This window comes from Vasconcelosia minhoensis LEGE 07310 (assembly GCF_015207255.1).
Taxonomy (GTDB): Bacteria; Cyanobacteriota; Cyanobacteriia; order Phormidesmidales; family Phormidesmidaceae; genus Vasconcelosia; species Vasconcelosia minhoensis.
Window position 1 is genome coordinate 57,672 of record NZ_JADEXG010000005.1, and the last position, 55,327, is coordinate 112,998.

At 54.3% G+C, this 55,327-nt stretch carries 58 protein-coding genes and 4 pseudogenes (1 of these 62 running past the window's edge); 33 read left to right on the forward strand and 29 right to left on the reverse strand.

Annotation, left to right across the window (positions count from 1 at the left end):
- Positions 1–42: 42 nt before the first annotated feature.
- A complete protein-coding gene (locus IQ241_RS03470; RefSeq protein WP_193905022.1) occupies positions 43–732 on the reverse strand; it encodes a GntR family transcriptional regulator in 690 nt (229 codons plus the stop codon).
- A 147-nt stretch (positions 733–879) separates the two neighbouring features.
- On the reverse strand, positions 880–1,152 hold the full coding sequence (locus IQ241_RS03475; protein ID WP_193905023.1) for a hypothetical protein: 273 nt from the start codon (positions 1,150–1,152) through the stop codon (positions 880–882).
- A gap of 123 nt (positions 1,153–1,275) precedes the next feature.
- Between IQ241_RS03475 and IQ241_RS03480 the strand changes: the two genes are divergently transcribed.
- Complete coding sequence (locus IQ241_RS03480) at positions 1,276–2,220, forward strand: LysR family transcriptional regulator (protein WP_193905024.1); 945 nt, start codon at positions 1,276–1,278, stop codon at positions 2,218–2,220.
- Between the two features lie 60 nt (positions 2,221–2,280).
- A pseudogene (locus tag IQ241_RS03485) lies at positions 2,281–3,084 on the forward strand (DUF4058 family protein).
- Positions 3,085–3,398: 314 nt separating this feature from the next.
- On the opposite strand, the gene IQ241_RS03490 reads toward IQ241_RS03485, so the two are convergent.
- The 4 genes from IQ241_RS03490 to IQ241_RS03505 all read right to left on the reverse strand — a co-directional run bounded on the left by IQ241_RS03490 (position 3,399) and on the right by IQ241_RS03505 (position 6,231).
- Positions 3,399–3,551 carry a hypothetical protein gene (locus tag IQ241_RS03490; protein ID WP_193905025.1) on the reverse strand — a complete coding sequence of 51 codons (153 nt, stop codon included), beginning with the start codon at positions 3,549–3,551 and terminating at the stop codon, positions 3,399–3,401.
- Positions 3,552–3,678: 127 nt separating this feature from the next.
- Entirely contained in the window at positions 3,679–4,989 is a 1,311-nt protein-coding gene (locus IQ241_RS03495) for a TldD/PmbA family protein (RefSeq protein ID WP_193905026.1), read from the reverse strand.
- Entirely contained in the window at positions 4,986–5,423 is a 438-nt protein-coding gene (locus tag IQ241_RS03500; protein WP_193905027.1) for an HHL1-like protein, read from the reverse strand. Before IQ241_RS03500 ends, IQ241_RS03495 begins: the two co-directional genes overlap by 4 nt.
- A gap of 118 nt (positions 5,424–5,541) precedes the next feature.
- Positions 5,542–6,231, reverse strand: a complete 690-nt coding sequence (locus tag IQ241_RS03505; RefSeq protein WP_193905028.1) for an SDR family oxidoreductase — start codon at positions 6,229–6,231, stop codon at positions 5,542–5,544.
- Positions 6,232–6,320: 89 nt separating this feature from the next.
- Here IQ241_RS03505 and IQ241_RS03510 point away from each other — a divergent pair, with 89 nt between their 5' ends.
- Entirely contained in the window at positions 6,321–6,653 is a 333-nt protein-coding gene (locus IQ241_RS03510; protein ID WP_193905029.1) for a winged helix-turn-helix transcriptional regulator, read from the forward strand.
- Between the two features lie 136 nt (positions 6,654–6,789).
- On the opposite strand, the gene IQ241_RS03515 is transcribed toward IQ241_RS03510, so the two are convergent.
- Positions 6,790–7,719 (reverse strand): LysR family transcriptional regulator, encoded by a 930-nt coding sequence (locus tag IQ241_RS03515; protein WP_193905030.1) that lies wholly within the window; start codon positions 7,717–7,719, stop codon positions 6,790–6,792.
- Positions 7,720–7,840: 121 nt separating this feature from the next.
- On the opposite strand from IQ241_RS03515, the gene IQ241_RS03520 reads away from it, so the two are divergent.
- From IQ241_RS03520 to IQ241_RS03545, 6 genes and pseudogenes are all read left to right on the forward strand, one after another.
- On the forward strand, positions 7,841–8,500 hold the full coding sequence (locus IQ241_RS03520; RefSeq protein WP_193905031.1) for a DsbA family oxidoreductase: 660 nt from the start codon (positions 7,841–7,843) through the stop codon (positions 8,498–8,500).
- A 28-nt stretch (positions 8,501–8,528) separates the two neighbouring features.
- Positions 8,529–9,800 (forward strand): NAD(P)/FAD-dependent oxidoreductase, encoded by a 1,272-nt coding sequence (locus IQ241_RS03525; protein ID WP_193905032.1) that lies wholly within the window; start codon positions 8,529–8,531, stop codon positions 9,798–9,800.
- Positions 9,797–10,948, forward strand: a complete 1,152-nt coding sequence (locus IQ241_RS03530; RefSeq protein WP_228021344.1) for an FAD binding domain-containing protein — start codon at positions 9,797–9,799, stop codon at positions 10,946–10,948. The genes IQ241_RS03525 and IQ241_RS03530 overlap by 4 nt, the downstream gene beginning before the upstream one ends.
- 323 nt (positions 10,949–11,271) lie before the next feature.
- Positions 11,272–11,838 carry a GNAT family N-acetyltransferase gene (locus tag IQ241_RS03535; protein WP_193905033.1) on the forward strand — a complete coding sequence of 189 codons (567 nt, stop codon included), beginning with the start codon at positions 11,272–11,274 and terminating at the stop codon, positions 11,836–11,838.
- A 53-nt stretch (positions 11,839–11,891) separates the two neighbouring features.
- Positions 11,892–12,322: pseudogene (locus IQ241_RS03540) on the forward strand (Uma2 family endonuclease); the annotation flags it as partial.
- A 213-nt stretch (positions 12,323–12,535) separates the two neighbouring features.
- A pseudogene (locus IQ241_RS03545) lies at positions 12,536–12,689 on the forward strand (transposase); the annotation flags it as partial.
- A 297-nt stretch (positions 12,690–12,986) separates the two neighbouring features.
- Here IQ241_RS03545 and IQ241_RS03550 read toward each other — a convergent pair.
- The 5 genes from IQ241_RS03550 to IQ241_RS03570 form a co-directional block, all read right to left on the reverse strand.
- Complete coding sequence (locus IQ241_RS03550; RefSeq protein ID WP_193905034.1) at positions 12,987–13,457, reverse strand: hypothetical protein; 471 nt, start codon at positions 13,455–13,457, stop codon at positions 12,987–12,989.
- 103 nt (positions 13,458–13,560) lie between these two features.
- Complete coding sequence (locus IQ241_RS26305) at positions 13,561–13,713, reverse strand: FAD-dependent thymidylate synthase (protein WP_193905035.1); 153 nt, start codon at positions 13,711–13,713, stop codon at positions 13,561–13,563.
- Positions 13,714–13,827: 114 nt separating this feature from the next.
- Positions 13,828–14,133: a CpeR family transcriptional regulator gene (locus tag IQ241_RS03560; protein ID WP_193905036.1), complete on the reverse strand. Its 306-nt coding sequence runs from the start codon at positions 14,131–14,133 to the stop codon at positions 13,828–13,830.
- A gap of 62 nt (positions 14,134–14,195) precedes the next feature.
- Complete coding sequence (locus tag IQ241_RS03565; RefSeq protein ID WP_228021360.1) at positions 14,196–14,375, reverse strand: HEAT repeat domain-containing protein; 180 nt, start codon at positions 14,373–14,375, stop codon at positions 14,196–14,198.
- Positions 14,376–14,381: 6 nt separating this feature from the next.
- On the reverse strand, positions 14,382–15,086 hold the full coding sequence (locus tag IQ241_RS03570; protein ID WP_193905038.1) for a HEAT repeat domain-containing protein: 705 nt from the start codon (positions 15,084–15,086) through the stop codon (positions 14,382–14,384).
- 308 nt (positions 15,087–15,394) lie between these two features.
- Here IQ241_RS03570 and IQ241_RS03575 point away from each other — a divergent pair, with 308 nt between their 5' ends.
- From IQ241_RS03575 to IQ241_RS03615, 9 genes are all read left to right on the forward strand, one after another.
- Positions 15,395–15,955 carry a phycobiliprotein lyase gene (locus tag IQ241_RS03575; protein WP_228021345.1) on the forward strand — a complete coding sequence of 187 codons (561 nt, stop codon included), beginning with the start codon at positions 15,395–15,397 and terminating at the stop codon, positions 15,953–15,955.
- A gap of 431 nt (positions 15,956–16,386) precedes the next feature.
- Positions 16,387–16,905 (forward strand): phycocyanin subunit beta, encoded by a 519-nt coding sequence (locus tag IQ241_RS03580; RefSeq protein ID WP_193905039.1) that lies wholly within the window; start codon positions 16,387–16,389, stop codon positions 16,903–16,905.
- Between the two features lie 112 nt (positions 16,906–17,017).
- Positions 17,018–17,506, forward strand: a complete 489-nt coding sequence (gene cpcA, locus IQ241_RS03585; protein ID WP_193905040.1) for a phycocyanin subunit alpha — start codon at positions 17,018–17,020, stop codon at positions 17,504–17,506.
- Between the two features lie 134 nt (positions 17,507–17,640).
- A complete protein-coding gene (locus IQ241_RS03590) occupies positions 17,641–18,489 on the forward strand; it encodes a HEAT repeat domain-containing protein (RefSeq protein WP_193905041.1) in 849 nt (282 codons plus the stop codon).
- Positions 18,490–18,493: 4 nt separating this feature from the next.
- Positions 18,494–19,174 carry a HEAT repeat domain-containing protein gene (locus IQ241_RS03595; protein ID WP_193905042.1) on the forward strand — a complete coding sequence of 227 codons (681 nt, stop codon included), beginning with the start codon at positions 18,494–18,496 and terminating at the stop codon, positions 19,172–19,174.
- Between the two features lies 1 nt (position 19,175).
- A complete protein-coding gene (locus IQ241_RS03600; protein WP_193905043.1) occupies positions 19,176–20,156 on the forward strand; it encodes a putative 2-dehydropantoate 2-reductase in 981 nt (326 codons plus the stop codon).
- A gap of 171 nt (positions 20,157–20,327) precedes the next feature.
- Positions 20,328–21,989: an alpha-glucosidase family protein gene (locus IQ241_RS03605; protein ID WP_228021346.1), complete on the forward strand. Its 1,662-nt coding sequence runs from the start codon at positions 20,328–20,330 to the stop codon at positions 21,987–21,989.
- A 59-nt stretch (positions 21,990–22,048) separates the two neighbouring features.
- On the forward strand, positions 22,049–23,722 hold the full coding sequence (locus IQ241_RS03610) for an alpha-glucosidase family protein (RefSeq protein ID WP_193905045.1): 1,674 nt from the start codon (positions 22,049–22,051) through the stop codon (positions 23,720–23,722).
- Between the two features lie 22 nt (positions 23,723–23,744).
- Positions 23,745–24,521 (forward strand): DUF1350 family protein, encoded by a 777-nt coding sequence (locus IQ241_RS03615; protein ID WP_193905046.1) that lies wholly within the window; start codon positions 23,745–23,747, stop codon positions 24,519–24,521.
- A gap of 65 nt (positions 24,522–24,586) precedes the next feature.
- On the opposite strand, the gene IQ241_RS03620 is transcribed toward IQ241_RS03615, so the two are convergent.
- Together IQ241_RS03620 and IQ241_RS03625 are read right to left on the reverse strand one after the other, a co-directional pair.
- The gene (locus IQ241_RS03620) at positions 24,587–25,777 is read right to left on the reverse strand and encodes a cation:proton antiporter (RefSeq protein WP_193905047.1); all 1,191 of its coding nucleotides are present in this window, start codon (positions 25,775–25,777) and stop codon (positions 24,587–24,589) included.
- 1 nt (position 25,778) lies between these two features.
- Positions 25,779–27,143 (reverse strand): PrsW family glutamic-type intramembrane protease, encoded by a 1,365-nt coding sequence (locus IQ241_RS03625; protein WP_193905048.1) that lies wholly within the window; start codon positions 27,141–27,143, stop codon positions 25,779–25,781.
- A 422-nt stretch (positions 27,144–27,565) separates the two neighbouring features.
- Here IQ241_RS03625 and IQ241_RS03630 point away from each other — a divergent pair, with 422 nt between their 5' ends.
- From IQ241_RS03630 to IQ241_RS03645, 4 genes are read left to right on the forward strand one after another with little or no spacing between them, the layout of a single operon-like run.
- The gene (locus IQ241_RS03630) at positions 27,566–28,072 is read left to right on the forward strand and encodes an FHA domain-containing protein (RefSeq protein WP_193905049.1); all 507 of its coding nucleotides are present in this window, start codon (positions 27,566–27,568) and stop codon (positions 28,070–28,072) included.
- The gene (locus IQ241_RS03635) at positions 28,069–30,021 is read left to right on the forward strand and encodes an FHA domain-containing protein (RefSeq protein WP_193905050.1); all 1,953 of its coding nucleotides are present in this window, start codon (positions 28,069–28,071) and stop codon (positions 30,019–30,021) included. The genes IQ241_RS03630 and IQ241_RS03635 overlap by 4 nt, the downstream gene beginning before the upstream one ends.
- A complete protein-coding gene (locus IQ241_RS03640) occupies positions 30,018–30,437 on the forward strand; it encodes a hypothetical protein (protein WP_193905051.1) in 420 nt (139 codons plus the stop codon). The genes IQ241_RS03635 and IQ241_RS03640 overlap by 4 nt, the downstream gene beginning before the upstream one ends.
- 56 nt (positions 30,438–30,493) lie before the next feature.
- Complete coding sequence (locus IQ241_RS03645; protein ID WP_193905052.1) at positions 30,494–32,479, forward strand: protein kinase domain-containing protein; 1,986 nt, start codon at positions 30,494–30,496, stop codon at positions 32,477–32,479.
- Positions 32,480–32,495: 16 nt separating this feature from the next.
- Here the strand turns inward: IQ241_RS03645 and IQ241_RS03650 are convergent, their stop codons facing one another.
- Together IQ241_RS03650 and IQ241_RS03655 are read right to left on the reverse strand one after the other, a co-directional pair.
- Positions 32,496–32,708, reverse strand: coding sequence for a hypothetical protein (locus IQ241_RS03650; protein ID WP_193905053.1), 213 nt, complete (start codon positions 32,706–32,708; stop codon positions 32,496–32,498).
- Positions 32,705–33,853, reverse strand: coding sequence for a carboxylate-amine ligase (locus IQ241_RS03655; protein ID WP_193905054.1), 1,149 nt, complete (start codon positions 33,851–33,853; stop codon positions 32,705–32,707). The genes IQ241_RS03650 and IQ241_RS03655 overlap by 4 nt, the downstream gene beginning before the upstream one ends.
- Positions 33,854–33,974: 121 nt before the next feature.
- Here IQ241_RS03655 and IQ241_RS03660 point away from each other — a divergent pair, with 121 nt between their 5' ends.
- The 5 genes from IQ241_RS03660 to IQ241_RS03680 all read left to right on the forward strand — a co-directional run bounded on the left by IQ241_RS03660 (position 33,975) and on the right by IQ241_RS03680 (position 37,941).
- Positions 33,975–34,547 carry a Uma2 family endonuclease gene (locus IQ241_RS03660; protein ID WP_193905055.1) on the forward strand — a complete coding sequence of 191 codons (573 nt, stop codon included), beginning with the start codon at positions 33,975–33,977 and terminating at the stop codon, positions 34,545–34,547.
- Entirely contained in the window at positions 34,544–35,167 is a 624-nt protein-coding gene (locus IQ241_RS03665; RefSeq protein ID WP_193905056.1) for an L-threonylcarbamoyladenylate synthase, read from the forward strand. The genes IQ241_RS03660 and IQ241_RS03665 overlap by 4 nt, the downstream gene beginning before the upstream one ends.
- A gap of 53 nt (positions 35,168–35,220) precedes the next feature.
- The gene (locus tag IQ241_RS03670; protein WP_193905057.1) at positions 35,221–36,108 is read left to right on the forward strand and encodes a sensor histidine kinase; all 888 of its coding nucleotides are present in this window, start codon (positions 35,221–35,223) and stop codon (positions 36,106–36,108) included.
- Between the two features lie 158 nt (positions 36,109–36,266).
- The gene (thrC, locus tag IQ241_RS03675; RefSeq protein ID WP_193905058.1) at positions 36,267–37,577 is read left to right on the forward strand and encodes a threonine synthase; all 1,311 of its coding nucleotides are present in this window, start codon (positions 36,267–36,269) and stop codon (positions 37,575–37,577) included.
- Between the two features lie 88 nt (positions 37,578–37,665).
- Positions 37,666–37,941 carry a MoaD/ThiS family protein gene (locus IQ241_RS03680; RefSeq protein ID WP_193905059.1) on the forward strand — a complete coding sequence of 92 codons (276 nt, stop codon included), beginning with the start codon at positions 37,666–37,668 and terminating at the stop codon, positions 37,939–37,941.
- A gap of 20 nt (positions 37,942–37,961) precedes the next feature.
- Here the strand turns inward: IQ241_RS03680 and ilvN are convergent, their stop codons facing one another.
- On the reverse strand, positions 37,962–38,480 hold the full coding sequence (gene ilvN, locus IQ241_RS03685) for an acetolactate synthase small subunit (protein ID WP_193905060.1): 519 nt from the start codon (positions 38,478–38,480) through the stop codon (positions 37,962–37,964).
- Between the two features lie 235 nt (positions 38,481–38,715).
- Between ilvN and infC the strand changes: the two genes are divergently transcribed.
- Positions 38,716–39,234 (forward strand): translation initiation factor IF-3, encoded by a 519-nt coding sequence (gene infC, locus IQ241_RS03690; RefSeq protein WP_193905061.1) that lies wholly within the window; start codon positions 38,716–38,718, stop codon positions 39,232–39,234.
- A gap of 21 nt (positions 39,235–39,255) precedes the next feature.
- Here infC and topA read toward each other — a convergent pair whose 3' ends face one another.
- Entirely contained in the window at positions 39,256–41,985 is a 2,730-nt protein-coding gene (gene topA / locus IQ241_RS03695; RefSeq protein ID WP_193905062.1) for a type I DNA topoisomerase, read from the reverse strand.
- 513 nt (positions 41,986–42,498) lie between these two features.
- On the opposite strand from topA, the gene IQ241_RS03700 reads away from it, so the two are divergent.
- A complete protein-coding gene (locus tag IQ241_RS03700; RefSeq protein WP_193905063.1) occupies positions 42,499–44,067 on the forward strand; it encodes an NAD(P)H-quinone oxidoreductase subunit N in 1,569 nt (522 codons plus the stop codon).
- On the opposite strand, the gene trmB is transcribed toward IQ241_RS03700, so the two are convergent.
- Positions 44,048–44,692: a tRNA (guanosine(46)-N7)-methyltransferase TrmB gene (gene trmB / locus IQ241_RS03705; protein WP_193905064.1), complete on the reverse strand. Its 645-nt coding sequence runs from the start codon at positions 44,690–44,692 to the stop codon at positions 44,048–44,050. The genes IQ241_RS03700 and trmB overlap by 20 nt on opposite strands.
- A gap of 108 nt (positions 44,693–44,800) precedes the next feature.
- Between trmB and aroC the strand changes: the two genes are divergently transcribed.
- The 3 genes and pseudogenes from aroC (at position 44,801) to IQ241_RS26310 (ending at position 47,570) form a co-directional block, all read left to right on the forward strand.
- Complete coding sequence (gene aroC / locus IQ241_RS03710) at positions 44,801–45,892, forward strand: chorismate synthase (RefSeq protein WP_193905065.1); 1,092 nt, start codon at positions 44,801–44,803, stop codon at positions 45,890–45,892.
- A 5-nt stretch (positions 45,893–45,897) separates the two neighbouring features.
- On the forward strand, positions 45,898–46,239 hold the full coding sequence (locus IQ241_RS03715) for a cupin domain-containing protein (RefSeq protein ID WP_193905066.1): 342 nt from the start codon (positions 45,898–45,900) through the stop codon (positions 46,237–46,239).
- 19 nt (positions 46,240–46,258) lie between these two features.
- Positions 46,259–47,570, forward strand: a pseudogene (locus IQ241_RS26310) (cytochrome P450).
- A gap of 37 nt (positions 47,571–47,607) precedes the next feature.
- Here IQ241_RS26310 and IQ241_RS03725 read toward each other — a convergent pair.
- From IQ241_RS03725 to IQ241_RS03750, 6 genes are all read right to left on the reverse strand, one after another.
- The gene (locus IQ241_RS03725) at positions 47,608–47,856 is read right to left on the reverse strand and encodes a UPF0175 family protein (protein WP_193905096.1); all 249 of its coding nucleotides are present in this window, start codon (positions 47,854–47,856) and stop codon (positions 47,608–47,610) included.
- Between the two features lie 28 nt (positions 47,857–47,884).
- Positions 47,885–48,223, reverse strand: a complete 339-nt coding sequence (locus IQ241_RS03730) for a type II toxin-antitoxin system RelE/ParE family toxin (RefSeq protein WP_193905067.1) — start codon at positions 48,221–48,223, stop codon at positions 47,885–47,887.
- Entirely contained in the window at positions 48,207–48,416 is a 210-nt protein-coding gene (locus IQ241_RS26315; RefSeq protein WP_390622413.1) for a hypothetical protein, read from the reverse strand. Before IQ241_RS26315 ends, IQ241_RS03730 begins: the two co-directional genes overlap by 17 nt.
- Positions 48,417–48,938: 522 nt before the next feature.
- On the reverse strand, positions 48,939–49,148 hold the full coding sequence (locus IQ241_RS03740; RefSeq protein WP_193905068.1) for a hypothetical protein: 210 nt from the start codon (positions 49,146–49,148) through the stop codon (positions 48,939–48,941).
- 75 nt (positions 49,149–49,223) lie between these two features.
- Positions 49,224–50,741 (reverse strand): Uma2 family endonuclease, encoded by a 1,518-nt coding sequence (locus tag IQ241_RS03745; protein WP_193905069.1) that lies wholly within the window; start codon positions 50,739–50,741, stop codon positions 49,224–49,226.
- Positions 50,742–50,802: 61 nt separating this feature from the next.
- Positions 50,803–51,429, reverse strand: a complete 627-nt coding sequence (locus IQ241_RS03750; protein ID WP_228021352.1) for a calcium-binding protein — start codon at positions 51,427–51,429, stop codon at positions 50,803–50,805.
- A gap of 207 nt (positions 51,430–51,636) precedes the next feature.
- Here IQ241_RS03750 and IQ241_RS03755 point away from each other — a divergent pair, with 207 nt between their 5' ends.
- Positions 51,637–53,226 (forward strand): DEAD/DEAH box helicase, encoded by a 1,590-nt coding sequence (locus IQ241_RS03755; RefSeq protein WP_193905071.1) that lies wholly within the window; start codon positions 51,637–51,639, stop codon positions 53,224–53,226.
- A gap of 8 nt (positions 53,227–53,234) precedes the next feature.
- On the opposite strand, the gene IQ241_RS03760 is transcribed toward IQ241_RS03755, so the two are convergent.
- From IQ241_RS03760 to IQ241_RS03775, 4 genes are all read right to left on the reverse strand, one after another.
- A complete protein-coding gene (locus IQ241_RS03760) occupies positions 53,235–53,630 on the reverse strand; it encodes a hypothetical protein (RefSeq protein ID WP_193905072.1) in 396 nt (131 codons plus the stop codon).
- 128 nt (positions 53,631–53,758) lie between these two features.
- Complete coding sequence (era, locus tag IQ241_RS03765; protein ID WP_193905073.1) at positions 53,759–54,724, reverse strand: GTPase Era; 966 nt, start codon at positions 54,722–54,724, stop codon at positions 53,759–53,761.
- A 3-nt stretch (positions 54,725–54,727) separates the two neighbouring features.
- The gene (locus IQ241_RS03770) at positions 54,728–55,159 is read right to left on the reverse strand and encodes a secondary thiamine-phosphate synthase enzyme YjbQ (RefSeq protein WP_193905074.1); all 432 of its coding nucleotides are present in this window, start codon (positions 55,157–55,159) and stop codon (positions 54,728–54,730) included.
- Between the two features lie 102 nt (positions 55,160–55,261).
- Positions 55,262–55,327, reverse strand: partial view of a glycosyl transferase gene (locus IQ241_RS03775; RefSeq protein WP_193905075.1) — the 3' portion only. It continues 1,008 nt past the right edge of the window; the window shows 66 of its 1,074 coding nt (coding positions 1,009–1,074); its start codon lies off the right edge, out of view — the gene reads right to left on this strand; its stop codon occupies positions 55,262–55,264.

Consider the following 55,327-nt stretch of genomic DNA (forward strand, 5'->3'; position numbering starts at 1 on the left):
CGTCGCGAGCAGGACTTAAGTTAGGCAGGGGAGTTCTAGCATTTAAGCAGATTGAATCAGGGTAAGCTCCTGAACGACTCGGGCTTTGCTGGCGCTGAGGTGGGACTGAATGGCGGTCTGGGCGGCGGCGGGATTTTGATGCGCGATCGCGTCACAGATCACCTGATGCTCTTGGCAAATTTCCAGCACTCTGGGGTTGTGGCGGGTGGTCTGCATCCGCAGCAGGGCCATTTTGCCAAAGACCTGATCGAGTAGGGAGATCAGACAGTCGTTGTTAGAGCTAGCCGCGATCAGGCTGTGGAACTGGTAGTCAACTTCCAGGAGACGCTGGCCGTGGTAGACCGTCAGCGTCTCCTGGCTGAGCTTTTTAGCTTTTTCAACCAGCTGTTGAAGCTTTTTCACCTGAGCTGGCCTGGCCTGTTCGCAGGCCGCCGTCACGGCCAGGGTTTCCAGCGCCATCCGGCAGTCGTAGAGCTGCTCGGCCTCGGCGGCAGAAACGGTGATCACCCGCAGCCAGCCATTGGCGTCAGCGGCAACTAGCTTTTCGCGCTGGAGCTGGCGAATGGCCTCGCGAATCGGCGTCCGGCTGACCTGGAGCTGCTCGGCCAGCTGGGTTTCGACCAGGCGATCCCCCGGTAGCAGCTCACCGGCTAGGACGCTGTCGCGCAGCGCTTGGTAAGTCTGCTCGTAAAGCGATTTGCGGCGCTGGAGGGAGCGGGATAGCTGAACCAAAACCGGTTCTCCTTAAAGAGTGAGGGGGATGTTTGGGTCTTTGCTATCATTCTAAAGTTACGCTGAAGCCAATGCATACAGAATGCAGACGGGTTCGAGCAGTCTTTATAAACCCATAGGTCCCATATATAGGTTTAGAGACGGGCTCTAGTTGTGATAGTGCCGCTCTTCCAGCCAAACCCGCAGCGCGTCTTCCGATACCTTGCGAATGGTTTTGCCGCTGGTCGGGTCGTAGGCGTTCCACAGGGTGCCCTGCTTGTCCTGAGTTTTCCACACCCGGGGCTCGCTGGAGCCGCTGAAGAACGCGATCGCGCCCTGCAAAAATGACGGCGTGTAGCTATTTTGATCCGGTTTAGGATAGTTGAGATCGGCGGAGGTGCCTAATTGCCAGGCTTGGTCGTACCAAAATGAGGATTTCATAGTGAGTATCTTTTGTGTTTCAACATAAGTATCTTAATAATTCTGTCGCCAAATATACAAAAAGCGGCGTTCATCGCTTGCATGAGTAGCTTCGATGTTGAGTTCTAGGCCGTTTGGGGAAGCATGAAAGACAATTCGCAAAATCAGATCAAGCTATCGCAGCTGCGAATTTTAGTCGCGGTGGCGGAGCAGGGAAATTTTAGCGAGGCGGCTTTGCAGCTGGAGATGTCGCAGTCGGCAGTGAGCCACGCGATCGCGACTCTCGAAGACCATCTCGGCGTCATTCTGCTATCGCGCGGTCGGCACGGGGCGCGGCTGACGCCTGTCGGGGAGCGAGTTGTCGGTCACGCTCGCGAGATTGCCCGGCGGACGGAGCAAATTTCCAAAGAGGCGGAACTGGCCAAAGGGCTGAAGGGCGGCCAGGTGCGAATTGCCTCATTTCGCAGCGTCGCCGCGCAAATTTTGCCGCCGATTATTGCCCGGTTTCACCAGCGCTATCCGGCGGTTTCGGTGAGCATGGCCGAATTTGACGACTATCCCCAGGTGGAGCGGGCGCTGCTAGAGGGGCGCGTAGAAATTGGCTTTACCTTCATTCCTTCAGATCATGAGGCTTTTGACAGTCGCGAGGTGCTGCGGGATGAGTTTATCGCCCTCTTCCCAGCGGGCTTTACCCCGGCCAGCGGTGAGCTCACTTGGGAAGAACTCACCGACCAGCCGCTGATTATGCCGCCGGTGGACTACATTATGATGCGGCCCGTCTACGACCATATCAACGCCTATGGCTATCGGCTGAAGGTGGCCTATGAGGTTGAAACCGACGCCACGATCGTCAGCCTGGTGGCTCAGGGACTGGGTGCGACGATTTTGCCCCGCCTGGCCGCACAGCCGATCCCGCCGGAGGTGCAGGTCTATCCGCTGCCGGTGCCGCTGGAACGGGTGATCAGCGTAGTTATCCTGGCTGAAGCGCTGCATTCTCCCGCTGTCTATGCTTTCCTAGATAGCCTGGAAGCGTTTAAGCCGCTGGGCGAACCTGAAAGGATGAGCACTCACGAGTCGTCCCAGCGCTAGACCAGAAACAAATTTCAGGTAGAGACCTACAATCAAATCAAGTGTTTCACAAATGATGCGATGCCGTCTCCCTTCCCTGGCATGAATCCCTATTTGGAGCATCCCGAGCTGTGGCCAGAGGTGCATCATCGGCTGATTACGGCGATCGCGAACTGACAAGTCAGCGCTTGCGCGATCGCGCTTCAGCCTGCCCTGCTCCCCAAATACCGGGTCGCGATTGAAAAGCGAACCTACATCAGCACCGATGAGGATGCTTTGCTGATTGGCATCCCTGATGTCTCAGTCATTTCCGCTCAAACCCAAGCTACCTCAAACACATTTGTCAGCTCGGATTCTGCCATGAAACCAATGACGGTAACCTTGCCCATGCCCGTAGAAATAAAAGAGGGCTATTTGGAAGTTAGGGAAGTTTCAGGGGGCAGGGTTGTCACCGTGATCGAAGTGCTTTCGCCGACAAACAAACAACCCGGCAAAGGAAAAGACGAATACGAAGAGAAGCGGCTTGATATCCTGAGCAGCTCAGCCAATCTGATCGAAATCGATCTGCTACGAGAAGGGAAAGCGCCAAGAGTGGTTAGCCCAGTTCCGCAAACCGATTACCGCATTCTAGTCGCCCGCCGAAATCGCCGCCCTCAGGCTGATCTATATGGCTTCAGCATCCGACAGACCATTCCAACGTTCAAATTGCCGCTGCAAAGAGGCGATGTTGAACCCAACGTCGATTTACAGTATCTACTAGCGGAAATTTACGAGCAAGGCGGCTTTGACCTGGCCATCGACTATGCCCAAGATCCATTTCCACCGCTAAAAGCTGATGACCAAGCTTGGGCAGATAATCTGCTGCGCGACCAAGAACGCCGATGACTCGTGAAACCCTCAACCCTCTGAGCATAGGCTAACTTGTTGAGTCGTTGTCAGAGGGGACCTGGCATGTAAGTACCTGAGCATTAAAATTTACATAGAAGGAATTGTCATTCCGAGCATAGCGTAGACGCTTGCGGCTTCCCGCAGGGTGGAATCTCTCAATCACTGACGCTGCTGGGATAGATGCCTCGACAGGTTGCTCTTTCAGAGCGGCTACGCCGGTTCATGCCCCTTGGGCTATACGGCATGACATCAAACTCTCCTTTGTAAAAAATGTGTAATTAATTTTGTTCGACTACTTAACGGTGAAAGGGTTAGATTTGCGCGGTGCCCAGCGTTAGCCGCTGCGCGGTGGTCCAGAGCTGGTGGGTCTGGCTGGCCGACTGAGGAGCCGTCCCGCAGGCATTTCCTAGAGACTGGCTGAGCTGGATAAGCTGTTGGGTTGTCCAAATTTGAGCGTTTTTCATAGGGTAGTCTCCTGAAGGTGAAGGGATTTTGTCTTTCGACATTTACATTCTAGAAAACCGTATCAATAGTTACAAAAACCAGGGTACATGGCTTATATGAGCATCTTTGATAGTAAGAGCTGAGGCCCTAGCTCCCCGTCACTGACAAACCGTTCACAGCAACGCTAGGCGTGTAGGTAGAGCCGTTCCAAACGCTGTCACTGCCCAGGCCAATCAGATGCTTCAGCGCGGTATATACATTCCCGGCGATCATCGTGTCTTTCACCCGGCCAACAATGTGTCCCTGCCTGACGCGGTAGCCTAGTTCCAGGTTGACCGACAGCTCGCCTGAAAGGCCACCGCTGTTGCCCAAAACCTGATCGATCACAATGGCGTCATCCAAAGAGCCGATCATCTGCTCCCAGCTCAGCGACTCCGGTTCGACAATCAGATTTAGCAGGCTGGGCTGCGGATAGCCGCCCAGACCCGGACGGAAGCCATTGCCGGTCGAGGCCAGCCCGAGCTGACGACCGATTTTGAGATCGCAATACACCCCCCGCATCACCCCCTGACTGACCAGCTCAACTGGCTGAATCAGCGTCCCCTCATCATCAAACGGACAGCTGTAGGGGCCAGCCGTCGGGTCCTGCCGCAGCGAAAGCGGCTCTGCAATCACCGTCTGGCCGAGCCGTTCACTCCAGGGAGAAGCGCCCTCGGCAATTCGCTTGCCGTTTAGCGCCGCGCACAGCGTATCCCAGAGCAGGTCTGCGGCCTTGGCGGTAAACACCACCGGCACCTGGCCCTGGGGCGGGGCGACCGATTGTTTGGCCCAGGCCAGCCGCTGGATAATGTCAGCCGCGATCGCGTCCGGCTTAAGCTGATGCCGGTCAACCTGCCCATCGCCGACGTTCAAAAAGTCATCGCCGCGAATCCATTCCGCGTCTACATAGCCGCTCAGCGTTATGTCCTGAAAGCGATAGTCAAGGCCAAGGGAGTTAACAATCCGCGTTTGCTCTTGCTCACAGGCCAGCTCAGCCGCGCAGATGGCCTCCGGGTAGGCATCGCGAATTTGCGCGATCGCGCTTTCCCCGTAAGCAATCAGCTGCTTAACCGCGATCGTCTCCCCGACGGCGGCAAACTGCTGCGAGTCACCCGCCGTCAGCTCGGGCGTTTCTGGCGAATTCAGCTGGCTAAGCGTTAGGGCCTTTTCAACCAGCAGCTGCGGCTCGACTGCGCCATAGGCCACCGCCAGTCCCGGTCGGCCCTGATGCCAGAGCCGTAGCGCCGTGCCCTCGGCCTGCGAAGTCTCAATCTGCTTTAGCCGATTCGTCTCAAAAACCACCGGCTGGGTCAGACTTTCAGTTTGATAAACCTCCGCCGCCTCAGCTCCGGCCTGAGCTGCCAGCGCTAAAAGCTGTTCGGGGGACAGCGAACTGGTTTGAGCGAGTTCTGGGCTCATGACTTTTGAGATTTAGAGCCAAATAGGGATGACATTTTCTGGCCTACTTTGCCCCAGGCAGACTGAACGCCCTTTCCTAAGCCGGGCTCGACTGCCAGCTGAATCGGGTCGTCCTTAAACTCCTTCAGCCGATAGCCATACTCTAGTCGCTCTTGATTCTTTTTCAAAACGGGATAGAGACGAAAGGCCCCCTGGAGAAGATTATCCCGGCTGCCGAAGATGGCTCGGTTGATCTGGCTAGAGCGCTTCACCGCAATCACGCCGACGGGGTACCACTGGGTCTGCCCCTGCACTCGGATATAAACCTCATAATCAGGCGTCCCATCGGACTTCATTTTCTCATACCGCTCCGTCGCTTTTACGCGCTCCTTCGAGCGCTTGGAGACCTTGGGCTGAGACTGCTTGGGTTTACCGAATCCGAGATTGTCAGACATGTCAGTTGAACCGTGGAATTTATAAAAGTTTACTTTTTTCTCAGTATTTTGTATAGCGCTGCTGCCTTAGCGTAGCCAGGACATCTAATCAAAAATGATGCGCTAAGCTATCCAAAAGCTAGCAGGACCTATTCTGATGCTTGAGCCAACTAACTTTGTCCTCTTTCGCGTCCGCAGTCAGCGCTTCCGGCCCTCCAATGAGAAAAATACGGTTCCCTGACGTTTCCAGCCGGGCGGCTGCTAGCACAAAGTCAGCCAGGGTTCGGTGTGAAATCCATGAAATAGGCCAATCCGGCTGAATGGGATAGGCAAATACGCCCTCCTGGACGATTGCGGGTGCTGCCCAGGGCGCGGCCAGATTGTCCATATACACTGTGGGCTGGAGAGTGATGACGCTGATATTGCTAGCTTGGACGCGATCGCAGACAGCTCTGAGCACCTGAGATACGGGTCGGTCATCATCTTCAAAGATCTCAGCAGCGCTGTTGAACACAATTCGACGCACTTCAGCCTGTTCTGCCGCTTTAATAATCTGGTCTGCAAGCTGCTCGCGTGCACCAGGTCGATGGTCGATTGGGGAGGTGAAGACTACCACTTCTGCCTGGTCAAAAGCCCGAACTAGGCTGGCGACGTTTGTGAAATCGACAATGGCCGGTGCTGCACCCATAGATTGAATTTGCTGATGCTGTGCCGCGTTCCGAATTAGCCCTCGAACCTGATAACCCGCCTCAATGAGTCGATGGATAATGCTGCTGCCCTGAGCTCCTGTTGATCCAGTGACAACGGCGAGGGGAAGAGTATCAGTCATGCCTATATGCCTACTCAATTGATATTGCCAATATTAAAATGTAGGCCTACAGGCAACCAGTACGCACATTTATCTCACGTAGTATCAAAATGAATACCGTAAGCAGTCCTCAGAATAATGCTGAAGCGACTCCAGAAATTTGCGATCTACCCTGCCCGGTCGAGACGACCCTAAAGGTGATCGGTGGCAAATGGAAAGCGCTGATTTTGTTTCATCTCCAGTCTGGGCCAAAGCGATTCAACCAGCTCCGACGGCTGATTCCCTCGGTGACCCAGCGGATGATCACGATGCATCTGAGAGAGCTAGAGCGGGATGGCATTATCCATCGGCAGGTGTTTGATGTGGTGCCGCCCCATGTTGAATACTCGCTAACAGAGCTAGGCTGGACCATTACGCCAATCCTGAACGCTATGGCAAAATGAGGCAAAGACTATGAGGCTGTCTGTCCTCAGAGCCAGGTTACGGCGGATTGAAATGGCTATCGACAAGGAATTGAGCGGTTAGCAGTCAAGTGGCTATAACAACATTGCATACATTTGCCTTAGTCTCTGCTTTCAATTACTCAAACTGCTCCCAGTAAGCTGGATTTCCAAACCGTTCGGCAAGAAAATTAATAAATGCTTTAACTCTTAGCGAATGTCTGCGATTTGGCAGATAAAGTGCATAAATTTCTCTGTTTGTATCAGCTTGAGGGTGGATTCGAAAGTCGGTTAACACCGCCTGTAACCGTCCTGCCCGAATATCCTCTCCGATCAGCCAAGTTGGCATTAAGATGAGTCCGCCGCCGTCTAAACATACCTGACGTAACATCTCCGAATTGTTGGCCACCAAAGAGCCCTGTATGTGCACATCACACACTTCAGCCTCTCGCTGAAATCGCCAAGTATCGTACCCTGTAGAATATGCAAACAACAGGCAGTTGTGCTGCGCTAACTCATTCGGGTGTTTGGGTTTTCCATATTTCTCAAAGTAGGCTGGACTACCGCAGACCAAGCGAGTATAGGACGCTAGCTTACGAAGAATCAGATTGGCACCGGAGCGATCGAGATTGCCCATGCGAATCACTAAATCAAGATCCTCTTCCACCAGATTGGCCAATCCATCACTCAGCCGCAGCTCAAGTTTGACGTCTGGATATTGAACCAGAAAGTCACTCAAAATTGGAGCAACGTGGAGCCGCCCAAACGCAACAGGCAGGCTCACTCGTAAAATCCCTTGAGGAACATCACCCTGTTCCATAACGCAGAGGTTGGCTTCTTCTATATCTTGTAAGATCTGCACCACCTTGGCGTAATATTTGTAACCCTGCGGCGTAAGTGTGATGCTTCGAGTAGAGCGGTTGAGTAGCTGAGTGTTCAACAGAGCTTCTAAAGCATTGACTTGACGGGTGACGGAAGATACTGCCAGTTTCAATTGCCGTGCGGCTTCCGAGAAACCTCCTCCGTCCACTACTTTGACAAACGATCGCATTGCGGCAAGCTGATCCATTGCTTGAGCCACTCCTAATTTTTGCAAAAAATGCAATAGACATTGGCATAAAAGGGATATTAACATTCTTTGTAAGTTGAATTAGGGTTGAACTGTCGCAACTTAGGCAGGGAAATCAATCATGACATTAACGATCGGCCTTACCTCTGACTTTATTTGTCCCTGGTGCTGGGTCGCAGAAGCACGATTGCATCGAGCAATTGAGCAACTGCCTTCCATTGAAATTCATCAGGTTTGGTATCCGTTCGAGCTCAATCCAGATATGCCAGAAGCCGGTATGGATCGCAAAACCTACCGCAGCAATAAGTTTGGCAGTTGGGACTACTCGCAGCAGTTAGATGCAAAAACGATACAGGCTACTCAAGCCGACGGCATTGAGTTTCGGTATGACTTGATGAAATTGACGCCTAACACCCTCAAAGCTCATCGCCTGACGTGGCTTGCTGACAAAAGTGGTAAAGCGACTGAGATGGTTAGACGAATTTTTCGGGCTTACTTCAGTGAGGGACAAGACATTGGCGATGTAGAAACGTTGGCTAGCCTAGCAGCTGAAACTGGCCTGGATGCTGAGCAGGCTCAAGCGTATCTTCTATCGAACACAGGAACTCACGCAATTCGAGAATTAGAGCTGCAGGCAGCTGCCCAGAATGTCCATAGCGTTCCAACCATTCGCATCGGGAATGAAACTTTGTCTGGTGCACAGCCCATCGATGTTCTAGTAGCCGCTTTGCAGAAAGCTGCCCATGAACTGAAGAGGGCAAATAGTAAATCTCATGTGTGAGGACCAGACCACTACGGCTATAAAACCTATGACTCCCTCAAATTCACGTCCTGATCGAAAAGTCAAACTCTACGGCCAACCAAATTCAGCAGCAGCTTATGAAATCCGGGACTTTCTCAGCCGCAGCGTCGTCGAGTTTGACTGGATTGAACTGACCTGTGATGAAGACTGTCATCGTCAGCTAGGCTTTTCAAGCCTGAGCGAGATTCGCTTGCCGATTGTTGAATTTCCTGATAGCGATCGGCTTTTCGCTCCTACTCTTCAAGAAGTTGCCCAACGATTGGGCTGGATCACTCAGCCCAGATTCAAAGAGTATGACCTGTCGATCTATGGTGCAGGTCCTGCCGGGTTAAGTGCAGCAGTCTATGCAGCGTCCGAAGGTATACGCACCGTTCTGATTGAGCGCCAGGCTGTTGGTGGGCAAGCGGGTACCAGTTCATTGATTGAAAACTATATGGGCTTTCCTGAAGGCATCAGTGGTGCCGACCTGGCAGAAAGAGCCCGTCAGCAGGCAGTCAAGTTTGGCATTGAAGTACTGCTTTTACGAGAGGGCGTTAAAGCCGAGTTCAAAAATAATCGGATTTATGTCGATATGGCAGATGGCAGCAAAATGATTGCTTGTGCCAATATTTGCGCCACAGGGGTTGAATATCGACGGCTCAATCTTCCTAATGAAGACCGATTTCTTAATCTCGGATTGTTTTATGGTGCAGGTGCTAGCGAAGCCCCGATGTGTCAAAACGAGCACGTTTATGTAGTAGGCGGCGGTAACTCGGCAGGGCAAGCTGCGATGTATTTCTCTCGCTATGCTAAACAGGTGACGATGCTGGTTCGCGGGTGTAATCTGGCAGCTTCACTGTCGCAATATCTGCTTGAGAGGATTACTCAAACCAGCAATATTGAAGTGTTGTTTAATGCTCAAGTTGCCGATCTCAGTGGAGATCAAACCCTGCGACGAATTACGATTGCTAATTCTCAAGATGGGTCAGAGCAACAAAGCGAAACCCAACGCCTGTTTATCTGCATCGGTGGCGCGCCCAACACAGAATGGGCAAAAGATACCCACATTATTCGAGATGATTCAGGCTATCTGATCACGGGATCAGATTTGCTTAAGGAGGGTCGTCTACCCGCCTGTTGGAAATTGGAACGAGATCCTTTCTTTCTAGAAACCAGCGTTCCCGGTGCTTTTGCGGCTGGAGATGTTCGGCACGGCTCTGTAAAACGAGTAGCTTCAGCGGTTGGCGAAGGGGCAATGGCAGTCACATTTGTGCATAAATATCTGGAGGAGACGAGATGAACCCGATGTATAATCGCGCCATTGTCATCGGTGGCTCATTAGCTGGGCTATTCGCCGGAATACTACTGCGCTCTATCGGATGGCAGGTAGACATTTACGAACGGTCTCCTCATACGCTGGATAGTCGTGGTGGGGGCGTTGTGCTACAGCCAGACGTAGTCGAGGCATTTCGACGGGCAGGCATTCCTCAAGAAGCTTTAGGAGTAGTTGCCCATGAGCGCTACTACCTGAAGCGGGATGGCGGCATTCAGCGAATGCCGATGCGCCAAACCCTGACTTCTTGGAACCTGCTCTATGGTTGGATGCGACGGCATTTTCCGGACGAGCATTATCAACAGGGAAAAGTACTGACGAATTTTCAACCAGAAGACAACAGCGTTACGGCAATTTTTGCCGATGGCACTCGCGAAAGGGGCAATTTATTGATCGGAGCTGATGGACCCGGCTCTACAGTTCGTCAATTGCTTTTGCCGACCTACACTCCTCAGTATGCTGGCTATGTGGGCTATCGAGGCTTGGTAGATGAGCAGGATTTAGACCCAGAAATAGCGGCGATTTTCACAGAGCACTTCGTGTTCTATCAATTTCCGAATTCTCACATCCTGCAATATCTAATTCCCGGAGAGAATGAGTCGCTAGTGCTAGGGGAGCGTCGGTTTAACTGGGTGTGGTATGTCAACTATGACGAGGCGACAGAATTGCCCCGTATCCTGACCGATTTGAAGGGTAGGCGTCGCGACTATTCTATTCCACCTGGAATGATGGCTCCTAAAGTTGAACAAGAGATGCGGGCCTATGCCAGTCGGGTTCTGGTTTCTCCATTTCAAAAGCTGGTAGCAGCGACGAAGGAGCCGTTCGTACAGGCCATTTTAGATCTGGGTATACCGCAAATGGCGTTCGAGCGTATTGCACTGGTTGGGGATGCTGCCTTTATTCCGCGTCCCCATACTGCCGCTAGCACTTCAAAAGCGGCAGCCAACGCGATCGCACTTGCAGATGCCCTCATCAAACATAATCACGATGTTCCAGATGCCTTGAAAGCTTGGGAAGGCAGTCAGCTGGCGCTAGGAATGCATCTCTGGCAGCGGGGTCAGAGCTTGGGTGAAAGCTCGCAGTTCATGCACGGCACAGACCGAATAGAGGAGTAGCCGATTGGTACCACCCCATGTTGAACACTCGTTGACGGAGCTGGGCTAGACCATCACGCCAATGCTGAATACTATGACAAAGTGGGGCAAAGGGTATGAATCTGCCTATCCTCTAGGCTCTAGCTTTGCGGGGCGAGTGTAAACAACGATTCTCCTAATCGGAGGTTCTCGAGGGTGAATATGTGACTGAACCCCGTCGAGGTCGCTAATCGAAAAGTTTTGTACCTGCCGAGACCCTTAAGGCGTTCAATTTGGGCTGCATCAGGCTTAGCAGTATAATCGGAGCAAGTGACTTAGCTCACCACTTCCGGAAACTACAAGGGATGAATATTCCAAAAGAGATTCGAACAGCGCGTTTGCTGCTGCGCTGGTGGCGACCTTCTGACCGAGCACCTTTCGCTGCAATGAATGCCAGCCCTCAAGTGAGGGAGTTTTTCCCAGACCTGCTAACTCAAGCAGAGAGCGATGCGTCAGTAGACCGCTTTGAAGCCCATTTCGCCCAGCATGGATTTGGATTTTGGGCGGTAGAGATTCCTAACGCTGCGCCATTTGCAGGATTTATCGGGTTGAAGATTCCCAGCTTTGAAGCACATTTTACGCCCTGCGTGGAAATCGGCTGGCGACTGGCTGAGCAATACTGGGGCAGAGGCTATGCGACTGAGGGAGCCCGGGCTGCTCTGAGGTTTGGCTTTGAGGTGTTGAAGCTGAAGCAAATTGTGTCTTTCGCGGTGCCGAACAATCTGCGATCGCGCCGCGTCATGGAAAAAATCGGCATGACTTATAGCCCAGCGGACGACTTCTTGCATCCACTGATGCCAGCAGGGCATCCGCTCCAAGCACATGTACTGTACCGGATTAAGGCGGATGACTATGCTCGACAAATCGGTTGACCGGTCTTGCTGACTTTTATAATGGAGCTACTAGCGCTCAAGCGAGACCCACTATGGTTGCGCCAGATCTCAAATCCGGCTTGCTGTCTACTGAAGACCTGCCCTGCTCGGATGATACGCCGGTGGACAATGAGGAGCAAAACCTGCTGCCCAATCTGCTGCTGCTGGTCCTAGCCTACCTCTGGGCAGAGCGGATGGACTGGTATTTCGGGGTAGATATGGCGGTTTATCACACGACCGGAGTGAGCCCCAAGGTGCCTGTGGTGCAGATGGATTTCTCAGTTTGGGAGTTGCTCGCCGAAAGGGAGGCAAATCTCGTAGCAGCTATGCCGTCTGGGAAGAAGGGTGGCAGGTTCCCATCCTGACCCTAGAGATGGTTTCGCACCAGCCGGGTGAAGAATACGATACCAAGCTGGCGCTCTATGCCAGGCTAGGGGTTTTGTACTACGTGATATACAATCCTGAGTTTTGGCAGCGCGATCGCGCTCATCACCACTGCGAGCCAAGAGGACTCTCGCGGGCTAAATCGAATAGCCGCCCAGAGCAGCGGAAAAATCATCACATACTCAACCGGCGCGGTACCATCAAAGGCAATTAGACCAATGATGATCAGCTTGGAAGCAAGTCTTCGAAGCCCTTAGCGAGGACAGTGGCAACGAATATCAGAGGATTGATGCCACCATCGTTTTCGGTTTACTACGATAAAACCCCCTACAAAGCGCGACATCTGATAGAGAACTTCTTCGCCAAATTGGAGCAATACCGGGCGATTGCAACGCGCTTATGATAAGCGAGCCATCAATTTTTTAGGGGCTGTTTATCTGGCCGCTTCTGTGGTTTGGCTTAATTGATGATACGCCCTAGTAATCCTCAACCAGATACCCTGCAATTTATTCATCACAGACTTCGACAATACAGCCCCATGCATCCTGACTGCGGGTGCATAAAGACTGGTCACTCTCATTGGCTCACCGGTAGGGGGAGTAACGTCTTAGAGGTAAAAGGCTGTACAGGGTTGAGTACTATTACCTTGCCCAATCTCACAGTAGGTAGGACTAGTGTCATGCACTAGGTATTCAGGTTCATTAGCCAAGCTGGCGGTAGCCCAGAGTAAGCCCAGACTCGGTAACACAAGACTAAATAGTTTTCTAGCATACTTCTACATAGTCTCCCCATTGATTACGACCGACTACACAGGAGGGTCGGGTCATCCCCTCTATAACTGCGGCGGCGATCATCCCGGTGAAGAGCATGGCAGCTTCCTGCTCCTGAGCCGCTAGCCTCTCCTGCTCTTCCATATAGGCCCGGCGCTGCTCTGGTGTCATCGCATTCCACATTTCCCGACGCTGCTCGGCTTCCTGAAGCGCGATCGCGTTTGCGGTGCGTTCTCGCTCGGCCTGCAGCTCAATCGCCTGCTGCCGCTCTTCCATAGAAGCTTCGTGGACTTCCTGACGGCGCTCGCCTTCTCTGTGCTGCTCATATACCCGCCCGGCCTCTCCGGCACCTCGGATAGCTTCCCGAACACCGTCTAGAAAGCCAGCATGAGCGGGACCCTGTACTAAAATCACTGCCAGTGCACCTAGGCTAGCAGCAGCACGAGTTGTGAAGTAGGTTGACATGACAAAAGTTCCTCAGATAATAGCAGTAGACTTTGGCCTCGCTTGTAGATTAATACATCCAAAAAAGAGGGTCAAATTAAGATTTTATAAACATGTGACAGAACTATGGAGCTAGGCGTGCCTTCCCATAACGCTTGTCCAGGCAGTACCTGGCAAGCTCAGGCATCCAGTCCTGGAAGAGCTCCAGCAGCTGCTCGCAGAGCCAGCGAATCTCCAGCTGGGCATCTGCCTTCGAGCATAGGTCTAGCACATGCATCAGGCTGCTGAAAATTCAGTCAAAACACGGTTGACGCATTGAGAATATAGGCATTTTTACTAAAAACCATTTCAAATGCTTTAAATCAGACTGAGCAGTTTACTTTTAATGCTTCTAGACCCGCTCGTCAAAACAGGTGCGAAAGCTGCCGTACTTGATCCAATACTGATATAGGTTGTGGTGAGGGGTATGAAGGCTGGCCTTAGCGTGGTAAAGAACGACGCGGCGGTGGTTGCCAATCCAAATCTTTTTCAGCGGCTCGACCGAGATCAGCGTGCCTCCCAATGCCTTGACGCAAGCCTGATATTTTTCAACCGTAGAATATTCCACGGTTTCCAGGATAAAAAAACTGCCTGAGCAGATCAGATGGCGGCTACGGATCCAAGCCTGCATTTTTTTCTGGGCCTGGGGCGGCAGCATGGTTGGATGGGGTAGTCTGATTCTTCAACTATATTGGAGAATCAGACTTGTAGCGCCTTTCGCTATCCTTCGGGGCTACGCAGCGTTGAGACGACCTGAGCTACGACCTGCTGGACCGATCGGTCGGCATCTTGCAAGAGAGGCTCTAGGGCCGCAGCGGCGTTGGGATCGTTCAGCTTGCCCAGGGAGATTGCGGCGGCCTTGCGCACATCGGCATTTGTGTCGCGCAGGCAGGCGATCAGCGGCTGCTAGGCTGACTCATACTGGCGGCGGCCCAGGGTCTCCGCCGCCGCGGCCCGCACCTCCGGAGCCAAGTCATTTAGCGACTCAGTGAGGATTACCCGAGCCTTTGAGTTGGGCTGATGATGGGCCAGGGGCGCGATCGCGCTCATCACTGCCGCTCGTACCGGTGCTGCCGGATGGCTGACCAGGTTATAGAGCGGTTCAGCGATTTCACTGCTGAGATGACTCAGCACCCAGGTCGCCTGCCCCCTGGCTTCCTCATCGGCGGCGGCGGCGACAATCTGCTTTACAAGTGTCTGCGCCGCTGGTTCACCCATCCGCCCCAGGGCGCTAGCGGCAGCGCTGCGAGTCGCCCGGTCCTCATCGTGCAGCAGGGCTCGAATCAGCCCTGGAACGGCTTCAGCGTCGTCAATCTGGGCCAGTGCCTTACTACAGCAGCAGCGCACCGTCGGGTGGGGATGCTGGGCCAGACCATCGAGTAGAAACGGCGTTGGGGCTTCGCCAATTCTGCCGAAGGTGGCAATCAGCGACTGCCTGGCCGTCTGTCGCGAGTCGGCTAGGCAGTCGATTAGCTGCTCTAGCCGAGTAGAGGTGGGCTCAAATATCAGCAGTTCGATTTCTTCATTGACCAGCGCAATCAGTCGGTCAGTGCGGTGCTGTGCTTCTGACTCTGCCGCCGACGGCTGCGGAATGGCCCTATCCTCTATCAAAGCTAGACCTCAGAATGGGGAAGGCATGAGCTGCCCTCATTATGGCTTTTCACGCCGGGCGATGGATATTGCCGAAATTTAAAATTTACCCAATCCGCAAAATTAACAGTTCGTTCTTAATACTGTGGCGGGTTGGGCGGAGCTGACTTTAGGCTGCTTCTAGATAGAGCAACCGGTTGGGCAGATTAGCCTGCAGACAGATCAGCGCCGGGCGGAGTTGCAGCTTTTAGGTAAATCATCTAGGCTGATTGTTAACAAATGTTTCATTGTGCTCGTATCGCTTGACTGAGTCAGGCAATATTTTACCTATGGGTTCAATATCTATGGCCTTTCCCCGCTCAACTGCCCCCCATCCCTCTACAGATGAAGCGATCGCGCTTCAGTTCTTCCGACAGTCCGCTGGCGAATGGGAGTCCCAGCGTCGCTACTACACCCTCAAGAGCGGCGAAACCCAGGAAGTGGTCAGTCAGATTACGGTCGAGTTTTTAGAGCCGGGCCACGTCCATTTGTTAGCGCTGGCTGAAAAGCACAACCTCGAACCAGAGCAGCCGCTGCTGGGCGGAGCTAAAGTGGTCTGGGAAAGCAGCTATATTGCGACTCAGCGCAAGCCTTCTAAGGGGTCTACCGTATTTGGTGTGCGGGGCAGCATTCTGTATCGAGATCGCGGCTTTGCTACTGCTAAGCCCGTAACCGCCGACTATCAGTTCCGCGATGCGCAGACGATGGTACTAAAGACGGCCTATGGCGATTCATCCTTTGAAGAAGAGCTGAAGCTGATCGGCAATCGCTACCGCACCCGACAAACCATCATCTCCCGGGCGGGTGAGGAAGTAATGATTGGGCAGTATTTAGAGAAACGGCTAGCTTAGAACCTTCATTGGCCGTCAGGTAGCTAAAAGCAACCTTATTCGTACGGTTTGGCGGCCTCTTAGGCCGAAATGCAGGAGACTGCCGCGCCGTGTACAATTTGTAATATTTATGTCCCCCGCTGGCGGTGTATAAATAGACCTGAAGGCCAGACTGACATGGGTCAATCAAATGCCCAAGTCCCCTGAGAGCGGGTTCTTGAGCCCATTTCAGGGGAGTGAATTTTTGTTAACTTTCTTAGATTTCTCCCGCTTCGGCTTTAATCTTTAAAACGGGCGGGTGAGTTTATCTAAGCACTAACTGGGAGCTTTCGAGCCCTCTGGTCAGTCTGTGCTCAGCCTCTCCAGCGTAGTCGTCCGCGACTGCGTAGTGGGCAGATTTGCCCATGTTCGAACTAATTAGATTCAGCGAATCAAATTTAGGAGATTAGATTATGTTAGATGCGTTTGCTAAGGTTGTTTCCCAAGCAGATGCTCGGGGTGAGTACCTCAGCTCTTCCCAGCTCGATGCGCTATCAGCCATGATTTCCAATGGCAACAAGCGCATGGATACCGTCAACCGGATCACCAGCAATGCTTCCAGCATTGTGACCGACGCCGCTCGGTCACTGTTTGCTGAGCAGCCCCAGCTGATCCAGCCCGGTGGAAATGCTTACACCAACCGTCGTATGGCTGCTTGCCTACGCGACATGGAAATCATTCTGCGCTATGTCACCTACGCCATTTTCTCTGGCGATGCCAGCGTTCTCGACGATCGCTGCCTCAACGGTCTGCGTGAGACCTACGTGGCTCTAGGTACCCCTGGCTCCTCCGTCGCAGCTGGCGTGCAGAAGATGAAGGAAGCCGCGATCGCGCTTGCGAATGACCCCAACGGCATCACCAAGGGTGACTGCAGTGACCTCATGTCTGAGGTCGGCGGCTACTTTGACCGGGCGGCTGCAGCCGTTTCGTAGGGTTCTGTTGGTGCTTTTAGCATCAATATGACATCGGCTAGCCAAGTCGCAGCAACGCGATGTTCGCTAGTGCTCTGTTCCATTGGTAAATTATCTGGGAGATATCCACAAAATGAAAACTCCTTTGACTGAAGCAGTTTCTTCTGCTGATTCTCAAGGCCGTTTCCTTTCTTCGACTGAGATGCAAACCGCTTTCGGTCGTTTTCGTCAGGCTGAAGCCAGCCTGGAAGCTGCTCGCAAGCTGACTCAGAACGCTGACAGCTTGGCTAAGAACGCAGCTCAAGCCGTCTACAACAAGTTCCCTTACACCACTCAGATGCAAGGGCCTAACTACGCGGCTGACCAGCGCGGCAAAGATAAGTGTGTCCGTGACATCGGCTACTATCTGCGCATGGTGACCTACTGCCTAATCGTTGGCGGTACCGGCCCCATGGATGACTACCTGGTTTCGGGTCTGGCTGAAATTAACAGCACCTTTGACCTGTCTCCGAGCTGGTATGTCGAAGCGCTGAAGCACATCAAGAGCAACCACGGCCTGAGCGGCGACCCCGCAGTTGAGGCTAACTCTTACCTCGACTACGCGATTAACGTTCTCAGCTAAATTGGCCCCTTAGCCTCCGTGGTTAGAGCCCAATTTGACCCAGAGAAGTATGCGATTACTGGAAGCCTCTAGTGATTGTTTGCCTCTCTGGGTTTGTTATTGTGGGGCTGTGATTGTTTCAGTTTTGATGTTTCATGTCTGATATTGCCGATGCGCCGCCGCTGACGATTGACCAGGCGATCGCGAATCTACAGCAGACCGACGACCCCGGCCTGCGCTACTATGCCGCCTGGTGGATAGGCCGATTTCGGGTGAATCACCCCGACGCGATCGCGGCGCTACTGGCAGCGCTGGAAGACGAGCAGGATCGCTCCCCCGACGGTGGCTACCCACTGCGGCGAAATGCGGCCCGAGCCCTGGGCAAGCTCGACAGTTCTCTAGCCGTCCCGGCCCTGCTCAAATGCCTGGACTCCAGCGACTACTATGTCCGCGAGGCGGCGGCCCAGTCGCTAGAAATGCTGGGCGACCCGGCGGCGGTGCCGGGTCTGCTGAATCTGCTGGCAGGGGGAGTAGAAGCCGCGATCGCGGTGCCCGACAAGCCCCACCTGGTGCAGCCCTACAACGCGATTATCGAAGCGCTGGGAACGCTCGGCGATTGGCCCTTGGTACCTGAAATTATTCCCTTTCTCGACCATGACCAGCCCCAAGTGCGTAACGCGGCGGCGCGGGCGCTCTATCAGCTCACCGGCAAGCCTGAATATGCCGAAAGGCTAGTCGAGGTGCTGTACTGTCCCGACCTGCAGCTGCGGCGCTCTGCCCTGATGGACCTGGGGGCAGTGGGCTACGGGCCAGCGGCAGGCGCAATCGCCCGTACCCTGGCCGAAAACAGCATGAAGCTGATTGCGCTCAAGGGCGTTCTGGAGCGTCAGCTCTGCCCCGATGACTTTGAAGGCCGACTTGAGGACTATGCCAAACGTTTCGACCCGCTGTCTCTATCGGCCCCGGCAATAGAGACCATGGCCCTGATGGACTCGCTGCTGTAGCCCTATGTCAGACCAGTCAGATCAGCTTCAAACCTGTCTCACGGCAGTAGAACAGGCCGACTCAGCTGCCGGTCTGGCTGCTGCTGTGGCTGCCTTAGCCGCCCTCAAAGATGAACGGGCGGCTGAGATGCTGATCCAAACGCTAGGATACAACAACCCCGGCGCGGCGGTCGCGGCGGTAGACGGCCTGATCAAGCTGGGTAGCCCAGTGGTGCCGCTGCTGCTAGCTCAGCTAGACAGTGATAATTACGGGGCGCGGGCCTGGGCGCTGCGAGCCTTGGCAGGCATCGGCGATCCGCGCGGGCTAACGCTGCTGCTGAAAACGGCCACCGATGATTTTGCGCTTAGCGTGCGGCGGGCGGCAACCCGTGGGCTCGGCATCATCCAGTGGGAAGCGCTGGAGCCGAAGGCACAGCAGGCGGCCCAGGCAGAGGTGAAGACGGCGCTGCTGCAAGTCGTCCGCGACCCGGAATGGGTAGTGCGCTATGCCGGTATCGTGGCAGTTCAAGGGCTGGCTATGGCCGTTGACGACCACAGCACAATCGCCGCGATCGAGGACTGCCTCCAAGAGCGTATTGCAGCGGACGAAGTCCTAGCCGTCAGGGCGCGGGCGCAGTGGGCTGTGCAGCAGCTGGCCCCAAAGTCAGCCCCAGAGCCCGCTTTAGACGAGCAAACCCCAGACTGACATGTCAGCTCCCAGACGCTACGCCATCATCGGCACTGGTGCAATTGGCGGCTATTACGGGGCGCGACTCCAGCAATCAGGCTGCGAAGTGCATTATTTACTCCGTAGCGACTATGACCCGGTCCGCCAGCAGGGACTACGGGTTGACTCGACAGCGGGGGACTTTATGCTGCCTCGGGTCAATGCCTATAGCAATCCAGCCGACATACCCCCAGTCGATGTCGTCATCATTGCGCTCAAAACCACTCAGAATGATCGGCTAACCGAGCTGCTGCCGCCTTTACAGCCGGAGACGATCGTTCTAACGCTGCAAAATGGGCTGGGGATTGAGTCAGACATTGCCCGGCAGCTCCCCGGTCGGACTATTTTGGGAGGGCTTTGCTTTATCTGCTCAAACAAGATCGGCCCGGGCCACATTCGCCATTTGGACTATGGTCAGGTTTTGCTTGGGGCCTATGATGCAAGCGGCCAGCCAGTAGGAATCACAGAAATCATGAGCGCGATCGCGCAGGACTTCAGCCAGGCCCAAATTCCTATAGACCTAACCGCCGACCTATTTATGGCCCGCTGGCGCAAGCTGGTCTGGAACGTGCCCTACAATGGCCTGTCAGTGGTTCTGGATGCGACGACCGACGAGCTGATGGCCGATTCCGGCACCCGCGCCCTGGTTGAAACGCTGATGGCCGAGGTGGTTGCTGCTGCCAATGCCTGGGGTGAGCAACGTTCTCCTGGACAGAATCGCACCCTGCCCCCGTCGCTGATTGCCGAAATGTTGACGACGACTGACCAGATGCAGCCCTACCGTACCAGTATGAAGCTGGACTATGACGAAGGTCGGCCGCTGGAAGTCGAAGTGATTTTAGGCAATCCGGTAAGTGCCGCTTTGCAAATGGGGGTTGCCGTACCACAGATGCAGATGCTCTATCAGCAGGTTCGGTTTTTAGATTCTCTAACCCATGGGCGGGGTTCGATTGCACCGTAGAAAGATAACGAAGCCCGAATCATTTTTCATAATCAATAATCAGGCTCAGTGCTCTTAGCCGCATGTCCCTTATTGATTAAACAAATGAGAACCTCGATACAACCTAAATCCAGATGGTGGAGAAAGCCCGTAATCAATCGCCGGGCCTGGACTTGGGAAGATGCTAATAACATGCAGCGCAATGGGCAGTGGTGGCAGCACGCGGTGATTTACCAGATCTTTCCCCGCAGCTTTCAAGACAGTATGGGCAACGGCGTCGGTGACCTCAATGGGATCATCAATCGGATGGACTATATCGTCTCGCTGGGCGTAGACGCGATTTGGCTCAGCCCCATTTTTGAATCGCCGATGGAAGATATGGGCTACGACGTCACCGACATGCTGGATATCGACCCCCTGTTCGGCGATATGGAGGATTTTGACCGGCTGCTCGATGTCGCCCACACCATGGGGCTGAAGGTGCTGATCGATCAGGTGTGGAACCACACCTCTGACCAGCATCCCTGGTTCGTCGAAAGCCGCAAGAGTCGGGACAATGAAAAGGCAGACTGGTTTGTCTGGGCCGATGCCAAGCCCGATGGGTCGCCGCCGAATAATTGGCTTTCGGCCTTTATGGGCGAAAGTGCTTGGAAATGGGACGACGTGCGCGAGCAGTACTATTTCTACAATTTTTTACCCAGCCAGCCGGAGCTAAACTGGCACAATCCAGATGTGGTCAAGGCCATTCTCAACCGGGCTAAATTTTGGCTGGAGCGCGGGGTCGATGGCTTTCGGATGGACGCGGTGAACTTCTACCTTCATGACAAAGAGCTGCGTGACAATCCCATCCGCCCGGACAACGGCATCTTTCCCGATGGGGTCGATCCCGACAACCCGATGGTGCAGCACATGTTCCAGTACAACTTTTGCCAGCCCGAAAATATTGAGGCGCTGAAGCCGATTCGCCAGCTGGTCGATCAGTACCCCGGCACGGTTACGCTAGGCGAGGTGACTCTCTGCGAGGACTCGATTGACTTGTCCAGTCAGTATGTGGAGGATGGCGATCGCCTGCATCTGGCCTACAACAGCGCGCTGCTGGTAGATGAGCCGCTCAGCGCCGAGCTGATGAGTAAGACCGTGGGGCGGGTGCAAGAGCACTTTCTCCAGGGAGGGCAGTGCTGGATGGTGGGGAACCACGACTATGGGCGGCTTAGGTCGCGCTGGACCGGCAGCGACGCCGAGGGCTTTCCCTACCCAGATGAGTTCTATCGCATGAGCGCAGCGCTGTTGCTATCTTTACCTGGGGCGCTGTGTCTCTATCAGGGCGATGAGCTGGGGCTGCCAGAGGCGAAAATTCCCAAAGATATCCCCGAAGATAAAATTCAGGATCCGTTTGGCAAAGCCCTTTACCCTAAGGTGCCGGGTCGGGATGGGTCTCGCACGCCTATGCCCTGGCAGGAAAATGCGCCCAATTCTGGATTTACAAAGGAAGGCGTGGAACCCTGGCTGCCGATTCCTAAAAAGCATCGGGCACTGGCAGTCGATGTCCAAAATGCCGACCCAGATTCGCTGCTGAATACCTGGCGGCGGCTGATGCACTGGCGCAGGCAGCAGCCCGCCCTGATTTCTGGCCACTTTGAGCTGATGAAAGCAGAGGAGCCGGTATTCGTTTTTATTCGAGAGTACGCCGAGCAGCGGCTGCTGTGCGTCTTCAACATCAGCAACCAGCCGGTCAAATATGACCTGTCTGAGTTTGAGCGCTATGAGCCGACCGTCGGGCTGAGATTCTACTCAGAAGTTTGGGAAGATGTGCTGAAGCTGCCCAGCTACGGGGTATTTTTTGCTGATCTGTAGCGTGCGATCGCCAAATAGGCTTGTAGAATGCTTGAGAAGCAGCCGTCAAGTCAGTAGGTATGAATTCAACTTCTCAGCGCCCGCCGCTTTTACAATCTCAGGACTGGTGGCGCAGTGCCGTCATCTATCAGGTCTATCCCCGCAGCTTTCAAGACGCCAGCGGCGATGGTATTGGCGATCTCAAGGGGATTACGCAAAGGCTCGACTACATTGCAGCTCTTGGCGTCGATGCCATTTGGGTTTCGCCCTTTTTCAAGTCGCCGATGAAGGACTTCGGCTACGATATCTCCGACTACCGAGCCGTCGAGCCGATGTTCGGGACGCTGGCAGACTTTCAGGAACTGCTAGCAGCAGCCCATCAGCGTCAGCTTAAAATTCTGATTGACCAGGTTTGGAACCATACCTCTGACCAGCATGCCTGGTTTGTCGAAAGCTGCCAGAGTCAGAACAATCCCAAAGCCGACTGGTACGTCTGGGCCGATGGCAAATCCGATGGCTCGCCGCCGACTAACTGGCAGTCGGCCTTTGGCGGCAGCGCCTGGACCTGGGAACCGCTACGGCAGCAGTACTACCTGCACAATTTTCTAGTCGAGCAGCCCGACTTGAACTGGCACAATCCAGAAGTGAGGGACGCGATCGCGCAGGAAGCCATTTTCTGGCTTGATATGGGCGTAGACGGCTTTCGGCTCGACGTAATTAATTTTCTGCTGCACGACCGCCAGCTGCGCGATAATCCCCTCCGCCCAGAGGACCATCCTCTTCCAGCAGGCGCGCGTGAGGGCGATCCCTTCTTCTTCCAAATCAATCAATACAACTTCGGTCGCCCCGAAACACTGGAGCTGCTGGGGTCAATCCGCCAGCTAATTGACCGCTATCCCGGCGCAACTCTGCTGGCCGAGATTAGCTCTGAAGAAGACTCCATCCTCACTTCTAGCCATTATGTGCAGGGCGACGACCGGCTGCACATGGCCTATAATTCGTCGCTGATGACCGATGAGCCGCCCACCTATGAGAATCTGCGTCGGACGATTGAGCGGGTCGAGCAGCATTTTGGCGAGGGCGTGATCTGCTGGACAGCGGGAACCCACGATTTTCCCCGGCTGAAGTCCCGCTGGCAAAAGCACCAGCTGGGGAATGAGTTTGGCCAGGAAGCTTTTGACCACATGTTTGCGGCATTGCTAATTGCCCTACGCGGCAGCTGCTGCATCTATCAGGGCGACGAGCTAGGGCTGACCGAAGCCCAAATTCCCTTTGAAAAATTGCAGGACCCCTTTGGTATTGCCGGCTATCCAAATGTATTGGGTCGTGACGGCTGCCGCACCCCGATGCCTTGGCAGCAGACGGCGGAAAACGCTGGGTTTACGACTGCCTCAGAGCCGTGGTTGCCGATTCCGAAAGAGCATCGGGCTCACGCTGTAGACCAGCAAGAGCAGATTCATGACTCTCTATTGAACAAGTATCGCCGGCTGATCCATTGGCGCAGGCGGCAGCCCGCTTTACTGCGCGGCAAGCTGACGCTGATAGATACTGCAGAACCGCTGCTGGGTTTTATTCGCGAGAGTAAAGAGCAGACGCTGCTATGCCTGTTTAACCTTAGTTTGACACCGGCCTACTACGATCTTGCCGCCTATCCTGACTGTGTCTCAGCCTCTGATTCAGAATTCTCTCCCAGACGCTATGGGAACAAGATAGAGGTGCCAGGCTACGGAGTCTTCTTTGGCTGTATAGGATAGATACAGTCCTATCATTTGGCTTATGTACTGGCGAGAAGTTGCAGGTAACTGGTTTTTAGTCCCTGAAAATCCAATCGCGATCGTTCATTTTTTGGGTGGGGCCTTTGTTGCGACGGCACCCCATCTGACCTATCGGTGGCTGCTGGAGGCGCTGTATCGCGAGGGCTACTGCGTGATTGCGACGCCGTTTGTGAATACGTTTGACCATAGCGCGATCGCGGCTGAAGTCCAGACCACCTTCGAGCAGGGGCTGCTGTTTCTACGTAAGCAGGTTTTGGGCAATCGCTACTTGCCGATCTACGGTCTGGGCCACAGCATGGGTTGCAAGGTGCATCTGCTGGTCAACAGCCTTTACGACGTAGAGCGAGCGGGGAACATTTATCTGTCCTTTAACAACTATCCGGCCCGCAAATCGATTCCCTTACTAGAACAGTTTGTAGCCTTTGCGCCAACCTTCCAGTTGGAGTTCACCCCTTCGCCCGAGGAAACCCTAGCACTGATTGCCAACCGCTACGGTGTCCGGCGCAATCTGCTGGTCAAGTTTCGCGACGACACGATTGACCAGACCCGGCCCCTAAGCGAGGTGCTCTGCCGCCGCTTTCCAGACCTAACTACGGTGCAAATTCTGAAAGGCTCCCACACGACGCCGATTGCCCAGGATGTGGCCTGGAAAGCGCAGGATTCCTTTAGTCCGTTGGACGCCGTTGGCCAGTTTTTTAAGCAGGAATTCTATCGCGATCTGAATCAGCTGAAGCGGACCATTTTGCAATGGTTAGAGCCGTTCCCAGTAGAAGAGTAAATAGCGCGATCGCCAGGTCCCCGAGTCTCCAGCGACTCTGCCGTAGGCCCCAGTAACCGCCGTCCTTAAGTTTGAGGTTTCTCAAAGCTAGCCTGGGCTGCAACCCGTCTACCAAACCCATCAGTCAGTAAGGGACCGAGCAAACAGGTCAGCACAATGTAAGCCACAACGGCATTGAAGAGCGCTTCATTGATTAATCCAGCTTCCTGCCCAAACAGGGCAATCACTAACACCAATGCCGCTCTGGGAACAGTCAAGCTGAACATCGTCATGATTTCAGCTGGGGAATAGTGAAATAACTCGCCGGCAATCCAAGCCGCTAAAAGTTTTGCCCCTAGAGCTGCCACCACAAAAGCAAAAACAAAACCCAGATTGCCTGGATTGGTAACTAGAATGCTCGGATTTGACAAAACCCCCACTGAAACCATAAAGGCTGGAATGAAGAGACTGTTGCCAACAAACTCTATTTGTTTCATCAATGGGCTGTTGATGGGGACCAGGCGATTTAAGGATAAGCCGGCAATGAAAGCCCCAACGATAGAATCAACTTCCAGTAAAAGGGTGGCAGAGGCTAATGCGAATAGGCAAGTTAGGACAAATCCAAATTGAGTGACCAGTGAGTCAGCCGATTTGTCGAACACAAATCGGCCTAGCTTTGGAATCAGCCAGAAGCTGATCATCACTAAGCAGGGTAGTAAAACGAGTAGCTTAATCCACAGCAAAATGCCGACGTTGCCCCTAGTGGTTGCCTGAACAATTGAGAGTCCTATTAGGGTTAGAATCGACGTCACCACAGTTCCGCCGACGGTCACCCCAATGACTTCCCGCTGAGCAATGCCTAGGCGAGTCATGATCGGATAAGCCATCAGGGTATGGGGAGAATAGAGAATCCCCACCAGTAAGGCGCTCAGCAGGCCATAGGCCATGATTTTGCCAAACCCAATGCCGACGGCCAGCGGGATCCCAAACGTCAGCAGTCCAAAAATCAGCGATCGCGCCCCCAATCGCCTAAAATCACTCAAATCCATCTGCATGCCTGCGATCAGCATGATATAGAGCAATCCAATTGTCTCTAGCAGAATCAGCTGAGCATCCCGTTCCAAAAGGCCTAATCCATTACTGCCAAAGACAGCACCTAGAATAATCAGCACTGCTAGGGGTGGAAGCCGCAGGCGAATGGCAATTACCGGCGCGACCTGAATGATTAGCAGGATTAAGCCAAAAACGTAAACTGGCCTGGTTAAGGGAAGGTCCATATTAAATTCGGGCGGCAAAGTTCTGCGATCGCGAGGGAGAGAGTTCTCGGGCTTTGAGAATAGCGGCCACCAGGAAGGCATAGGCGATAACGCCGACAAACGCCAGACCTAACGGACCTAACGGACCTAGCGTGCTTGCGGTAGCATTCCAGAGGGCATGAACGGTCGCAGCGGTGAGATAGCCAATCCCGAGAATTCGCCAGCGCTTAGAAGGCTTGAGCACGCTTAAACCGATAAAGTAGCCGAAATAGCCGCTGTAAGCCATGTGGCCAGCGACTGACCCCAGAACGCGCGGGATTAGCAGCTGTAGTCCTGCCAGCTGGCCCGCTCCTGTTCCTGACATCGCGGCAACCTGCTGAGCGACAGCTGGCACAAATTGCCCTAAAGTTTCCAGCCAGGTAAACCCCAGGGCCGCAGCGGCAGCTAATAAAATCCCATCTAAGGGCTCTACCACACCAACGCGATCGCGCCAGTGCCAGCTCAAGCTTCTACCTATCCAACACAGTCCTAGAGCAGGCAGAGCTTTCAGCAGCTCCTCCATCAGCCCAGCTCCAAAAAAGTGGGCCACGAACTGAGAAATAAACCCAGCCTGTTCAACCCGCTCAGTATTTCCTGGCAACACGACTCGAAATATGTAAATAAAGAGACTGAGAGTCGGACCATAGTACAGAATTGCCATCGTTGCGATCGCCGACCCCATTAGAATCCACCAGGGTTTACGCTTTCCACAGAGCTGGTAGATAAAGAAAAAGCCCGCTCCTCCTAGGTAAGCTGCTAGCAGCAGGTTGAAAAGGGCCGGTGAGTCAGCCGCAACGAAGAGAAAGACAACGAAGATAACAGTAATAATTCCAGGAATCAAGTAGGCTTTTTGAACTAAATCTCGACGGGTAGAGACGACGAGAACCAGATGATTCCAGGTCAGCGCCGTTTCTGGCCGGGCAGAATCTAACCGGTTAAAACCAGCAGCGCTTTTACCAGGGAGCTTCTGATTATATGTCTGACATTCAAACACCAGCTCAGGACCGTTTTGGCCTCCCAGTGTAATGCGATCGCCGACTTGCAACGTTTGACAGTTCTGAACCCGCTGGCCATTGATAAATGTGCCATTGGCGCTATTCAGATCGCAAATCTGCCAGGTCGGGTACGCCTGATTATTTTTATCCGTCTTTTGGGAGGGTCGAACAGCAGCATGACGGCGTGAAACTCTATCATACAAGCGAGAGTCAAAAATGATTTGACATTCCGGTTCTCGCCCAAGTATCAGTTCCTGAGTTTCAGACAAGATATGGTGCGGCTGGTCCATTCCCGCTAAACTCCCAGGCGAAACCGGTATAAGCAGCCCTTGATAACGATGGCTTTCCGTCATTTTGGATGGCTTCGGCGTTTGGTGAAAGTTAAAGATTAGATAGCGAAGGTAGGCACTATAGTTCAGGCACCATAGTTGGGGAGGACAGCGATATCAGGCGATGAAATTATGGCGATAAAATTGTCAAGTTAACTTAAATCTTAGTTATTTGGTTATCCAGCTAAGTTAGCCATCCAGCTACGGATGTAGCCGCTGTTCATTCACGAGTTTTTGAACTCTTGTTAATCCTATGAAGCTCACCCTATGAAGCTCACCTTATAAAGTCAGGATATAGTAATTTAATAATCGGAATATTTAAGTTTCTGTAAATATTATTTAAAGCGGCTAAGTATGCTTGACAAGCGCGAATGGGGAGAGCTGAAATAGGGGTATGTATGCGTTTTAGCGTATGCATCGAGGCTATCTCTTCAAGTAATCGCCCAATGAATGAACTAATGTTACAGTGGCAAGAAGCCGGGCAGACTAAAACTCGGAGACTCTACCACCAGCAGCCCAGCAAACATCCAGGAACGATTCGCTTGGGTCGCGACCCGGCCCGTTGTGACATTCTTTTTCACGATCGCTCCGTGTCGGGACTGCATGTTGAGATTTACTTTAGCCCACAGCAGCAGCAGTTTTATCTGCGAAATTTGCGCCAAACCAATCCGCCATTGATCGACGGCCAACGGCTGTCTGCGGGAGAAGTTGCCTTGCGTTTAGGCACCATCATTCGTCTAGGCAAAGTAGAGGCAGTGGTTGACGCTATCCAAGTCAGTGGTCTAGTTAGGGGAGCCTATGGCCTGCGATGCCCTAATCCTGAATGCGGTAAAGTGTCTCCTTACACCCATCAGCATTTGCAAGAGGGGTGCCCTATCTGTGGCTTTGCCCTGGATGCAGCCAAATCTACTTTGATCACGTCTTCCTTACTCAGGAAGGACCCTGAGCAATGAGATCGGGTACCTCACAAATTCGGCTCAGTTGGCAAGAACCCGCCACAGGCGAATTGCGGGAACCCTTGCTGACCTTACCCGTAGCCCTGGGACGGGTGCTCGACCAGATGCCAGCCCAGCTCCAAGGGCAACCGGTGTCGCGAATCGTTCTGGATAGTGGTCAGCTGTCTCGTTTTCACGCTCTGCTTACTCTAGAGCAAGGCAATTTGACTCTCACCGACCAAAACAGCACCAATGGGACTTGGATTAATGGTGTCCGTCAGACTCGCGGCATCCTCAATAGCGGCGATAGCTTCCAGATAGGACCCTACCGGATTGGGATAGTTGCGGCTGGAGCCAGGGCGGCCGCTCGGACCGTCCGCTCCAGTGAGGAGTCCTTTATCCAACTTGATGAACCGAATGAGCCTGAGCAGGCGCCTGAACGGGCCACCTCGAACTTTCCGCCTGCCTGCTTTCGATCTCAGCAGGTGAGGGTTCAAGACCTCTATGCGACGGGCCTACCTGTCGAAGAAATTGACTATGCCGGTGTCGGTGCAGGTCTGGGCAGCTTTATCTGGGTCGATTATCTGAGAAACTTTGGCGTTAGCCGTCAGCAAATTAAAGTCGTTGGTTTAGAACTCGAGCCCTACGCCAAGTACCAGCGGCTGTGCCTAAATTCTCAGATTCCAGCCCACGAGCGGCTGCGGTCTAATTCAGATTCTTGCCCTGACAATCTTTGGGGTTGGCCGAGCTATGCCCTGCGGGAAGCCTGGCATGACTTCCAAAAGGGAAGTATGGCTTCGGCTTGGCGTTATCTCTGGCAGGTGTTTGCTGAGCCGACCTTGGCCGAAACCTATACCCCTCGTGCCGGGAACGTATTTGCCTCGATAGATCGGGAAGCGGCTCGCATTGGCTGGGAGCAAATGTACCAGTACGGCAGAGTCCAGGCGATTCGCAAAACCAATGATGGCCGCTATGCGATCGCCTATTCTCGGGGCCGAGGAGACCACGCTTTTTTAGTAACCCGCTATCTGCATCTCGCGACTGGCTATCCAGTCGTGAAATTTCTGCCCGATTTGCAGGAATACCGGGAACGAACCAACAATTTTAAATCAGTCGTCAATGCCTACGAAGCCCATGACCATGTCTACCAACAGCTAGAGCGTCAGGGAGGCACGGTGGTCATCCGAGGACGGGGCATCGTTGCCTCGCGAATTATTCAACGTCTCTATGAAGCCCGTCGGCGCAATCCCAATATTGCCCTACTACACTTAATGCGATCGCCCAAACCCCAGGGGAATAAGTTTGGGACGGCCCAGCGAACGGTTGAAAATCACTTTGAGTTTCAACCCTTTAACTGGCCAAAAGCCTGCTGGGGCGGCGAACTACGAGTTCAACTAGAGCAAGCTAGCCCGGAGCAGCGGCGCAGCCTGATCAGCGACTGGGGCGGGACTACCACGGCAGACCGGGGAGATTGGAAACAAATTGTACAGGAAGGTCTGAATCAGGGCTGGTATCAAATCAACTTTGGCGAGGTGATTCGGGTAGAACCAGACCCGCAGGGTCGGCCTACCACCTATATCCGCGAAAAAGGACCGAAGGGAGAAATCAAACTGGATGCTGACTTTATTATTGATGCTACTGGGCTCGATGGCAAGGTGAAGTCCAGCCCACTCCTCAATGATTTAGTGACCCATTACAATCTACCCCTCAATCCCCTAGACCGGCTGGCGGTCACTAACCACTTTGAAGTTGCTGAGATGCGGAATGACCGGGGGCGCGTCTATGCAGCTGGAGCCATCACTTTCGGCGGTCCCTATGCTGCCGTGGATAGTTTTCTAGGTCTGCAGTACTCAGCGCTTTGGGCAGTGGATAGCTTAGCCGCTGCTCGCGCCCCCCGACTGAAGTCGCTCAAGGGATGGGCTTCCTACAAACAGTGGTTAAAGTGGGTGAGGAATCAAGCACCATGACACCAACTCTTCTAGGCCGTTGGCAAACTCGAATTCTATTATTCCAAACCGTAGGACTCTTGGTGACGTTGCTTTTCACCGAGGGAGTGATTGGGCCAGGAGGAGGTGTATTCCTCTGGGTACTGGAGTACCTTTTCATATTTGGTCTGGGTTGGGATGTCTTGTACAACTATCTCCAGAAATTTCGCTGGGATCGAGACTGGCCCGGCGCTTTGCAGCTTGCTGCTGGGGTTTGGGAAGCCTTCTTTATAGTGCTAGTGATTGGATTTTTTGGCCTGCCTGGCATTTTCTTCTTGGATTTGGGCTGGTTTTTGGTGCACTACAGTCTGGTCTGGCTCGCCATTTACATCGCCTCCCAGTCACTCATGAGAATTTTATTTCCCCGCTGGCGGTTTCGGGGGGGTGTGTGGCTTTAAAGCAAGGTTATTAGATATTTAAGGAACCGGAATTTAAGGAATTAGAGACGAAACCCATGGAAACAACCCTACTAGGCAACCGCTATCAGGTCATTCAAAGCCTCGGGAGTGGCGGCTTTGGCGAAACTTTCTTAGTCGAAGATACCCACATGCCGGCTCGTCCGCGTCGAGTCCTCAAGCGGCTGAAGCCCGTGACTGACAATCCCAAAGTTTATGAGGTTGTCCAAGAGCGATTTCAGCGGGAAGCCGCCATTTTAGAGAAAGTGGGCAGCATCCATCACCAGATTCCCAACCTGTTTGCCTATTTTGCTGAGGGGGGTGAGCTCTATCTCGTGCAGGAGTGGGTTGAGGGTCAGACCCTGACCGAAATCGTGAACTCCGGAGGCGCGCTCCCTGAACAGCGGGTTGAGGAAATTCTGATATCACTTCTATCGGTGCTCAAATTTATCCACGCTGAGGGCATTATCCACCGGGATATCAAGCCTGACAATATCTTGTATCAAACAGAACAGGGGAAACCTTTCCTAATTGATTTCGGAGCCGTCAAGGAAATTTTGGGAATTCACCTGGACTCGCAGGGAAATACCGCTAGCTCGATTGTGATTGGAACCAAGGGCTATATGCCATTAGAGCAGGCCAGCGGTCGTCCGGTTTTTTCTAGCGACCTCTACAGTTTAACGATGACGATGATCTATCTGCTGACTGGCAAGTGGCCTCAAGAGCTAATTGACCCGCGGAATGGGCAAGTCCAGTGGCGCTCTCATACGCTTGGCGTTAGCTCAAGGCTTGCCAATGTCTTAGACAAGGGCCTCCAGCCTCATCCCCGCGATCGCTATGCTACGGCTCAGGACATGTTAGAGGCACTTCAGCCCAGCAAAAGCACGGTGCCGGAGACGGAAGTCAGCTCCTCGGGCCATCAAACGGTGCCGAAGACGGAAGTCAGCTCCTCGGGCCATCAAACGGTGCCGAAGACGGAAGTCAGCTCCTCGGGCTATCAAACGGTGCCGGAGACGGAAGTCAGCTCCTCAGGCAATTACAACGATGTCCACCGTCACGGTCAAAGCGGGTTTGGGCAGTCGGGCAGCTCTGAATCTACTGGTCAGGTAGTGCCAGATGAGATTCGAGGCTGGAATTGGGGCGCATTTTTGCTATCTGGGATTTGGTGCTTGCCCAATCAGGTTTGGATTGGACTGCTCTCCTGGGTTCCCCCGGCTAGTTTTGTGATGCCGTTTGTGCTGGGCGCTAAAGGCAATGAGATGGCCTGGAAAAGCCGCCGTTGGAAGAGCGTTGATGCGTTTAAATCTCACCAGAAGGGCTGGACGATTGCCGGTTTGGTTACGTCAGGCTCAGCATTTTTTATCTTCTTCATAATTGCGCTTAACGGCGGTATGCCAGAAGAGCCTCGGAATCAAGGGGGCACCACGCAGAGGGGACCTACTTTAACATCTCAGGGGAACTTGTCTGCCGAAGCAGTTGAATTATTTAATCAAGCCGTAGTCAAACAGGATGCCGGCAATTTTCGCGGTGCTATCGAGGATTATACCCGTTATCTTCAGCTTAATCCTGAAGATGCCGATGCTTACTTCAATCGGGGAAATGCCTACCTTGATCTAAATAGCCCGGTAACTGCTATCGAGAACTATACCAGAGCGATTCAACTTGATCCCGATTATGCTAATGCCTATTTCAATCAGGGTCTGGCCCATTATGATTTAAATAATCTCCAGGCCGCGGTTGAGAGCTTTAGCCGTTATCTTCAACTTGATTCCGATGATGCCGATGCCTATTTTCACCGGGCTAATGCCTATGACGATCTGGGCAATCTGCAAGCTGCTATCGCAGACTACACCCAAACCATTCAGCTTGATTCTGCCTATGCCCCTGCTTTCTACAACCGAGGTCTTGCTCATGTCGATCTGGGCAACACGTCAGCGGCACTTGACGATTTCGATATAGCGGCTGAGCTTTATATAGAGCAGGGGAATGAAGAATATTACTATGATGCGCTAGATAGAATCAACGAACTGGGAGGCTTCGATTAATTCAAAGGTAGCCATTTCAGCCATCGGGGAACTGCCAGCAGGATATGTACTCGACTTTTTCACTGCCACAGCGGCAGGGAGCGCCAGCAGCAGACTCAACCCACTCATAGCCGCAGGTTTTGCAGTGGCAGAGGATGTTATAACGATTGGCTTCTGCGATCGCGGCCCGCCACTGCTGGAGTTCGTCTGGCCTCAGCTGCGGCGGGCGATCTGTCGGGGAGGAACTCATGGCAAAGCTGGAAAGGGGTTTAGTTTATCCGTGACGCCAGCGGCGGTTTCTCGAATCAGAGAATCGACCACGGCAGCATGACTGCCGGTTTTCTCATAGGTTTGGCGCTGTCGCTGGGCGGCATTGCCCTGCCGAATGGTGCGTTTGACTAAGCTAGAAACTTCTTCCCAGTCTCCGTGCTGCTCCAGGGCCGGGCGCACTTTGACCAAGAGCTTTTGCACCGCCTCGATCGCCGGTAGGGGCTGATCTGACTCAAAGTCTACCAGCTTGCCTTTAAGGCCATAGCGGGCGGCACACCAGATCGCGCCCCGCAGCATTTCTGATCGCACTTTAGGATAGGGGCGCTTAGCTTGCCAGTCCTGATAGCAGGTTTGGGCGATAGCGCGGCACAGCCCGGCCTGCATCACCGCTTCATCGACGGTAGCGCAGACATCGGCAACGCGAAACTCAATGGTGGGAAAGCGCTGAGATAGGCGAATATCCCAGTAGATTTTGGTCGGGTCGTCGGTGATTCCAGCCGCAATCATCTGATCAATCAGAGCGTTGTGCTCGTCGTAGCTGTCAAACAAGGGCGGTGGCCCGGCCGTGGGCAGGCGACACCAGAGCTCCATCCGGTAGCTGTTGTAGCCAGAGTCTTCGGCAACCCAGTAGGGAGAATTGGCGGAAAGCGCCAGCAGCACCGGCAGCCACAGCCGACTGCGGTTAACCACGGCCACGGCAGCCTCACGGTCGGCAATGCCCACATGGACGTGGCAGCCAAAGATAATCAGCTCTCGAATTAAATGCTGGAGATTGTCTTGCAGCTTGCGGTAGCGATCTTTGGGGGTGACCCGCTGGTCACGCCAGTCGGAAAAGGTATGGGTCCCGGCAGCCGCGATCGCGCTTCCTCGTTCCGTAGCCGCTTCGATCACACCTCGCCGGGCCGCTGACACCGCCTGCCTGACGTCTGCTAAGGATTCACATACATCGGTGGCAATTTCGACCTGGCAGCGGTGCATCTCTGGATGCACCAGCCTCTGCCCCGGGTCTACCTGCTCCGCCGCTGCGATCAGCTCACTGGCCCCACCCCGCAGCGATCGCGTTTGGGGATCGATCACCTGATATTCTTCTTCAACGCCTAGCGTGAAGGCTTCAGACTGGGTCACAGCTGGCAGACCCTTGAGGTCTGATGAGGGATTAAGCTTTATTCTAGAGACAGTGCAAGCTGTTATGCCAGATCTGTGTGTTTTCTGCGGGTCTATAGATTACCCAAGGTAACTCAACCCTATGACGACCGTTCTCAACCTGCAACCCCTGACTCGTAGCCTGACTAGAGAGCAGTTCGTATTTCTGTGCCAGAACAATCCCGACCTTCAGCTGGAGCGTTCCCCCCAGGGAGAGCTGGTGATCATGAGTCCAGTCGGGGGTGAGAGTGGTAATTGGGAAGCGAACTTAATCACCAAGGTCGGTATCTGGAATGAGCAGGCTCAGCTGGGCTATGTGTTTAGCTCGTCTACCCTATTCAGTCTGCCGAACGGAGGAGAGCGCTCTCCCGATCTGGCCTGGGTGACCAAACCCCGTTGGGAAGCTCTCAGTCCCGAAGCGCGGGCTGCTTTTCCACCCATTTGCCCTGACTTTGTCATTGAGCTCCGCTCTCGCAGCGATCGCCTCCCGCCCCTGCAAGCCAAAATGCAGGAATACTTGGCTAGCGGACTCCGGCTGGGCTGGCTAATCAATCCCCAAGACCAGCAGGTGGAAATTTATCGACCCAACCAGACTGCTGAGGTTTTGACCTACCCCATAACGCTGTCAGGAGAAGCGGTCTTACCTGGCTTCGAGTTAACCCTTCAGAAATCATGAGCTGGATCTCCCTTGAGCAGCTGGTCAGTGCGGTCCAGTCACAGCAGGCGCTGATTAGCTTTCCGACCGATACGGTGCCCGCCCTTGCGGCGGCTCCGACCGCAGCTGAGCAGATTTACACCTTTAAGCAGCGACCGCCGGACAAGCCGCTGATTCTGATGGGGGCTAGCTTTGCCGATCTCTCTCTATATATAGCCGGTAGTGAGACCGAGCGGTTGGCCTGGCAGGCGGTGACCGCTCAGCACTGGCCTGGTCCGCTAACGCTGGTACTCCCAGCCAGCGATCGCCTCCCCCCTGTAATGAACCCGACCCAGGACGAGACAATTGGCATCCGGGTGCCCAATCAGCCGCTGGCCCAAGCGCTGCTTAGCCAGACCGGGCCGTTGGCGACGACCAGCGTTAACCTTTCGGGTCAGCCGCCGCTCCAGTCATTGGCAGAGGTAGCGCAGCGGTTTCCCCAACTGCTAATGCTGTCTGAGGACGCTATTCAGGCGCTTCAGGCCCGCTCCAATGTGGACTTAAGAACAGCAGCAGCAAAAGCTTCCGGGATTCCCTCTACCGTTGCAAAATGGACAGATGGCCAATGGCTCATTCTGCGACAGGGCGCGGTCAGACTCTGAACCCGGTGGCCAGCCAATAGTCCATATCCCCTTACCGAGAGCAGGCTGACGCAGTGGATACTAATTTTGTGACTTTGCTAATTGGCGTGGCGACCGGCCTGGGGATCAGCTACATTTTGCGCCGTCCCACGGCAGAGAAAATTGAGCCGGCTCAGCCTGAAGTCGCACCGCCCGCGATCGCGCCACCCAGCCCGCCGCCGTCACTAGCCTATCAGCGGCTGGCGGATCTGGAGCGTTTCAAAAGTGGCTATCTGGCTCGCACGGCCCACGAACTGCGATCGCCGATCAATAGCCTGATTAGCCTGCATCAGCTGATCCTCGAAGACCTCTGCGAAGGCCCAGAGGAGGAGCGCGAGTTTATTGCCCAGGGCAAAGATACCGCACTCAAAGTGCTGGCCCTGTTCGACACGATTATGGCGGTCTCTAAGCTGGACATCGGGCGCGAGCAGCCACAGCTTGAGCCAGTGCCCTTAGCTCCCATGCTGGCCGAAGTCAAAACCCTGACCGAGCATCAGGCCGCTAACCGCAGTCTGCATCTGACCATTGAGCAGCCCGATGAGTCAAAGACCGGTGAATCAAAGATCGTAACCGACCCAGCCTGGCTGAAGACGCTGCTGGTCAGCCTGGTGCAGGACGCGATCGCGAATTCCGCAGAGAATACGCTGCGGCTTTGGGTCGAGCCGCTGGATGACGGTGTGGGAATTTGCCTAGAGCGCGATCGCACTGCTGCCCAGCTTCAAAACGAACTTGCTGAAGTCGCCGACGGCACGCTAAAGGAAGTCGAGCGCACCGCTGCCCCGGTTCAGCTTTCCACCGGCCTGGTACTGGCCACAGCTCAGCTGGCGCTGGAATATCTCAACGGTCAGCTAGAAATTTTGCCCCACTCAGCAGAAAACCACAGCATTGTGCGCTGTCGATTTGATACATCCACTGATAGATAAGGCTTCTGTCTATACCCGACTAAAACAGTCGGGTATGTTTGCTCTATTTTGTACCCCGTGCTACCATCAGCCAAGCTTGGGTAAAAGGTTCCTTCTGGGCGCTATCTGAGCGATTGGTAACTGACTTACCCCGTTGTAGCTAGCAGAGATTAAAAAAGATGACTCAGGCAGTTGATACTCCCAGAACCGCTTCTCGCCAGGCGACCTTTACCGGCCTAAAATGCAAGGAATGTGGCGAAACCTATCAGCCTGAGGCTAAGCACGTTTGCGAAGATGTCTGCTTTGGGCCGTTAGAGGTGGCCTACGACTACGACGCGATTCGGCGGCAGGTCACCCGCGAAACGATTCAGGCCGGCCCCAACTCGATTTGGCGGTACCGGGCCTTTCTGCCGGTTGAGACTGATACGCCGATTGACGTAGGCACCGGCATGACGCCGCTGCTGTCGGCTCAGCGACTGGCCCGACGGCTGGGGCTAAAGCAGCTCTACATCAAAAATGACGCAGTCAATATGCCGACCCTGAGCTTTAAGGACCGGGTGGTGTCGGTGGCGCTGACCCGGGCGCGGGAGCTGGGCTTCACCACGGTTTCCTGTGCGAGTACGGGGAATCTGGCGAATTCGACGGCTGCGATCGCGGCCCATGCCGGTCTAGAGTGCTGCGTTTTCATTCCTGCTGATCTGGAAGCCGGCAAAATTCTGGGAACGCTGATCTACGATCCGACGGTAATGGCCGTCCAGGGCAATTACGACCAGGTCAACCGGCTCTGCTCTGAAGTCGCCAATACCAAAGGCTGGGGCTTCGTCAATATCAACCTGCGGCCCTACTATTCCGAGGGGTCTAAGACGCTCGGCTTTGAAGTCGCCGAGCAGCTAGGCTGGCAGCTGCCGGACCACATCGTCGCGCCGCTGGCATCCGGCTCACTCTTCAGCAAAATTCACAAGGGCTTCCAAGAGTTTATCAAGGTCGGCCTGGTTGAAGACAAGCCAGTTCGGTTTAGCGGTGCCCAGGCTGAGGGCTGCTCGCCGATCTCTCAGGCCTTTAAGGAAGGGCGCGACTTCATCACGCCGGTTAAGCCCAACACCATTGCCAAGTCTATCGCGATTGGCAATCCAGCCGACGGCGTGTATGCCCTGGACATTGCCCGCAAGACCAACGGCACCATTGAAGACGTCACCGACGCTGAGATTATTGAGGGGATTAAGCTGCTGGCCGAAACTGAAGGCATTTTCACTGAGACGGCGGGCGGGACCACGATCGCGGTGCTGAAGAAGCTGGCTGAAGCCGGTAAAATCAACCCTGATGAAACGACGGTGGCCTACATCACCGGCAATGGGCTGAAGACCCAGGAAGCCGTCAAGGGCTACATCGGCGAACCACTGACGATTGAGCCCAAGCTCAACAGCTTCGAGCGGGCCTGGGAGCGGGCCAATACGCTCAACCGCTTGGAGTGGCAGCAGACGTTGGTCTAGTCAGTTTTAGGCGGTTGGTTCATCTGAGCTGACCGCTGATTCAGGCATTCATTTACAAAACTACCGTTTAACGTTCTAAAACACCGCTATGTCCGTCAAAGTTCTCATTCCCACCCCGCTGCAAAAATTCACCCAAAATCAGGCCGCGATTGAATCTAACGGCAGTAGCATCACCGAGCTGCTCAACGACCTAGAAAGCAATTTTCCTGGGATTAAGGCTCGGCTCTGCGATGAAAAGGGCGATCTGCGCCGCTTTATCAACTTCTATGTGAATAGCGAAGATATCCGATTCTTAGACGGTCAGGCAACGCCGCTCAAGGATGGCGATGAGGTCAGCATCGTTCCCGCTGTGGCCGGTGGCTGAGCCTAGATGGCTCAGACCGCCTAGACTTTGCTTTCCAAAGACTTGAGGTATTCGGTATTAACGCCCGACTCGCGAGTTAAGGCAATTTTTCCAGTCCGGGAGATCTCCCGAATACCAAAGCGGTTCAGCACCTGAACGATAGCGACCATTTTGCCCGGATCGCCGACCACTTCAACCGTCAGCGAATCCTCCGACACATCGACCACGCGAGCCCGAAAGATCTGAATCAGGCCCACCACCTCAGCCCGATTATTGCTGTTGGCGTTGACCTTGAGCAGCATCAGCTCGCGCTCGACGCAGGGCGTCTCGGTAATATCCTGCACCTTAAGGACGTTAACCAGCTTGTAGAGCTGCTTAGTCAGCTGCTCGATGACCCGATCATCCCCGGGCACCACCATCGTAATTCGTGAAATGCCGACCTGTTCGGCTGGGCCAACGGCCAGGCTCTCAATGTTAAACCCTCGCCGGGCAAAGAGTCCGGCAATCCGGGTGAGGACGCCTGCTTCATCTTCCACCAGGACTGAGATCGTGTGCTTCATAACTCAAACTTGTGCGCGTAGTCTCTCATCTTAGCCTGCGGCCCTGAGTCTGTTAAGCCTTTTTCCAGCAGTCATGACCTCTGCTCTTTCCTGAAGGCTTGGCGCCAGCTAAATCGTATCAAATTGCAACGAAAACGGGTGAGATCGCGGCGGTTTGATTCTAATATTTAGGTAATTTTCAATGGGCTTTCAACCTTAGGTCGAAAGCTAAACTTGTCCTGTTGATTATTTGCCGATGCGTAGCACTCGAAACGTTCCACCGATTAATCACAATATCAGAGTTCCACAGGTCCGGGTGATTGCAGCGGACGGTGAGCAGCTGGGAATCATGTCTCCCAAAGAGGCGATGGAGTTAGCCGATGAGCGGGGTTTGGACCTGGTCATGATCAGTGACAAGGCCGAGCCGCCGGTCTGCCGGATTATCGACTACGGCAAGTACAAGTTCGAGCAAGAGAAAAAGGCCCGTGAGGCCCGTAAGCGCCAGCACAACGCCGAACTCAAAGAAGTGAAAATGCGCTACAAAATTGACGACCACGATTACCATGTGCGCGTCAACCACGCCGAGCGGTTTCTCAAGAGCGGCGATAAGGTCAAGGCCACAGTCATGTTTCGGGGCCGAGAAATTCAGCATACCGATCTGGCTGAAAAGCTGCTTCAACGGATGGCCAAAGATCTGGAATCGGTCGGAGAAGTGCAGCAGCTTCCCAAGCGGGAAGGTCGCAATATGATTCTGCTGCTCTCACCTAAGAAATGAAGCCGCTCTGGCCCCAACCGACTAGGATGCCTTCTGCGAATCGTCGGCCTTGGTAGAGCGCTTGCGAGTCGTCTTTTTGGCAGTCGAGCTGCTTTTCTTAGCCGCCGTCGCCCGCTTAGTCGAAGTCTTTTTCGCCGTAGCCTTCTTCGCTGTGGTTTTCTTCGTCGTGGTGGACTTAGTGGACTTGCGCCGAGCGGGCTTTGACCCCGCCTTCTCGTCGATCAGCTGAACGGCCTCTTCTAGCGTTACCTCCTCAACTTTTTTGCCTTCAGGCACAGAGACGTTGGTTTTGCCGTGCTTTATGTAAGGGCCGTAGGGACCGTCGTAAATGTTGATGGGCTCCTCATCAGCAGGATGCTTACCCAGTTCCCGTAGGGGCGTCGCGGCCTTTTTGCCCCGACCGCGCTGCGCCTTGGGCTGAGCTAGCAGCTCCATTGCTCGCTCAAAGGTAATGGTCAGAACATCGTCGTCTCCCTTGAGCGAGCGATAGTCCTTACCGTCTTTGCCCTGGTCATGGACGATGTAGGGGCCAAAGCGACCCAGGCTAGCCTTAATTTTTTTGTCAGTGTCTGGGTGCAGGCCCAGCGTTCTCGGTAGAGAAAGCAGACCTACGGCCATCTCCAGCGTCACATCCTCCGGCTTGACGCCCTTGGGTAAAGAAGTGCGCTTCGGCTTAGGCGTCTCCTCCGTCACGTCACCCAGCTGAACGTAGGGGCCATATTTGCCGATTAGTAGATAAATCGGCTCTCCGGTCTCGGGATGGAAGCCAACCTTATCGGGACCTTCAAGCTTTTGCTTCAGCAGCACCTCGACCTGCTCGTCATCCAGATCGGCGGGACTGACGCCGTCGGGGATCGATGCGGTCACGGGCTCATCCTGACCGTTGACGACCTCAACGTAGGGACCATACTTACCGATGCGCACCTTAGCTGAGAGATCGGCTAGCGCTACGGTACGAGCCACGCTGGGATCAATCTGGTCTTCCCGGTGCTGTACCTGCTGTTCTAGGCCGTCTTTGCCGGAATAGAATGTCTTGAGATAGGGTAGCCATTCTGCTTCCCCCGTCGAAATTTCGTCGAGCGTCTGCTCCATTCGGGCGGTAAAGCTGACGTCTACCAGGTCGGGGAAGTGCTTTTCAAGCAGTTCGGTCACCGCAAAGGCCGTAAACGTCGGCATCAGGCTATTGTTTACCAGCTGAGCGTAGTTGCGCTCGATAATCGTGCCAATCACCGTAGCGTAGGTGCTGGGGCGGCCTATCCCTTCCTTTTCCAGCGTTTTGACCAGGGTGGCTTCGGTGTAGCGAGCAGGCGGCTGGGTTTCATGACCAATCGCTTCTAGGTCTGAGCAGGTGGGGCTGTCGCCGACTTTCAGCGACGGCAGCGTCACCTCCTGGTCTTCAATCGCGGCGTCGGGATTGTCAGAGCCCTCCACGTAGGCCCGGAAGAAGCCTGGAAAATCAATCCGCTTGCCGGTTGCCTTGAAAGTCGCATCGTCAACTTCAATCTGAACCGTAATGTGGGTCTGGCGGGCGTCGGCCATCTGGCTAGCGACGGTCCGCTTCCAGATCAGCTCGTAGAGACTGAGTTCCCGACCGGAGAGGTTGGTTTCCTGGGGTGTGCGAAAGATGCCGCCAGCGGGTCGAATGGCCTCGTGGGCCTCTTGAGCCCCCTTAGACTTGGTCGAATACTGGCGCGGCTTGGGGCTGAGGTATTCTGTGCCATACTTGGTCTCGACACAGCTGCGAGCAGCAGCCACCGCCTGCTTAGAGAGGCTGACCGAGTCGGTTCGCATGTAGGTGATGTAGCCCTTTTCGTAGAGGCCTTGGGCGGTCCGCATGGTATCGCGGGCCGACAGCCGCAGCTTGCGGTTAGCCTCCTGCTGGAGGGTAGAGGTGGTAAAGGGCGGAGCCGGCTTGCGGGTGGAAGGCCGCTCGTCGATATCGGTTACGGTCCAGGCGCTGGTCAGTAATCGCTGCTGGAGCGATCGCGCCTGTTCCTCATTCAGCAGCGTCACCTGACGGCCTGCGGTAATCTGGCCGGTGGCTTCATCAAAGTCGCTGCCGTTAGCGATGCGGGTGCCCGCTAGGCTCACTAGTTTGGCTTCAAAGGGGCTCTGCTGCTGGAGTAAGGTCGCCTTCAGATCCCAATAGCTGCCCCGCCGAAAGGCTCTGCGGGCCTTTTCTCGGTCAACCAGCAGCCGCACGGCCACCGACTGCACCCGACCAGCAGAGAGCCGCCAGGCAATTTTCTTCCACAGCAGCGGCGATAGGGTATAGCCCACCAGCCGGTCGAGAATCCGCCGCGTTTCCTGGGCGTGGACGAGCTGCTCGTCGATATCCCGGCAGTTGTCCAGCGCCGCCCGAATGGCATCCTCGGTAATTTCGTGGAAAACCATTCGCTTGGTCGGTACCTTCGGCTTAAGAATTTGCAGCAGGTGCCAGCTAATGCTTTCGCCCTCGCGGTCTTCGTCCGTCGCCAGGACTAGCTCATCGGCGTTGGCTAGCGCTTCTTTTAGCAGCTTCACCACCTTCTTTTTATCCCTCGGGACCACGTAGAGCGGTTCGAAGTCAGCTTCTGTATTGACGCCCAGCTGAGCCCACTTTTCTTCCTTAACCTTAGCCGGGATCTCACTGGCCGACTTGGGCAGGTCGCGGACGTGACCCATCGACGCCTCTACCCGATAGTCACGGGGCAGATAGTTGCGGATGGTCTTTGCCTTGGTGGGGGACTCAACAATGACGAGCTTGGACATACGGCCAGAACGTTCTTAAACGAGGTGATGGGTGGGCGGCAGCCTGTCTGCTGCTAAGCGACGAAGGGTGACCTGAGCTTTCTCAACGCCCTCATTATTTATCAGGGAGCTCGAAATCAGCAGGACGAAACTATATCAAAGCATTCCCAATCCCGAAGCAAGCTGCAACGGACGTTCAATTCGATTGCGGGCCGATCGCGGATGGGCGGAGCTTCTCTATTTATTCAGAGATAGATCAAAAAGGCAGAGTCCGTCCACCTTTTTTTTAGAAACTAGGTCTTTCATAGGTCATTCAACCGATGTACCCGTGGCAACCTGTATTCGCCACCATAGCGCCTTAGCCCCCTTTTTAGCGCTGTCTGACGAAATATCTGCATTAACTTTCTTTAATTGTGCCTATTGCTCAGATTGCAATAAAGACTTTTTCGAACTGGATTTTCTACCCAATCCCGTGGGGATTCGCAAAAATACACGGTAAGATTCCAAAGAAACCCCTACTTTAAGTCTTAGTCCATGGACGTTGCCAATATCGCCGCTCAGCTGAATGCGGGCAGAATTTTGCCAGAGGGTATTATCATTTTTACCCTGATTGTGATTTTAGTGGGCGACCTAATTGTGGGGCGGAGCTCGGCCCGCTGGACGCCCTATGCCGCGATCGCGGGTCTGCTCGCCGCCATCGGCGCGCTGTTTTACCAGTGGGGCGCAGTCAACCCAATTGCCTTCTTAGGCGAATTCAACGGCGACGACCTGAGCGTGGTCTTTCGCGGCATCATTGCCCTATCAGCCGCGGTGACGGTGCCGATGTCGGTACGCTATCTGCAACAGTCGGGCACGCCGCTGGCGGAGTTTCTGGTGATTTTGCTGACGGCCACCCTAGGCGGAATGCTGCTTAGCGGCGCAGATGAGCTGGTCACCCTGTTTGTTTCGCTGGAAACGCTGAGTATTTCGTCCTACCTGCTAACGGGCTACATGAAGCGCGATCCCCGCTCTAACGAGGCGGCCCTGAAGTATTTGCTGATTGGCGCGGCTAGCTCAGCCATTTTCCTCTACGGCACCTCGCTGCTCTACGGTCTTTCCGGTGGCCAAACCCAGCTCAGCGCGATCTCGACCAACCTGGCACAAAACAATACCGAAGCCCCGATTGGCCTGGTGATTGCCCTGGTGTTTGTGATCGCCGGGATCGCCTTCAAGATTGCGGCGGTTCCCTTTCACCAGTGGACGCCCGATGTCTACGAGGGATCGCCCACCCCAGTGGTGGCTTTTCTATCGGTGGGGTCTAAAGCCGCTGGGTTTGCGCTGGCAATTCGGCTGCTGGTAACGGCCTTCCCGCTGGTCTCGGAGCAGTGGCATTTTGTCTTTACGGCCCTCGCTATCCTGAGCATGGTGCTGGGCAACGTCGTGGCCCTGGCCCAGACCAGCATGAAGCGAATGCTGGCCTACTCCTCCATTGGCCAGGCTGGATTTGTCATGATCGGGCTGATTGTCAATACCGACGCGGGCTATGCCAGTATGCTCTTTTACCTGCTGGTCTACCTGTTCATGAACCTGGGCGCGTTCACCTGCGTCATCCTATTCTCGCTGCGCACCGGCACCGATCAGATCAGCGAATACAGCGGCCTCTATCAAAAAGATCCGCTGCTGACCCTGGGACTGAGCATCTGTCTGCTTTCCCTGGGCGGAATTCCACCCCTGGCGGGCTTCTTCGGCAAAATCTACATTTTCTGGGCGGGCTGGCAGGCTGGGGCCTATGGCCTGGTCCTAGTCGGCCTGGTAACCAGCGTGATTTCAATCTACTACTACATCCGCGTCGTCAAGATGATGGTGGTTAAAGAGCTGCCAGAAACGTCCAATGCGGTGAAGAACTATCCGCCCATTCGCTGGAATTTGCCGGGGATGAGACCGCTCCAGGTCGGGCTGATTGTCGCTGTAGTCGCGACTTCCCTCGCCGGTATCTTCTCAAATCCGCTATTTACCTTAGCTAATAGCTCAGTCGAACGGACCCCCATGCTGCAAAAGCTGGTCAATGTCTATCCGGCGGAAGTAGCTCAGATTGAAGAAATGCCTATCCGGCGCAGCGAGTAAACAGGGCTCTATAAATCGGGTTGCCTTTTTCTAGGGTGACCCGTTCTCGATCGGTCTGGGCTGGCAGCGGATTTTCCGCCAGCCAGCCTTTTTCGCGCTGTTCAAAGCCGGCATGGCTGGCAAAGCGATCGCGCATCTCCACCGCCACTTCCTCAATGTCTGACTGCAAGAGCACCCAGCCATCCGCAGGCAAAAATTCCGCTAGCACCTCGACCAGCTGGGGCTGCACCACCCGCCGCTTTTGATGACGCTGTTTAAACCAAGGATCGGGAAACTGAATGCTCACCTGCTGTAGTGGACAGGGAGGTTCCCAGCTTTCTAACAGCGGCCTGAGGGAGTTGTTCGCGTTGCAGAAGATGAAATGCAGGTTGGAAAACCGGGCGCGATCTCGCCATGCCAGCGCCTGCTCAACCAGCGGCTGCCGAATTTCCAACCCCAAAAAATTCCACTCGGGTACCTGCTCCGCCATCTCGCGCAGAAAGTAGCCCTTGCCGCAGCCGATATCTAAATGCAGCGGCTGCTGGGGATTGGTGTAGACCTGCGACCAGTCCGGTGGCACCGCAGGCGTACGGTACTTTTCATTAAACGGATTGACGTGCTGACGGACGCGGCGAACGCGGGGCAAGGGTATCTCCTGATGAACAATCTTTAGTCAATTTGGCAAACCCGAGACCGGCGCAAAGCCAGCCGGCGTTTTGCGATACGATCAGAAGGCCAAATTTCAAGCGAGTTTATGGGCAATACCTTCGGCCATCTTTTTCGGATTACCACCTTCGGCGAATCCCACGGCGGCGGCGTTGGCGTGGTGATCGACGGCTGCCCGCCCCAGCTCGAAATTTCTGAGGCCGAGATCCAGCAAGACCTGGATCGTCGCCGCCCCGGCCAGAGCAAGATTACCACTCCGCGCAAGGAAACCGACACCTGCGAAATCGTTTCAGGCGTCTTCAACGGCAAAACCCTGGGCACACCCATCACTATCTTAGTTCGCAATAAGGACGCCCGCTCCCAGGACTACGATGAGATGGCGCTGAAATATCGCCCCTCCCACGCCGATGCCACCTACGATGCCAAGTACGGCATTCGCAACTACCAGGGTGGCGGGCGGTCTTCGGCTCGGGAAACGATTGGCCGGGTGGCGGCGGGCGCGATCGCGAAAAAAATTCTGCACCAGGTGGCCGGGGTTGAGATCGTCGGCTATGTCAAGCGCATCCAGGATATCGAAGCCAGCCTCGACCCCAATCAGGTGACGCTGGCCGCAGTCGAAAGCAACATCGTCCGCTGCCCCAACGCTGACCTGGCCGAGCAGATGATCGAGCGGATCGAGCAAATCCGCAAGGAAGGTGACTCGATCGGCGGCATCGTTGAATGCGTCGCCCGTCAGGTGCCGAAAGGGCTGGGCTCCCCGGTGTTTGACAAGCTCGAAGCCGACCTGGCAAAGGGAGCGCTCTCCCTACCCGCCAGCAAAGGCTTTGAAATTGGCTCTGGCTTTGCCGGGACGCTGCTCACCGGCAGTCAGCACAACGACGAGTTCTACACCGACGCCAGCGGCAATCTGCGCACCCGGACCAACCGCTCCGGCGGTACTCAGGGCGGCATTTCCAACGGCGAAAATATTATTATTCGGGTTGCCTTTAAGCCTACGGCCACCATCCGCAAGGTGCAAAACACCGTCGATCAGCGCGGTCAGGCCACTCAGCTGGAGGGCAAAGGCCGTCACGATCCCTGCGTCGTCCCCCGAGCTGTCCCCATGGTAGAGGCGATGATGGCGCTGGTGCTCTGCGACCACCTGCTGCGTCAGACCGCTCAGTGTGACGTGCTGAAATAAGGCTCATGAAGCTCACCCAACTAACCCAGCTCCCCGAAGAAGCCGTCTCCCACAATCCCGAAATCCGCAAGCGGGTGATGCTGCGCTCGGGTGACCTGCCTTACCTGACCAATTTTTCCCAGGCTCGGTTTGCGCCGGGTCAGGTTGCAACGGCCCACGCCCATACCGACATGTACGAAGTCTTCTTGGTCGAGTCCGGCAGCGGCACTATCCGCATTGACCAGCAGCCCTACCCGCTCACCCCTGGCGTCTGCGTTGCCGCTGAACCCGGCGAAGTCCACGAGGTCAGCAATACGGGCCAGGAGGTACTGGTCCTGACCTACTTTGGTATCCAGACATCTACTTAGCTCTAGAACGGCCTATCTGATGTCCAACCAAATCAAAACGCTACCCCCCGGCAATCTCGGCCTGTCTAGCCTTGGAGACAGCTTAGATTTTATCCGTGACAACGGCGGTTTTGCGGCCAAGCGCCATGCCCAATACGGCCCGGTTTTCAAAACTCGGCTATTTGGCCAGCCCATGGTTTTCGTGCGCGGCGCTGAGGCAAATCGCTTTATCCTCAGTCAGGAAAATCAGAGCGTTAGGGTCGATTGGCCATTCAGCGTCAAAGCTTTACTGGGACGGCGATCTCTGGCGCTCCAGGCTGGCGATGTCCAAAAACAGCGCCGCAAGCTGATGGCCCAGGCTTTTCAATCGAGGGCATTAGAAGGCTATATGCCAACGATGTATGCGATCGGAGAGCGGTACTTTGAGCGGTGGTGCCAGGTCAGAACGCTATCTTGGTATCCAGAGCTGCGGAAATATACTTTTGATATTGCTGGAAAGCTCTTGATAGGGCTAGACCATGCCGCAGAAACCGATTTGGGCCATTGGTTTGAAGAATGGTGTGGCGGATTGTTTTCACTGCTGCCGCTACGTCTACCTGGCAATCGGTTTAATCGCGCCTATCGCTGTCGTGAGCAGCTGCTCTACGGTATAGAACAGCTGCTCACGACAGCGCCAAGAGCAGCCAAATCTGGGGCAAGATGCTCTGGGCATTTTGCTAGAGGCTGAGGATGAATCCGGCCAGCGGCTTGGGATTGAAGAACTCAAAGATCAGCTTTTACTGCTGCTGTTTGCTGGGCACGAAACGCTGACCTCAGCCCTAGCTTCCTTTTGCCTGCTGCTTGCTCAGCACCCAGAAGTCAAGGCAAAAGCAAGATGCGAACAGGCCCAGTTTCAGACAGCCGAACTCTCTTTGGAATCGCTCAAGCAGATGACCTACCTGGATAGCGTACTCAAAGAAGTACTGCGCCTGATAGCGCCGGTGGGCGGCGGCTTTCGAAAAGTGGCAAAGACCTGCGAGCTAGGCGAGTATACGCTACCTGAAGGCTGGACCGTGCTGTATTCAATCAATCTTACACATCTGGACAGCGAGATTTTTCCCAATCCAGAGCGGTTTGAGCCGGAACGATTTCGCGATCGCAGCCCGGAACCCTTCAGCTATTTACCCTGCGGCGGCGGCGTCCGAGAATGCCTGGGCAAAGAATTCGCTCGCTTAGAGATGAAGCTCTTTGCCGCCCAGCTGCTGCGACAATACGACTGGGAACTGTTGCCCAACCAGGATTTAGAGCTGAAAACGATTCCCACGCCTCGACCCAAAGACGGTCTCAAGGTTCGCATCTGGGAGTTGGAATAGTCCTATCGGCTTTCGGCAATAATAGAAATGATGGCGGTTACAGCCGACCCAACGCCTTCAGGTTTCGCAAATCCAGTTCAAAGTCTTCAACATCATAAGAGTAGAGGGGAATGTCTCGCTGCTTGAGAAGCTGGCGAAAATCACTGCTAGACATCTCCGCTAATTTACTCGCATAGCCTACCGTTAAGCGGCCTGTTTGAAATAGATACAAAGCAATCTCTTGGCGAAACTCACCCGGAGTCAGCTGAGACGCCTGTAAGATTTCGTCTGAGATACCAAAGCCCATTTTGGATCTACTTTTCAGTCTTAAAAACCTAAATACCACCTTCCATTTCATCAACGTCCTCCGGCGTTAGAGGTGCTTGAGCACCATGGCGGAGATATAAAATGTAAACCGTGGTAACTCGAATCGTAAAGAGCACTCGATATGCACTTTTAGCTTTTCCGTATAAGAGTTGCCGTACTTCTTCTGGAAAAATATCATGTTCAGTTGTTAAAGCACAGCGATGAGGCTTCTCTTTCAGAGTGGCAATAGTATTCATTAAGCCTCTAAACCAGCGATCGGCGAAATCAGGATTCCGCTCTCTGTACCAAAGATAGGCTTGTTCAATTTGAGCTTCCGCAATCGGAGTAATTTCAACCTGAAATGCCATACTTCTGCTGCATTTCTAAAGCAAAATCTTCAACCGGACGAGATTGCCTTGAATTGACCTCCTCAAAACCTTTTTGAATTCCTTCGATGGTTTCTAACCGATCTATCAGCTGACGGAGTTTGACAGAATCAATTTTGTCAGGTTCTAGAAAAGTAACAAGTACCTCGGATTTAGCGCTAACATCTCGCGGCAGTCCAGTAGACTGGGCTTTTACGTTTTGACTAGCATCTCCGTTTTTTTGAGTTATAGCTATCTTCACAATATGTAGCCATTTAGCTAATTTACCAACTTCAAACCATGCAAAAATAATTACCCCAGACAGGAAAAGCGTAATCCCAGAATTGAGAATAAATTTTAAGTTTTCAGCATTCCATGAAGATATCCATACTTGCACAATTACACCAAGTGTGGCGGAAATTGCGATTAGGATTTTCCAATCGTCGCTAGAATACTCAATATCCGTTTTGACAGTTTCTAAATCGTTTTTTTGGTAAGGAGAGAGTTTAGTCGCACATTCGTACTTTCTCTTCTTAAAACTCTTATTTTTGGATATATTACTGTTTTTTTCAAAAGTCTGTAAAACCTCTAAAATTTCCTCTTTACCATTGGTATTGTCAACTATGCTTTCAGTCATGACTTTGCGTTTGAATATATATGAACTTATGGTGCAGAAACTTTTTTGAGTGTCAAACGCCCTAATCTTGTATTCGTTGAGTTAACTTTTCCATGAAGCACGTTCCCGGTTGATGTACGCTTGAGTATCGAGCCCTTGCCACAATTCTTTCCCTAATCTCTTTAGCTCCATGATGCTACGCTTCGGATTAAGCTGCATCCGGTGACGCGCCGCTAATTCTTCCAAGAGCTGAAGTTTCTCGTCTGAAGCAAGATTTTCAATCTGGCGGCGGATATCCTGATAGGTTGCCATAGTCCCTAACCGATGTTTCTACTGTCGATCATGCCACATGCCTATAGACTCAGCACCTTCCTTTTAGTCCAGCCTTCAGGTCGCGGCATCGGGCTCTACCCAGTGAAATTTCATGCGCTCTTGGGGGCGGGGGCCATGGGGCTTTTGGGTGCCTTCTAAAATTTGCATCCGTTGGGAAATTTCTGGCCGGTCTCCGGGTAGAGCCCATACGGCTTCTGTCAGCTCGACCGGTGGCGAATCCGGCAGAGTTTGCCAGACCTGCCATTTCCGAAAGCCCTCCGGCACATCCCACAGGATTAACTGAATTTTGGACCAGGTATTGAGGGGCTGGTCATTGAGCAGTGATCCAATGACGCCGATACCGCCGACACCGTGTTCATCCTTTAGCCGCCGAGCGATCGCGCTAGCCTGCTGCCACCACCGTTCGCGCTGCTGCGCATCCTGCTGCTGTTCGCGGGCTAGCCGTCGCAGGACCCGCACCCATTCATAGCCCGGCATGAGTTTGACGGTTTCTACCAGGCCCAGGCTCATCAGTAATAGCGCGATCGCGTTTCGAGTCCCAGTCACGCCACCAACCAGTGGGAAAGGCCCCCCTTCCAGCTTTGTCTCAGGGCACCAGGCAATAAACTGCTCGGGACTAATCGGCTGAGGTGCTAGTCCCACTACGGGCGCAAAGGGCAGGCTGCCGTAACTTAGCTCTGCGCCAGGTTCCTTTCGCAGCTGCCACTGGCGGGGCTGGTTAACGCAGGTAAAGGCAGACAACTTTTGTAAATAGGGCGATCGGCTTTCTTCATAGGCCAGCCAAAAGATGCTTGGGCTGAAGCTCAAATTCGCAACACCCCGATAGCAGCCGTCGGGGTCAAGGCGGCCAGACTGATATCCGTCCGGTGTCCATTGCCAAAACTGAAACTGCTTTAAAGCCGGATCGACTATCCAATAGTGCGCGACTTGAGCTCTTTCGTATAGGTTCCGCCTGATCTGCTGATCGACTGTGCTCTGCTCGGGCAGGCCGATCTCGATAATCAGGTGAGCCGCGACCTCGGTGTAATAGTCATGGGAAATGTTCTGGGATAGCTGCTCAGCCGTCAGCAGGAAAATATCCGGGATCAGCAGGTCCTGTCCGAGCTGCATACCGTAGTTTGGCCCAAAACGGCTGCCCAGGTAGCTACGGCTGAGCGCAGAAGAGAGCGCCTGAATCAGGTAGTCGCGAATCCAGCGGTGCTCTCCAACGTACTTTGAGCCGAGGGGCGGGTGGGTTTCGTCGCGATAGATGGCTGATAGCGGCAGAGACTCGGCCCAAAGGAGCCAGTCTGCCTCAGTTTGGCAGGATACGCTATAGCCTAGCCGCAGGGCTTCCCACCAGCGATCGAGCGGGGCAAAGGCAATGGCGCTTTCCAACCCCCAGCCAATCAGCGCCTCCTTTAGCAGCCAGCGGCTGCCGTCCAAAGTCCCGCCGACCAGAAATTGACCGTTGACCAGCTCCAGCCGAAATTCGGGCCATTGGCAAAACTGTAGGTCGATCGCCTGGGAAAAGCAGTGATTTTCTAATTCCTCCCGGGGTGAACGGTCAGGCGGCTGACTGGGCATAGGCATCACAGGTACTAGCAATAGAAATGGCGGTCGTCACCCATTGAAACCTGGCCTGAAGATGGCCTTAGCGATTTGCAAACCATACCGCATAGAGCTGAACAGGTTTGTAATTGGAAGACTGTTTGTCCATTGCTGCCAAATCGCAGAGGGGGAAATCATATCTCATACGCTCATGTCTGATGTTAGCAAGCACACCATATAGATCATCAACGTCCGTGATTCCCTGCACCGTGACCCGATCGCCACTACGGATCCCGCCTCGCTCTTGCCATTCGGTCACTTCTGCCGCAAAAGGAAATTTCAAAACCTTTTCCAGATGAGCCATCCACGCTCCGAGTACAGCCCATTCATTATTGGGGTCAGCGCCAGACAGTATCTTCTGAATCTCTCTGCTTTCTTCACCCAAATGATCCCAGGCGTGTTGCATCTCAATTTGGCTAGTGGCCTGAGCGACTTCTTTCTCAGAGTCCCTGGGAGTGGCTAACTCTACATCTGTCGCTAGAAGGTTCATCTTTCGCCATTCCAGCCCTTCTTCTTCACAGTCAGCAATCATTGAATCTGGCATCTTTTTAAGCGACAGGCTGTCCCAACTAACACAGATAATCTCTTCTTCCAAAACCTCAGACACTCTACCCTGCCAGCCACCGATATTGACACCAAAATCAGGGTCTTGGACAATTGGGCTTAACAACAACAGAATCACCTACTTTAATAGTCATCTTAAGCCCTGCCGTCTATCTGCTTTACCACCGACTTCAGCTGATGCATAGCCTGATCAACTCCCGCACGCTTGTTACATCTTCAAACTGCCATGTCCTAGATTCTAGAGCGCTTTGCTATATCATGGGGGAGCTAGCCCGATCGCATGTTCTAGTCTCACCCCTTCTCGCCTGTCCCAATGACCGTTAGCTCTTCGGTGCCGCAGCTGCGTCCTTATCAGATTGACCTGATCAATGACCTGTACCGTCAGCTCAACCAGGGACATCGAAAGATTGCCATCGTGGCCGGGACAGGGGCGGGTAAAACCATTATTAGCGGTCAGATCTGCGCCCATGCCGAGGCGGCAGGGCATCGGCTGATGTTTTTGGTGCATCTCGACGTGCTGGTGGGGCAGACCTACGAAAAGATGAAGGCGTTTGGGCTCAGGTGTGGCTTCATCAAGGCGGGGTGGGAAGAAAACCGGGACGCGCCGATTCAGATTGCCAGCATTCAGACCATGGCCAAGCGGCGCTGGTGGCAGAAGTGGCCTGCGGACGTGGTGTTTTATGACGAGGGGCATATTACCCTATTCAGTCAGGTCGGCAAAAAGGTGCTGCGCCAGACCCATCCCAACGCCGTGCATTTAGCGATGACGGCGACGCCGCTGCGGTTGGGCAAAGAGCAGCTGGGCGACTATCTGGATACGCTGGTGGCCTCACCGGTGCCCAGCACCCTACAGCAGATGGGCTACCTCTCGACCATGAAGTACTACAGTATGCCGCTGGACAGCATGGCCGATCTGAAGCCCGTGCGCACCGTGCGCGGCGACTACGACGAGAAAGACTTGAAAACCGCCTGCGATCGCCCCGAGCTGGTCGAAAAAATCGTTCAGGAATGGCAGCGGCTCACCCCCGGCAAGCGCTCCATTGCCTTCTGCGTCGATATTGAGCACGCCCACCACGTCGCCGCTGCCTTTCGTCAGGCTGGCATTACTGCCGAGACTGTAGACGGTAATACGCCGATTAAAGAACGGCGACAGCTCTACGACGCCCTGGGGGCGGGTGAGCTGTCGCTGCTGACCTCCTGTAACGTGATTAGCATTGGCTTTGACGAGCCCAGCGTCGAAGTAGGGCTGATGCTGCGGCCCACCAAGTCCAGCGCTATGCACTTTCAGCAGCTGGGGCGAGTCATGCGAATTTCGCCCCAAACCGGCAAAGAATGCGGCATCATTCTGGACCAGGCGGGCAATCTCCAGCGGCTGGGCTTCCCTGAAGACATTGAGGAATATACGCTGCCGACGCGTAACCAGTCCTCCTCAGGCGGCGGCGCCGCGCCAACCAAGCCCTGCCCCGCCTGTGGCCGCATCGTCTATGCCTTTATCGTCAAATGTCCCGACTGCGGCCATCAGTGGATTCAAGACCGGCCTATCTTCGTCGAAGACATGGTGGAAATTTACTCTAACGACCAGGCCCGGCAGATTAAGGATATTCCCACTCTGATCCAGCTGTTTCACGGTCATCGACGGCGGGCCTTTAAGCAGGGCTACGCGCCGACCTGGGCCGAGCGGGCGTTTTTTGAACAGTGCGATCGCGTGCCCCGCCCCGAATGGACCCACGGTTCCCTCTTCGGCTCGCGTCCGACTATGGAAGAGCAGCGTTTGATTCTGGCCTATTTGCAAAACAGCGCCCGGCGGCTGGGTAAGAGGGCCGACTGGGTCGTGCGCGAGTTTGAGCGCGAAGTAGGGCCAGGCAGCTGGGAAAGCGTGGCTCAGTTGCAAAAATCTAGATAAATTGGGAATTAATCTGGCCTTTTGGCTTCTAGCTCAGCCAGGGTTTGGAGGACGAGCTGTTTGGCCTGGAGTTTCCAGCCGCGTCGTTGTACCGCGATCGCGGCTGCCCCACCTACCACTGTCGCCACAAAATCTACCGGCTGCCGAAAGGAAATACCGAACAGCAGCCCCAGCCCGGCAATGCCCCAAAACGGGAGGGCGATTGTCTGGCGCTGGTCGGCGATTAGCTTGTTGACAAAATCTGTTGGCATCTCTGCTTCGAGGTCGGCCTTGGCCTGTTTTTGCTGCGCCGGAGGCACCATCACCCCAATTTTCTGCCGCAGCTTCTCAATCTTCCGCGCATCCGTACTGTACTCCGCTAGCTGATCCTCCGCCAGCATCACCATCTGCTCAGCCTTCGTCATCCCACCTTCCTCCCTATCCCAAAACCCATTTCTTAAACCCTATCATCCCTGACGCGACGCTTCGCGAACACCTTATGAGGGCATGGCAACCATGCCCCTACCCATCACCCGATCACCCGATCACTCCCCTACTCATCCACCCGATACCCAAACTCCGCCAGATGCATCCGCGACTGCCGCCATCGGGGCTGCACTTTTACAAAAATCTCCAGATACACCTTCCCGGCAATCAGCTTCTGCATCTGCTCACGGGCGGCGCTGCTGATGGTTTTCATCATGCTGCCCTGCTTGCCAATTAGAATTCCTTTCTGCGAATCGCGCTCCACGTGAACCGTCGCCAGGATGCGGGTGATTTTTTCATCCTCTTCAACCCGGTCGATTGCGATCGCGACCGAATGGGGCACCTCTTCGCGAGTATTCAGCAGCACCTGTTCGCGAATCAGCTCACCCATGATGAAACGCTCGGGCTGGTCGGTAATTAGGTCGGGCGGGTAGTAGTAGGGACCGACCTCTAGCCGCTCGATCAGCATTCTTTGCAGTGATTTCAGGCCGTCACCGGTCAGGGCAGAGAACTTTACAACTGGCCAGCCGTGAGCCTGGGCCAGGGTCTCGTAGCTCTGGCCAATCAGCGCTACTTTGTCGGGCTCAGTCGGCTGCTGGTCAATCTTATTCACGCCGAGGACGACGGGCACGTCGCTTTTGCTGACCAAGTTGGCAATAAAGGCATCGCCCCGACCCGCTGGCGTGGAGCCATCTACCACGAACAGCGTCACATCAACAGAGCTGATGGCCATCTGCGCATTTTTCACCAGCACCCGGCCCAGCTCATGGTGCGGCTTATGGATGCCGGGCGTATCGACAAAGATAATCTGCGCCTGGGGCGTCGAGAGAATACCCCGCAGCCGATTGCGGGTGGTTTGGGCAACGGGGGAGGTAATCGCGACTTTTTCGCCGACAAGATAGTTCATCAGCGTCGATTTGCCCACGTTAGGGCGACCGACGATGCCGACGAAGCCAGAGCGAAACCCTTTCGGCGGGGTAGGAATGGTTGACCCCAAGTAGGCGTCTACGATACTAGAAGAATCTTGCGGCATAGACTAATGGCCGGTAATGTGAACAACGATTTCGCGGGTATGACTGCGCTGACGATGCTCCCAGACATAAATTCCCTGCCAGGTTCCCAGCGCGAGCCGACCGTTCATAATCGGGATTTGCTCAGACGTATGGGTCAAGGCAGTCCGGATATGGGCGGGCATATCGTCGGGGCCTTCGGTACTGTGGCGATAGTCTCTCCCTTCGGGTACCAGCTGGGAGAAGAAGTTTTCCATATCCTTCAGCACATCCGGATCGGCATTTTCCTGAATCACCAGGCTGGCTGACGTATGGCGCAGGAAAATACTGCAAAGTCCAGTCTGGACGCCGCTTTCCTTGACGGCTTCCTGCACCTGGTTTGTGAAGCGGCCTAGGGATTTGCCTTCGGTACGGAGCCGGATCGTGGTTTGGTAGTGGGTGGGAGTTGTGGTGGTCATGGGTGGTTGGAGAGGGAAGAGGGAAGAGGGGTAGGTAGTGGGTTGACTTCTTATAGGATAGGTCAGGTGCTGGAGTGACTGACGGATCGATTGGTTTGAGGGTCATGATAGGAGGTAATCGATGACGGCTTGGGCGATCGCGTTTCCTCCATCCTTGGCAATCTGCCG

Excerpts from the sequence above, each read along its gene's own strand:
- IQ241_RS03475 (WP_193905023.1), bottom strand. The coding sequence starts at position 1,152 with ATGAAATCCTCATTTTGGTACGACCAAGCCTGGCAATTAGGCACCTCC.
- IQ241_RS03480 (WP_193905024.1), top strand. The coding sequence starts at position 1,276 with ATGAAAGACAATTCGCAAAATCAGATCAAGCTATCGCAGCTGCGAATT.
- IQ241_RS03490 (WP_193905025.1), bottom strand. The coding sequence starts at position 3,551 with ATGAAAAACGCTCAAATTTGGACAACCCAACAGCTTATCCAGCTCAGC.
- IQ241_RS03495 (WP_193905026.1), bottom strand. The coding sequence starts at position 4,989 with ATGAGCCCAGAACTCGCTCAAACCAGTTCGCTGTCCCCCGAACAGCTT.
- IQ241_RS03500 (WP_193905027.1), bottom strand. The coding sequence starts at position 5,423 with ATGTCTGACAATCTCGGATTCGGTAAACCCAAGCAGTCTCAGCCCAAG.
- IQ241_RS03505 (WP_193905028.1), bottom strand. The coding sequence starts at position 6,231 with ATGACTGATACTCTTCCCCTCGCCGTTGTCACTGGATCAACAGGAGCT.
- IQ241_RS03510 (WP_193905029.1), top strand. The coding sequence starts at position 6,321 with ATGAATACCGTAAGCAGTCCTCAGAATAATGCTGAAGCGACTCCAGAA.
- IQ241_RS03515 (WP_193905030.1), bottom strand. The coding sequence starts at position 7,719 with ATGGATCAGCTTGCCGCAATGCGATCGTTTGTCAAAGTAGTGGACGGA.
- IQ241_RS03520 (WP_193905031.1), top strand. The coding sequence starts at position 7,841 with ATGACATTAACGATCGGCCTTACCTCTGACTTTATTTGTCCCTGGTGC.
- IQ241_RS03525 (WP_193905032.1), top strand. The coding sequence starts at position 8,529 with ATGACTCCCTCAAATTCACGTCCTGATCGAAAAGTCAAACTCTACGGC.
- IQ241_RS03530 (WP_228021344.1), top strand. The coding sequence starts at position 9,797 with ATGAACCCGATGTATAATCGCGCCATTGTCATCGGTGGCTCATTAGCT.
- IQ241_RS03535 (WP_193905033.1), top strand. The coding sequence starts at position 11,272 with ATGAATATTCCAAAAGAGATTCGAACAGCGCGTTTGCTGCTGCGCTGG.
- IQ241_RS03550 (WP_193905034.1), bottom strand. The coding sequence starts at position 13,457 with ATGTCAACCTACTTCACAACTCGTGCTGCTGCTAGCCTAGGTGCACTG.
- IQ241_RS26305 (WP_193905035.1), bottom strand. The coding sequence starts at position 13,713 with ATGCATGTGCTAGACCTATGCTCGAAGGCAGATGCCCAGCTGGAGATT.
- IQ241_RS03560 (WP_193905036.1), bottom strand. The coding sequence starts at position 14,133 with ATGCTGCCGCCCCAGGCCCAGAAAAAAATGCAGGCTTGGATCCGTAGC.
- IQ241_RS03575 (WP_228021345.1), top strand. The coding sequence starts at position 15,395 with ATGGGTTCAATATCTATGGCCTTTCCCCGCTCAACTGCCCCCCATCCC.
- IQ241_RS03580 (WP_193905039.1), top strand. The coding sequence starts at position 16,387 with ATGTTAGATGCGTTTGCTAAGGTTGTTTCCCAAGCAGATGCTCGGGGT.
- cpcA (WP_193905040.1), top strand. The coding sequence starts at position 17,018 with ATGAAAACTCCTTTGACTGAAGCAGTTTCTTCTGCTGATTCTCAAGGC.
- IQ241_RS03590 (WP_193905041.1), top strand. The coding sequence starts at position 17,641 with ATGTCTGATATTGCCGATGCGCCGCCGCTGACGATTGACCAGGCGATC.
- IQ241_RS03595 (WP_193905042.1), top strand. The coding sequence starts at position 18,494 with ATGTCAGACCAGTCAGATCAGCTTCAAACCTGTCTCACGGCAGTAGAA.
- IQ241_RS03600 (WP_193905043.1), top strand. The coding sequence starts at position 19,176 with ATGTCAGCTCCCAGACGCTACGCCATCATCGGCACTGGTGCAATTGGC.
- IQ241_RS03605 (WP_228021346.1), top strand. The coding sequence starts at position 20,328 with ATGCAGCGCAATGGGCAGTGGTGGCAGCACGCGGTGATTTACCAGATC.
- IQ241_RS03610 (WP_193905045.1), top strand. The coding sequence starts at position 22,049 with ATGAATTCAACTTCTCAGCGCCCGCCGCTTTTACAATCTCAGGACTGG.
- IQ241_RS03615 (WP_193905046.1), top strand. The coding sequence starts at position 23,745 with ATGTACTGGCGAGAAGTTGCAGGTAACTGGTTTTTAGTCCCTGAAAAT.
- IQ241_RS03620 (WP_193905047.1), bottom strand. The coding sequence starts at position 25,777 with ATGGACCTTCCCTTAACCAGGCCAGTTTACGTTTTTGGCTTAATCCTG.
- IQ241_RS03625 (WP_193905048.1), bottom strand. The coding sequence starts at position 27,143 with ATGACGGAAAGCCATCGTTATCAAGGGCTGCTTATACCGGTTTCGCCT.
- IQ241_RS03630 (WP_193905049.1), top strand. The coding sequence starts at position 27,566 with ATGAATGAACTAATGTTACAGTGGCAAGAAGCCGGGCAGACTAAAACT.
- IQ241_RS03635 (WP_193905050.1), top strand. The coding sequence starts at position 28,069 with ATGAGATCGGGTACCTCACAAATTCGGCTCAGTTGGCAAGAACCCGCC.
- IQ241_RS03640 (WP_193905051.1), top strand. The coding sequence starts at position 30,018 with ATGACACCAACTCTTCTAGGCCGTTGGCAAACTCGAATTCTATTATTC.
- IQ241_RS03645 (WP_193905052.1), top strand. The coding sequence starts at position 30,494 with ATGGAAACAACCCTACTAGGCAACCGCTATCAGGTCATTCAAAGCCTC.
- IQ241_RS03650 (WP_193905053.1), bottom strand. The coding sequence starts at position 32,708 with ATGAGTTCCTCCCCGACAGATCGCCCGCCGCAGCTGAGGCCAGACGAA.
- IQ241_RS03660 (WP_193905055.1), top strand. The coding sequence starts at position 33,975 with ATGACGACCGTTCTCAACCTGCAACCCCTGACTCGTAGCCTGACTAGA.
- IQ241_RS03665 (WP_193905056.1), top strand. The coding sequence starts at position 34,544 with ATGAGCTGGATCTCCCTTGAGCAGCTGGTCAGTGCGGTCCAGTCACAG.
- thrC (WP_193905058.1), top strand. The coding sequence starts at position 36,267 with ATGACTCAGGCAGTTGATACTCCCAGAACCGCTTCTCGCCAGGCGACC.
- IQ241_RS03680 (WP_193905059.1), top strand. The coding sequence starts at position 37,666 with ATGTCCGTCAAAGTTCTCATTCCCACCCCGCTGCAAAAATTCACCCAA.
- ilvN (WP_193905060.1), bottom strand. The coding sequence starts at position 38,480 with ATGAAGCACACGATCTCAGTCCTGGTGGAAGATGAAGCAGGCGTCCTC.
- infC (WP_193905061.1), top strand. The coding sequence starts at position 38,716 with ATGCGTAGCACTCGAAACGTTCCACCGATTAATCACAATATCAGAGTT.
- topA (WP_193905062.1), bottom strand. The coding sequence starts at position 41,985 with ATGTCCAAGCTCGTCATTGTTGAGTCCCCCACCAAGGCAAAGACCATC.
- IQ241_RS03700 (WP_193905063.1), top strand. The coding sequence starts at position 42,499 with ATGGACGTTGCCAATATCGCCGCTCAGCTGAATGCGGGCAGAATTTTG.
- aroC (WP_193905065.1), top strand. The coding sequence starts at position 44,801 with ATGGGCAATACCTTCGGCCATCTTTTTCGGATTACCACCTTCGGCGAA.
- IQ241_RS03715 (WP_193905066.1), top strand. The coding sequence starts at position 45,898 with ATGAAGCTCACCCAACTAACCCAGCTCCCCGAAGAAGCCGTCTCCCAC.
- IQ241_RS03725 (WP_193905096.1), bottom strand. The coding sequence starts at position 47,856 with ATGGGCTTTGGTATCTCAGACGAAATCTTACAGGCGTCTCAGCTGACT.
- IQ241_RS03730 (WP_193905067.1), bottom strand. The coding sequence starts at position 48,223 with ATGGCATTTCAGGTTGAAATTACTCCGATTGCGGAAGCTCAAATTGAA.
- IQ241_RS03740 (WP_193905068.1), bottom strand. The coding sequence starts at position 49,148 with ATGGCAACCTATCAGGATATCCGCCGCCAGATTGAAAATCTTGCTTCA.
- IQ241_RS03745 (WP_193905069.1), bottom strand. The coding sequence starts at position 50,741 with ATGCCTATGCCCAGTCAGCCGCCTGACCGTTCACCCCGGGAGGAATTA.
- IQ241_RS03755 (WP_193905071.1), top strand. The coding sequence starts at position 51,637 with ATGACCGTTAGCTCTTCGGTGCCGCAGCTGCGTCCTTATCAGATTGAC.
- IQ241_RS03760 (WP_193905072.1), bottom strand. The coding sequence starts at position 53,630 with ATGACGAAGGCTGAGCAGATGGTGATGCTGGCGGAGGATCAGCTAGCG.
- era (WP_193905073.1), bottom strand. The coding sequence starts at position 54,724 with ATGCCGCAAGATTCTTCTAGTATCGTAGACGCCTACTTGGGGTCAACC.
- IQ241_RS03770 (WP_193905074.1), bottom strand. The coding sequence starts at position 55,159 with ATGACCACCACAACTCCCACCCACTACCAAACCACGATCCGGCTCCGT.